Annotated in this window: 54 protein-coding genes (2 of these 54 only partly in view); 33 read left to right on the forward strand and 21 right to left on the reverse strand. The window is 49.8% G+C overall.

Annotated elements, in window-relative coordinates:
• Positions 1-2072: the 5' portion of a serine/threonine-protein kinase gene (locus VC28_RS16735; protein ID WP_049631651.1), read on the reverse strand. It extends 610 nt beyond the left edge of the window; 2072 of the gene's 2682 nt are visible here — the first part of the coding sequence; its start codon is at positions 2070-2072; the stop codon falls past the left edge of the window.
• Positions 2073-2079: 7 nt separating this feature from the next.
• Complete coding sequence (locus tag VC28_RS16740; protein ID WP_049631652.1) at positions 2080-3054, reverse strand: FHA domain-containing protein; 975 nt, start codon at positions 3052-3054, stop codon at positions 2080-2082.
• Between the two features lie 254 nt (positions 3055-3308).
• Between VC28_RS16740 and VC28_RS16745 the strand changes: the two genes are divergently transcribed.
• The 8 genes from VC28_RS16745 to VC28_RS16775 all read left to right on the forward strand — a co-directional run bounded on the left by VC28_RS16745 (position 3309) and on the right by VC28_RS16775 (position 9785).
• A complete protein-coding gene (locus VC28_RS16745; protein WP_049631653.1) occupies positions 3309-4520 on the forward strand; it encodes a sigma 54-interacting transcriptional regulator in 1212 nt (403 codons plus the stop codon).
• Positions 4521-4719: 199 nt separating this feature from the next.
• On the forward strand, positions 4720-4896 hold the full coding sequence (locus VC28_RS19620; RefSeq protein ID WP_197085555.1) for an LPS translocon maturation chaperone LptM: 177 nt from the start codon (positions 4720-4722) through the stop codon (positions 4894-4896).
• A 32-nt stretch (positions 4897-4928) separates the two neighbouring features.
• Positions 4929-6176 (forward strand): diaminopimelate decarboxylase, encoded by a 1248-nt coding sequence (lysA, locus tag VC28_RS16750; RefSeq protein WP_049631654.1) that lies wholly within the window; start codon positions 4929-4931, stop codon positions 6174-6176.
• A 71-nt stretch (positions 6177-6247) separates the two neighbouring features.
• Positions 6248-7078, forward strand: coding sequence for a diaminopimelate epimerase (gene dapF / locus VC28_RS16755; protein WP_049631655.1), 831 nt, complete (start codon positions 6248-6250; stop codon positions 7076-7078).
• A gap of 20 nt (positions 7079-7098) precedes the next feature.
• Entirely contained in the window at positions 7099-7791 is a 693-nt protein-coding gene (locus tag VC28_RS16760; protein ID WP_049631656.1) for a DUF484 family protein, read from the forward strand.
• A gap of 19 nt (positions 7792-7810) precedes the next feature.
• On the forward strand, positions 7811-8752 hold the full coding sequence (gene xerC / locus VC28_RS16765) for a tyrosine recombinase XerC (RefSeq protein WP_049631657.1): 942 nt from the start codon (positions 7811-7813) through the stop codon (positions 8750-8752).
• Positions 8753-9025: 273 nt separating this feature from the next.
• Entirely contained in the window at positions 9026-9403 is a 378-nt protein-coding gene (locus tag VC28_RS16770; protein WP_197085556.1) for a hypothetical protein, read from the forward strand.
• 1 nt (position 9404) lies between these two features.
• Positions 9405-9785 (forward strand): hypothetical protein, encoded by a 381-nt coding sequence (locus tag VC28_RS16775; RefSeq protein WP_049631658.1) that lies wholly within the window; start codon positions 9405-9407, stop codon positions 9783-9785.
• 94 nt (positions 9786-9879) lie between these two features.
• Here VC28_RS16775 and VC28_RS16780 read toward each other — a convergent pair whose 3' ends face one another.
• From VC28_RS16780 to VC28_RS16790, 3 genes are all read right to left on the reverse strand, one after another.
• Positions 9880-10404: a glycine zipper 2TM domain-containing protein gene (locus VC28_RS16780; protein WP_369799061.1), complete on the reverse strand. Its 525-nt coding sequence runs from the start codon at positions 10402-10404 to the stop codon at positions 9880-9882.
• 149 nt (positions 10405-10553) lie between these two features.
• Entirely contained in the window at positions 10554-11207 is a 654-nt protein-coding gene (locus tag VC28_RS16785; RefSeq protein ID WP_049631660.1) for a DsbA family oxidoreductase, read from the reverse strand.
• Complete coding sequence (locus tag VC28_RS16790) at positions 11194-12066, reverse strand: SDR family oxidoreductase (protein ID WP_049631661.1); 873 nt, start codon at positions 12064-12066, stop codon at positions 11194-11196. Before VC28_RS16790 ends, VC28_RS16785 begins: the two co-directional genes overlap by 14 nt.
• A gap of 122 nt (positions 12067-12188) precedes the next feature.
• Between VC28_RS16790 and VC28_RS16795 the strand changes: the two genes are divergently transcribed.
• From VC28_RS16795 to VC28_RS16835, 9 genes are all read left to right on the forward strand, one after another.
• Positions 12189-12671 carry a winged helix-turn-helix transcriptional regulator gene (locus tag VC28_RS16795; RefSeq protein WP_082191594.1) on the forward strand — a complete coding sequence of 161 codons (483 nt, stop codon included), beginning with the start codon at positions 12189-12191 and terminating at the stop codon, positions 12669-12671.
• A gap of 47 nt (positions 12672-12718) precedes the next feature.
• Positions 12719-15703: a bifunctional [glutamate--ammonia ligase]-adenylyl-L-tyrosine phosphorylase/[glutamate--ammonia-ligase] adenylyltransferase gene (glnE, locus tag VC28_RS16800; RefSeq protein ID WP_049631662.1), complete on the forward strand. Its 2985-nt coding sequence runs from the start codon at positions 12719-12721 to the stop codon at positions 15701-15703.
• Positions 15704-15739: 36 nt separating this feature from the next.
• Complete coding sequence (locus VC28_RS16805; RefSeq protein WP_049631663.1) at positions 15740-16669, forward strand: branched-chain amino acid transaminase; 930 nt, start codon at positions 15740-15742, stop codon at positions 16667-16669.
• Positions 16670-16736: 67 nt separating this feature from the next.
• A complete protein-coding gene (gene waaF / locus VC28_RS16810; RefSeq protein ID WP_049632484.1) occupies positions 16737-17828 on the forward strand; it encodes a lipopolysaccharide heptosyltransferase II in 1092 nt (363 codons plus the stop codon).
• Positions 17825-19798 (forward strand): lipopolysaccharide core heptose(I) kinase RfaP, encoded by a 1974-nt coding sequence (gene rfaP / locus VC28_RS16815; RefSeq protein WP_049631664.1) that lies wholly within the window; start codon positions 17825-17827, stop codon positions 19796-19798. Before waaF ends, rfaP begins: the two co-directional genes overlap by 4 nt.
• Before the next feature lies 1 nt (position 19799).
• Positions 19800-20984 (forward strand): O-antigen ligase family protein, encoded by a 1185-nt coding sequence (locus VC28_RS16820; RefSeq protein ID WP_049631665.1) that lies wholly within the window; start codon positions 19800-19802, stop codon positions 20982-20984.
• 18 nt (positions 20985-21002) lie between these two features.
• On the forward strand, positions 21003-22784 hold the full coding sequence (gene msbA, locus VC28_RS16825; RefSeq protein ID WP_049631666.1) for a lipid A export permease/ATP-binding protein MsbA: 1782 nt from the start codon (positions 21003-21005) through the stop codon (positions 22782-22784).
• Positions 22785-22861: 77 nt separating this feature from the next.
• Positions 22862-24286, forward strand: coding sequence for a bifunctional D-glycero-beta-D-manno-heptose-7-phosphate kinase/D-glycero-beta-D-manno-heptose 1-phosphate adenylyltransferase HldE (gene hldE / locus VC28_RS16830; RefSeq protein ID WP_049631667.1), 1425 nt, complete (start codon positions 22862-22864; stop codon positions 24284-24286).
• A 79-nt stretch (positions 24287-24365) separates the two neighbouring features.
• Entirely contained in the window at positions 24366-25898 is a 1533-nt protein-coding gene (locus VC28_RS16835) for a methyl-accepting chemotaxis protein (RefSeq protein WP_049631668.1), read from the forward strand.
• A gap of 73 nt (positions 25899-25971) precedes the next feature.
• Here the strand turns inward: VC28_RS16835 and VC28_RS16840 are convergent, their stop codons facing one another.
• The 6 genes from VC28_RS16840 to VC28_RS16865 form a co-directional block, all read right to left on the reverse strand.
• A complete protein-coding gene (locus tag VC28_RS16840) occupies positions 25972-27126 on the reverse strand; it encodes an iron-containing alcohol dehydrogenase (protein WP_049632485.1) in 1155 nt (384 codons plus the stop codon).
• A 94-nt stretch (positions 27127-27220) separates the two neighbouring features.
• Positions 27221-27559 carry a Rieske (2Fe-2S) protein gene (locus tag VC28_RS16845; RefSeq protein WP_049631669.1) on the reverse strand — a complete coding sequence of 113 codons (339 nt, stop codon included), beginning with the start codon at positions 27557-27559 and terminating at the stop codon, positions 27221-27223.
• Between the two features lie 23 nt (positions 27560-27582).
• On the reverse strand, positions 27583-28644 hold the full coding sequence (locus VC28_RS16850) for a S1C family serine protease (protein ID WP_049631670.1): 1062 nt from the start codon (positions 28642-28644) through the stop codon (positions 27583-27585).
• Positions 28645-28662: 18 nt separating this feature from the next.
• The gene (htpX, locus tag VC28_RS16855; protein WP_049631671.1) at positions 28663-29538 is read right to left on the reverse strand and encodes a protease HtpX; all 876 of its coding nucleotides are present in this window, start codon (positions 29536-29538) and stop codon (positions 28663-28665) included.
• Between the two features lie 380 nt (positions 29539-29918).
• On the reverse strand, positions 29919-30716 hold the full coding sequence (locus VC28_RS16860) for a Crp/Fnr family transcriptional regulator (RefSeq protein WP_049631672.1): 798 nt from the start codon (positions 30714-30716) through the stop codon (positions 29919-29921).
• Between the two features lie 112 nt (positions 30717-30828).
• A complete protein-coding gene (locus VC28_RS16865; RefSeq protein WP_049631673.1) occupies positions 30829-31122 on the reverse strand; it encodes a TfoX/Sxy family protein in 294 nt (97 codons plus the stop codon).
• 208 nt (positions 31123-31330) lie between these two features.
• Between VC28_RS16865 and VC28_RS16870 the strand changes: the two genes are divergently transcribed.
• Genes VC28_RS16870 through cysE form a run of 4 tightly spaced genes read left to right on the forward strand, consistent with a single transcriptional unit; the run spans position 31331 to position 34985 of the window.
• The gene (locus tag VC28_RS16870) at positions 31331-32008 is read left to right on the forward strand and encodes a M15 family metallopeptidase (RefSeq protein ID WP_049631674.1); all 678 of its coding nucleotides are present in this window, start codon (positions 31331-31333) and stop codon (positions 32006-32008) included.
• 21 nt (positions 32009-32029) lie between these two features.
• Positions 32030-33406 (forward strand): MFS transporter, encoded by a 1377-nt coding sequence (locus VC28_RS16875; RefSeq protein WP_049631675.1) that lies wholly within the window; start codon positions 32030-32032, stop codon positions 33404-33406.
• Between the two features lie 41 nt (positions 33407-33447).
• Positions 33448-34152, forward strand: coding sequence for an HAD family hydrolase (locus VC28_RS16880; RefSeq protein WP_049631676.1), 705 nt, complete (start codon positions 33448-33450; stop codon positions 34150-34152).
• 20 nt (positions 34153-34172) lie between these two features.
• On the forward strand, positions 34173-34985 hold the full coding sequence (gene cysE / locus VC28_RS16885) for a serine O-acetyltransferase (protein WP_049631677.1): 813 nt from the start codon (positions 34173-34175) through the stop codon (positions 34983-34985).
• 12 nt (positions 34986-34997) lie between these two features.
• Here cysE and VC28_RS16890 read toward each other — a convergent pair whose 3' ends face one another.
• Entirely contained in the window at positions 34998-35267 is a 270-nt protein-coding gene (locus VC28_RS16890) for a hypothetical protein (RefSeq protein WP_049631678.1), read from the reverse strand.
• 216 nt (positions 35268-35483) lie between these two features.
• On the opposite strand from VC28_RS16890, the gene VC28_RS16895 reads away from it, so the two are divergent.
• The 8 genes from VC28_RS16895 (at position 35484) to VC28_RS16930 (ending at position 45006) form a co-directional block, all read left to right on the forward strand.
• Positions 35484-36233 carry a hypothetical protein gene (locus VC28_RS16895; protein ID WP_049631679.1) on the forward strand — a complete coding sequence of 250 codons (750 nt, stop codon included), beginning with the start codon at positions 35484-35486 and terminating at the stop codon, positions 36231-36233.
• A gap of 177 nt (positions 36234-36410) precedes the next feature.
• Positions 36411-38573 carry an AsmA family protein gene (locus VC28_RS16900; RefSeq protein ID WP_049631680.1) on the forward strand — a complete coding sequence of 721 codons (2163 nt, stop codon included), beginning with the start codon at positions 36411-36413 and terminating at the stop codon, positions 38571-38573.
• A 45-nt stretch (positions 38574-38618) separates the two neighbouring features.
• Positions 38619-39743 (forward strand): A/G-specific adenine glycosylase, encoded by a 1125-nt coding sequence (gene mutY / locus VC28_RS16905; RefSeq protein ID WP_049631681.1) that lies wholly within the window; start codon positions 38619-38621, stop codon positions 39741-39743.
• A gap of 9 nt (positions 39744-39752) precedes the next feature.
• Positions 39753-40031: an oxidative damage protection protein gene (locus tag VC28_RS16910; protein ID WP_049631682.1), complete on the forward strand. Its 279-nt coding sequence runs from the start codon at positions 39753-39755 to the stop codon at positions 40029-40031.
• Positions 40032-40188: 157 nt separating this feature from the next.
• Positions 40189-41289: an extracellular catalytic domain type 1 short-chain-length polyhydroxyalkanoate depolymerase gene (locus VC28_RS16915; protein WP_231591817.1), complete on the forward strand. Its 1101-nt coding sequence runs from the start codon at positions 40189-40191 to the stop codon at positions 41287-41289.
• A 3-nt stretch (positions 41290-41292) separates the two neighbouring features.
• Complete coding sequence (gene guaD, locus VC28_RS16920) at positions 41293-42624, forward strand: guanine deaminase (RefSeq protein ID WP_197085557.1); 1332 nt, start codon at positions 41293-41295, stop codon at positions 42622-42624.
• Between the two features lie 70 nt (positions 42625-42694).
• Positions 42695-44155, forward strand: coding sequence for an alkaline phosphatase D family protein (locus tag VC28_RS16925; protein WP_049631683.1), 1461 nt, complete (start codon positions 42695-42697; stop codon positions 44153-44155).
• 71 nt (positions 44156-44226) lie between these two features.
• Positions 44227-45006, forward strand: coding sequence for a hypothetical protein (locus VC28_RS16930; RefSeq protein ID WP_049631684.1), 780 nt, complete (start codon positions 44227-44229; stop codon positions 45004-45006).
• Here VC28_RS16930 and VC28_RS16935 read toward each other — a convergent pair.
• From VC28_RS16935 to VC28_RS16945, 3 genes are all read right to left on the reverse strand, one after another.
• Entirely contained in the window at positions 45003-46505 is a 1503-nt protein-coding gene (locus tag VC28_RS16935; protein ID WP_049631685.1) for a response regulator, read from the reverse strand. The genes VC28_RS16930 and VC28_RS16935 overlap by 4 nt on opposite strands.
• A 162-nt stretch (positions 46506-46667) precedes the next feature.
• A complete protein-coding gene (locus VC28_RS16940) occupies positions 46668-48389 on the reverse strand; it encodes a bifunctional protein-serine/threonine kinase/phosphatase (RefSeq protein ID WP_049632488.1) in 1722 nt (573 codons plus the stop codon).
• Between the two features lie 99 nt (positions 48390-48488).
• Positions 48489-49967 (reverse strand): MFS transporter, encoded by a 1479-nt coding sequence (locus VC28_RS16945; RefSeq protein ID WP_049631686.1) that lies wholly within the window; start codon positions 49965-49967, stop codon positions 48489-48491.
• On the opposite strand from VC28_RS16945, the gene VC28_RS20045 reads away from it, so the two are divergent.
• Together VC28_RS20045 and VC28_RS16950 are read left to right on the forward strand one after the other, a co-directional pair.
• On the forward strand, positions 49956-50087 hold the full coding sequence (locus VC28_RS20045; RefSeq protein WP_255356034.1) for a hypothetical protein: 132 nt from the start codon (positions 49956-49958) through the stop codon (positions 50085-50087). The two genes, VC28_RS16945 and VC28_RS20045, sit on opposite strands and share 12 nt — an antisense overlap.
• Positions 50088-50489: 402 nt before the next feature.
• Complete coding sequence (locus tag VC28_RS16950; protein ID WP_049632489.1) at positions 50490-51389, forward strand: SMP-30/gluconolactonase/LRE family protein; 900 nt, start codon at positions 50490-50492, stop codon at positions 51387-51389.
• 101 nt (positions 51390-51490) lie between these two features.
• Here the strand turns inward: VC28_RS16950 and VC28_RS16955 are convergent, their stop codons facing one another.
• Both VC28_RS16955 and VC28_RS16960 read right to left on the reverse strand, forming a co-directional pair.
• Positions 51491-52210: an anti-sigma factor family protein gene (locus tag VC28_RS16955; RefSeq protein WP_049631687.1), complete on the reverse strand. Its 720-nt coding sequence runs from the start codon at positions 52208-52210 to the stop codon at positions 51491-51493.
• Positions 52211-52220: 10 nt separating this feature from the next.
• Positions 52221-52718, reverse strand: coding sequence for an RNA polymerase sigma factor (locus VC28_RS16960; protein WP_049631688.1), 498 nt, complete (start codon positions 52716-52718; stop codon positions 52221-52223).
• Between the two features lie 183 nt (positions 52719-52901).
• On the opposite strand from VC28_RS16960, the gene VC28_RS16965 reads away from it, so the two are divergent.
• Entirely contained in the window at positions 52902-54482 is a 1581-nt protein-coding gene (locus VC28_RS16965; protein WP_049631689.1) for a S8 family serine peptidase, read from the forward strand.
• A 24-nt stretch (positions 54483-54506) separates the two neighbouring features.
• On the opposite strand, the gene VC28_RS16970 is transcribed toward VC28_RS16965, so the two are convergent.
• Together VC28_RS16970 and VC28_RS16975 are read right to left on the reverse strand one after the other, a co-directional pair.
• Positions 54507-55430, reverse strand: coding sequence for a hypothetical protein (locus tag VC28_RS16970; RefSeq protein WP_049631690.1), 924 nt, complete (start codon positions 55428-55430; stop codon positions 54507-54509).
• Positions 55431-55489: 59 nt separating this feature from the next.
• Complete coding sequence (locus VC28_RS16975; RefSeq protein WP_049631691.1) at positions 55490-56080, reverse strand: hypothetical protein; 591 nt, start codon at positions 56078-56080, stop codon at positions 55490-55492.
• Between the two features lie 12 nt (positions 56081-56092).
• On the opposite strand from VC28_RS16975, the gene VC28_RS19790 reads away from it, so the two are divergent.
• Positions 56093-56233 (forward strand): hypothetical protein, encoded by a 141-nt coding sequence (locus tag VC28_RS19790; protein ID WP_156184351.1) that lies wholly within the window; start codon positions 56093-56095, stop codon positions 56231-56233.
• A 29-nt stretch (positions 56234-56262) separates the two neighbouring features.
• On the opposite strand, the gene VC28_RS16980 is transcribed toward VC28_RS19790, so the two are convergent.
• Both VC28_RS16980 and VC28_RS20015 read right to left on the reverse strand, forming a co-directional pair.
• The gene (locus VC28_RS16980) at positions 56263-56703 is read right to left on the reverse strand and encodes a PA2169 family four-helix-bundle protein (RefSeq protein ID WP_049631692.1); all 441 of its coding nucleotides are present in this window, start codon (positions 56701-56703) and stop codon (positions 56263-56265) included.
• 377 nt (positions 56704-57080) lie between these two features.
• On the reverse strand, positions 57081-57671 hold the end of the coding sequence (locus tag VC28_RS20015) for a glycoside hydrolase family 19 protein (RefSeq protein ID WP_231591820.1). It continues 858 nt past the right edge of the window; 591 of the gene's 1449 nt are visible here — the last part of the coding sequence; its start codon lies off the right edge, out of view — the gene reads right to left on this strand; its stop codon occupies positions 57081-57083.

The following is a 57671-nucleotide window of genomic DNA, read 5'->3' on the forward strand; positions in this document are numbered from 1 at the left end:
AGGCTATGAACTTTATAGTTCTTAGGCGCCATGAGCATTGCTTGTTTCAGAGTTTCTTTGGCGTTCAGCATGTTGCCAGCGTAACGATAGGAATTTGATAGTCCAATTAAATTCTTCACACTATTTTTTGAACTGACTGCTTTTTTGTAGAGTGTGATGGCGGCATCAAATTTATTTTGAGCATTCATTAGGTATGCTGTTAGTGCATTTATTGATGATTGATTGGCATCAATGGCTTTTATTTTTGAAATTGTTTCTTGTGCTTCCAGAAAGTTTCTTTGCGCAGTTTGCAAATAAAAGGTGTTGTATAAAAAAATTATGTGATCGTTTTTTGTGTTGCCTTTATCAAGTAGCAATTCAATTTTACTTAAAATGTCTGATGATTGCGTCTCATGGTACAAGTCAAGACCTATTTCGCTGAATAGGGACTGCGTTGTTGAAAGTTTTTGTGTGTTTTTGCTCAGCGTTTCGATGCTATTAAACAGGGCTTCGCTCGCACCTTTCTCATAGTATGAAACGTTAACCGATAGTAATTTCTCATACTCCCCTTGATTCAGTTGTTCAAAGGAACTTGAAAGACTGCTTTTATACATCCCGCCCACATTAGATTGTACTATCCCTGCTATTGATAAGTAGTTCTCGGTGAGGATGTCAATGGTCTTGGTGTCATGCGCCTTTAAGCGGCTATTAGGGATGCTATTTTCAGGTGTGAGCCGTGATAGCCTGATTGTACATGTCTCAATTTTACACTGAAGCTCAGTGGTAATTAATTCATCTGCTGCGGTTGCATTGCGAACCGTTTCATTATCCCCATTTACGTCCACCACTTCTTCTCTAGGGATTAAATAGTACCCGTCCAATTGAATAATGCTTTGTTGAATCGCATCATAAACAGCCTCTTTCACAAGCTCTTGCTGTGACTCCTGCATTCCCTCTGCAATCATCTTTGGTGGAATGACAGCTACATACTTTGGCGGCTTCGGTTGTAGTTGCCACGCCATCACACCCGCAACAATCAACATGCTGATAGCGGCTGAACTCACCGTAATAATATTGGCGGCGATGAATTGTTTAATTTTTTGCCATGCCGATACTTTCGGAATCGTCGGTGATGCAGCAAATCGCGTTTCAAATGTCGGGTGATCTTGTGTGTGCGATGAGCGGGTGTTTGCCGATGGCGCGATCAGCGCCTGGGTTTCATCGCCCAGCGCGGTTTCTTGCCAGCGCAAGGTTTTTAGTTTTTCAAATTGCGCGGCAACCCAATGGGTATTGTCCGGGCGCTTGTCCGGGTCTTTGCTGAGTAATTGGCCGAGCAACTCAATCAATTCTGCCGGTAAATCAGGGTTGTATTTATGTGGCGCGGTGGGCGGGTGGGAAATAATCCGCTGCATGGTTTGCAGTTTGTTGTTGGTATCGCCAAATGGATGCGCGCCGCACAATAATTGGTAGGCCAGAATACCCAGTGAAAATAAATCGCTCTTGAAGGTGATGGCTTCGCCCATCGCCTGCTCGGGCGACATAGAGCAATAACTGCCTGCAATGTGATCGGTCAGGGTGCCTTTAAAGTCTTGCGATTTTGCGATGCCAAGGTCAGTGATTTTTGCCTGGCCGCGTTTATTGATGAGGATGTTTTCGGTTTTTAAATCGCGGTGGATGATGCCGGTGTCGTGCGCCGCTGCGAGCCCTTCGGCAATTTGTGCTAGCCACTGCAAACGCTGTGCAATCGGCGCGATGTGCTCGCGCAAATAAGTTTGCAGGTTTTGCCCGTCCACCAATTCCATCACCAGCGCCAGTTGGTCGTGCGCTTCAATGTAATCGTAAATCTGCACGATGTTCGGGTGATTTAATTTGGCAAGCAGCAAGGCCTCGCGTTTGAATCGCTCAACGTAGTGCGCCTCAAATAATTCGGTGCGTAAACATTTCACCGCGACCTCGCGCTCCAGCTTGGTGTCGCGCGCGCGATACACCAAACCCATACCGCCGCGCCCAATGCAATTGCGCAGCTCATAGTGGCCGATGCGCAGTGGCTCGGTTGTGCTGGTGTGCGAGGGTGGCGGGTTAGAGCTATTCATTCAGCGATCAACAATGTTTATAGGGCGAGGCAAGCGTAAGCTGGTCGCCTTTATAGATTTTGAATTTTTCGCAGCCAAAGCGAATTTTGCCTCCGCGCCTTTCCAGCAAACATTGTTGCCCTGCGGTGTCGGGCAGGCTGTCGGCCAATTGTTTGCGTGCGCGGAAAATCTGAATATTCAGGTGCGTGCCATCAACTCCCAATTCGGCGGCGAGTTGGTCGGCATAGATCCAACCCTGGCTCTTGCTGTCCAGTCCGCGCTCGGCATCTTCGGCGCGGTGGCGGGCGAGCTGCAATAACAGGTAGTGATGGGTGCGCACTGCCAAATCCAATGTTTGTTGGTGATGCAATTCGAGCTGGGTAGTTTCTTCATCCATGCTCATATTAAAAATAAATTCGTAATCATTCAGATGGCGCGATGCTTTGGCTTCGGTTGGGCCGTAAATTTGCGCGCGCACAAATTGCCAGTGGCTGTGGCCGAATTGCACCAGATCGCCGTCGTTTAATTCTGGCTGCTCATGTTCATTTTGTTGGTGCAGGGCTTCGCAGTGCCATTGTTGGGTTTGCTCGTTGTAAAACACCGCGAGCTCCGGCTCGTTGGCATCGGGCAGCAAATGGTAGCGCGACAGGGTGATGGGGCGCAGTTGGTCTACCGGCTGGTCGAGTGGCCAGAGCATATCGGTCGGCGGGCTAAGGTCGGCGACGATAAACCCGGGGTCGGTCTGCTCGGCAAAATGGATTTCATCGTGGATGTTCAGATCGCGGCTGTCGCCCTGGCTGAGGCTGATCCCATTGATCCAGGTGCCATTAAGACCGAGGTTTTTAATCCGCCATTGGCGACCGTTCCACTCAATAGCGGCATGCAGCTTGGACACATAGGGTTTATCGATATGCGTCTCCACACTGTTGGCGAGTCTGCCAAAGGTGTGGTGGGGTGCGAGAGGAAAGTGCGTCTTCGCAGCTACATCCAGCAAATAAGCCATAGTTTTTCCGCGTAAAAAGTCTGCAGTTAAAGGTCGTGGGTGCCGGTTTCAGTCGCTCCTTTAAGTGATTTCACCCTGCGCCTGTAATGTCGTGTAATTGCCTGTAATTGGCAGATCCTTATTTGGGCTATAGATTGCCACAAGATGCCGGCATTTTCCCAATTTATTGTCCTATTTATTGTTTCGATTATTGTTCTGCTTATTGTTGCGATGAATTGATTGTAGACCGCACAGCTCTTGAGAGATAAAACGAGATGGCCGCTATATTTGCCTTATTTCAAGCTGCAATAAATTACAAGCCTGTCTCCCGGGCGATCCACAAGTTCAACCAATCGGCGACTGCCAAGTGGGTTCCGGTCAATAAAAGCTTCATCAGCCTGAATAAAATTATTCTGCGCGCGGCGGTAGAGCGCTTGGGGCTTGTTAATGTTGCGATCACCCTGCGCTGCGTTACTCATCAAGGGTATCGCCATTTATTATTAGTCAATGATGAGCGCGATTTACAAATTGCCGCTGCTGGCCGTGTTGAAGATTTTATTATTTCCACCCAGGAGGCGAATGCATCGCCATTTGAATATTTTGATGCTGAAAGTGCAATCAGTTTGCCGCTCAACTTCAAACAGCCCCAAGGGCAACCGCAGCGGTTGGGGTATCTGGTCGCGCAAATTGCATCCGATGCCCGCCTGAGTCGCGAGCAATTGGTGAAAGAATTGACGCTGGTTGCGGACGAAATTATCCGCACCATTGGTCGCTACCAAACCCGCTATCGCGCCATCCATATTTATGGTGACCAAAGTTATTGGGTGGGTAATAGCAAAGCATTGCGCCAGTTAGATCAACGGATCGATCAATTGGCCAAAGGGAGTCAACCGGTGCTGATCCGCGCTGACAAAGGCAGCGGTAAAGTGATTGCCGCGCGTTCGCTGCACTGTTTATCCCGTGCAGATACGGCTCCGTTTATCGAATCGGATTGCCGCGAATGGGAGCAGGGCGGTGCTGCAGGGATTTTGCAATCGCTGCATACCTACGCCAAAGGAGGCACCTTGTTCCTGCGCAATATCGATGTGTTGTCGCGCAGTGAATTCCAAGCGCTGTGTAATTTCTGGAAACACGCGGCAACCACCCGCTTTGATGATAGTTATAGCCTACGTTTGATTATGAGTCTGAGCCGCCAGAATGTTGTGCTTGAGTCGTTTCAGGTGCAGTGGCTTGCGCAGCATACGCAAGAGTTATTGCTGCCCACGTTGCTTGATCGGCGCGACGATGTGCGCGATCTGGCGCAGTTTTACATCCGCGAATTTGCGCTCTCGTCTGAATTTGATCTCACTGAAGATGCCTGGCAGTTGCTGGAGTCCCATCACGAGTTGATCAATGTCGAGCAATTAAAAGTGCTGATCCAGGCGTTGTCGCTGACAACAGATGGCAAGCTGGTTTCCGCTGATGAGTTGCGCGCGGCACTTGCCTGACCCTGCTGGTTTGTTCCCTGTTCTGCTACTTCCTTCAATCTGGTTTCTGCAGCCTGTTTTCTTGCTGCCTATTCGCCTGCAACCTGTTGCCTGATCGCCCTCCCGGTGTGTGGGGTGACGCTGGCTATTGCGCGAGGTTATACTGCCTCGTCTTTAATACTGCCCTGATGTAATGCGGGGTAATGCCGGATGCCTGGTTATGAAAATTACTGCTGCCTGTTTATTGTTCTGTATCGGCCTTGGTGGCTGTGGCCAAAAAGGGCCACTGTATTTGCCGCAGCCTGCAAAGCCGCAGCCAGAGGTATCCCAACCCGATACACCCGAACCAACCCAACCCCGGCAGGATGAGTCTTCCTCATCTGCTGATCCAGCCTGATTTCTTTTCTGGTTTTTTGATCGAGATTTTTTATGCAACATTTCACCGAACGCAATGGCGAACTCTACGTTGAAGATACTCCACTCGCTGCGGTTGCAGCGCGTTTTGGTACGCCCTGCTATGTGTACAGCCGCGCAGCATTTACGCAGCAATATTTATCTTACGCGCAAGCATTGGGTTCGCATCCCGGCATGATTTGCTATGCGATAAAAGCGAACTCCAATTTGGCGATCCTTAATATGCTCGCCAAACTAGGTGCAGGTTTCGATATCGTCTCTGGCGGTGAATTGGAGCGTGTATTGCTCGCCGGTGGCCAGCCCTCGCGCATTGTGTTTTCCGGTGTGGGAAAAAGCGCGGACGAAATGGCGCGCGCGCTCGATGTCGGTATTTTTTGTTTCAATGTTGAGTCGGAAGCAGAATTGGAATTACTGGCAGAAGTTGCTGCTCAAAAAGGCAAGGTTGCACATATTTCCTTGCGTGTGAATCCGGATGTGGATGCCAATACGCATCCGTACATTTCTACTGGCTTGAAAGAAAATAAATTCGGTATCGCGATTGAACGCGCACCAGCGGTTTATGCGCGCGCGGCGCAATTGCCCAGTCTTGCCATCAAAGGTCTGGATTGCCACATAGGTTCACAGCTAACCCAGCTCACGCCTTTTTTGGATGCGCTGGATCGCCTGTTATTGTTGGTCGATGAATTGGCGAGCAAGGGTATTGAAATTTCTCACTTGGATTTGGGTGGCGGATTGGGCGTGACCTATCGCAATGAAACACCGCCGCCCGTTGCCGATTACATGGCTGCTATTAAAGCCAAATTAGGTGATCGTAAATTAGCGTTAATGTTTGAGCCAGGCCGTTCGATTTCGGCAAACTCGGGTGTGCTGCTCACGCAAGTGATGTTCCTGAAGCCAACCGAGCATAAAAATTTTGCAGTGATCGATGCGGCGATGAACGACAACATTCGTCCATCGCTCTATCAAGCCTGGCAGGATATAAAAGCCGTGAAACCACGCGCGGGCGAGGTAAAAAAATGGGATCTTGTTGGTCCGATTTGCGAGACTGGCGATTTTCTCGGTAAAGACCGTGAACTCGCGATTGAACCGGGCGATTTGTTGGCGGTGATGTCCGCCGGTGCCTATGGTTTTAGCATGAGCTCCAACTACAACACCCGTGGCCGCGCCGCTGAAGTGGTGGTTGATGGCGATCAGATGCATCTGGCGCGCGCGCGCGAAACTTTTGAAGATATGATTCGCGGCGAAGCGCTTTTGCCGGAATAACTGTGAGATTCCCGTGTCCCGTTAATGTCATGCGGGCTGCGGGATAATCAATCACTCAAACGGAAAGAATCATGCGTTTACGTTTTAGCAAAATGCACGGCCTCGGCAACGACTTCGTAGTGATCGATGGCGTTAGCCAAAGTGTGCGTTTAACACCGGAAAAAATCCGCTACATTGCCGATCGCAATTTTGGTGTGGGTTGTGACCAAATTTTATTGGTTGAAACACCGGATACGCCCGATGTGGATTTTCGCTACCGCATTTTTAACTGCGATGGCAGCGAAGTTGAAAACTGTGGCAACGGCGCGCGCTGTTTTGCGGTGTTTGTGCGCGAGCGCAAACTCACCGGTAAAAATGTAATCAAGGTGCAAACCGCGGGTGGTTTGATCGAGCTGCGCGTGCAGCAGGATGAGCAGGTGAGTGTCGATATGGGCGCGCCGCGCTTGCAACCTGCGCAGGTTCCTTTTATCGCCGATGCCCAAGCAGTGACCTATCCGTTTGAAGTTGCAGGTAAAACCTACGATATTTCGGCGGTATCCATGGGCAACCCACACGGCGTATTGGTAGTCGATAATGTGAAGACTGCACCGGTTGCCGAGCTCGGGCCGCTGATCGAAAGCCACGCACGTTTTCCGGCGCGTGTGAACGCGGGCTTTATGCAGATTGTGTCGCGCAACGAAATTAATTTGCGCGTGTATGAGCGCGGTGTGGGCGAGACGCTCGCGTGCGGCACAGGTGCGTGCGGCGCGGTGGTGTCTGGCCGGTTGCGCGGCTTGCTGGATGAAAACGTCAAAGTGAATTTGCCCGGCGGCAGTTTGCAAATTTATTGGCCGGGCGAAGGGCAATCCGTCATCATGACGGGCCCAGCCGTTACCGTGTTTCATGGACAAATAAAAATCTAATTATTCTGAAAGCGACTTCTATGACCGAACATATCGCCACACTTGCTGATCCATTGGAGCCGGAACAAATCGAGGCTTATTTACGCGAGCATCCGGATTTTTTTGAGCAGCATGCAGATCTGTTGGCAGAATTGACTCTGCCCCATGAATCAGGCTCTGCAGTTTCATTGGTGGAAAGGCAAGTGGCGATACTACGCGAGCGCAATATCGATATGCGCAATCGCTTGAGCAAATTGCTGGATAACGCGCGTGACAACGATAAATTATTCGATAAAAGTAAGCGCTTGGTACTGAGCCTGCTCGAAGGCCAGGATATGGGCGATATTATCGATGCCTTGCTGTACAGCTTCGATAAAGATTTCAGTATTCATTTCACCAGTGTGATTTTGTTTGGTAATCCCGACAAAATCCCTGCAAGTGAGGCGCGTGTGGTGAATATTGCCGAAGCGCGGGAGTCTGTTGGTCCGTTGCTCAAAAATAGCCGCGCTATGTGTGGTACGCTGGGTTCCAAAGAAATGGAATTTATTTTTGGTGAGCATGCGCCAGAAATTGGCTCTATTGCCACGGTTCCGCTGGTGCATGGCAGTGTGTTTGGTTTGCTCACCATCGGTAACCGCGACCCGCAATACTATCGCTCCAGTATGGGAACGCTGTTTTTGAGTTATATTGCGGAAGTGCTCAATCGGTTATTACCAAAATATCTGCCACGCTAACATTGTTCACCGGAGATTTATGAACGACATTTCTCCACCCGCCATATCCTTACCCTTCACCGAACAGCTCGCTGCGTTTTATGCTTATATGCGCAGCGAGAAACAATTTTCCTCTCATACACAAAGTAATTACGCGCGCGATCTGGAAAAGTTCCAGCAATTTTGCATGCAAAAATCCCTCATAGCGCTGCCTGATTTGGGCGTGAATCATGTGCGTATGGCAGTGGCGCATTTACATCGCGAAGGCTTGGGCGGTAAAAGTTTGCAGCGCTGGTTGTCATCACTGCGCAGTTTTTTTCAGTTTTGCGTAAAACACGGGTGGATGAAAAATAATATTGCCGATGGCATAAGCGCACCCAAAGCGCCCAAGATGTTGCCCAAGACGCTGGACGCGGATCAAGCTGCGCAGTTTGTGCAAATCGAAGGTGATGAATTTATTAATAAGCGCGACCGCGCGTTGGTGGAATTAATTTATTCATCGGGTTTGCGTTTGGCAGAAGTGGTGAGTCTCAATCTGGTGGATATCGATTGGAGTGACTCAATGCTGACTGTCACCGGTAAAGGTAAAAAAACACGCATATTACCGATCGGTTCCTATGCGATAAGCGCACTCAAAGACTGGTTGGTCGAGCGCAAACAATATACGCAAGATAACGAGCAAGCATTATTTACCACCCAGCGCGGCGGGCGCATTAGCCATCGCGCAGTGCAAATGCGGATGCAGCAATTGAGCATCCAGCAAGGTATGGATAATCCCGTTCATCCACATATGTTACGCCACTCATTTGCAAGCCATATGCTGGAATCCAGCGGCGATTTACGTCTGGTGCAAGAGCTGCTCGGCCACTCCAATATTTCTACCACCCAAATTTATACCCACCTCGATTTTCAACACCTTGCCAGGGTTTATGACCAAGCCCATCCGCGCGCGACGAGAAAAACAAAAAACGAAGAAGAGTAAGCCGGGGCAGTTATGTTTTTCCTGATCTTCTCAGGAGGACGCTGTGATTTCTTGTTTTGCATAGATGTTATTCAATAGCGTGAAATAACTCTCAGAGTTTCACGTGAACAGTTATTTAATTGCGAAATTCAGAATTTTATAATGAGCTTCAGTTGGAAACTTCTAGGGACAATACTATGACGTCAAGAATGGATATTATTGATGGTGCTCAAGCTTCTGGTCGTAAATATGGATTAATCTATACTAAAAAGTGTGGGTGGATTGATTTGGGGCATGCTAATCCTGAGAGCGCTCTCTATTTTTATGGATGTTTCGCACTCATTTGAAACATTGCAGTCAGATTGGCCATTCAAAAAGTTAACTAACAGTGGATATAGTGCCGAAGATCTTGTCTCCAATTTAATTGGTTTTTATCGTGCTGTTGAGCCGAGCGGACAACACATCCAACTTTGTGAGCCAGTTAATAAGAGAATCGCATTGGAAATATGGGATAAATATGGTGCTGTTGGTGATATGAAAAATTACACAACAGTGCCTTATGTATATCCGATTTCTCCAGCTGTTGGCGGGCCAATGTCTGCTGAGTTACCTTATGCTTTGACAACGATAAAGCCTGCTAAAGAAGGTATTTATTACCGCGAGGCTAAGTAGAATGAAATTCAAATTCATGTTCTCTATGGTTATAGTGTTGTTAGTAGGGTTTGGGTATTTTGTGGTAGTTTCATTTTCAGAGCACAGGGAATATCAAAAATTCAGCGTTGATTATTGGATTTTAACGCCTAAAGAAATTGGCAGCCTCTCGGGGTTTTGCAGTGACACTCCTGGCTTTATTTATAGTGCGGCAGATGGCGCAAAGCCATTGATAGTTCAGTTGAAGTGCTTGGCGAAAAAAAGCGAAATTGTTGATTATCTAGAGCGCGACGGATTTTCCAAAATTAATGAAAAATCTTACCGAAAAGATAAGCAAGAAATTGAGCTTGTCTATGATGACGGTGAAAAAATGAATATGGCTACATTAATGATTTTTTTATAATGCAATACCTGTGTTCATATGTTGAATGATAAAAAATGGCGCATGTGCGCCATTTTTTATTCTCTGATTAATTCGGGAATTGTTTGGGTAATGTTTAATGTTGTGACTGGGTGGTAACCAATTTTCCGTTTTCCAATGGGATTTTATTGCCTGGGTCATAATCCATTTTGATTGACGATTCTTTGCCATCCAAACGATACACAACATCGTAACCGGTAATATCTTCGCGTGTTTCGTAAGTGGTTTTACAGCGTTGTTCTACCACTGTGTAAGTATCTCCCTCTTGCATATTTTTTTGTACTTTATCACCTGCATAACCACCGGCAACGGCACCTGCAACCGTGGCGACTTTTTTGCCGCTACCTCCGCCAACCTGATTTCCCAGTGCGCCACCAACCACTGCACCAATTACTTTTCCTGCGATACGGTTTTGGTCTTTCACCGGTTTTTGTTTAACCACGGTTTCGTCGTGGCATTCCTGATGCGGAATTTTAGTCTGCTTGATAATCGGTGTGCTGCTGATGACATCGGCGTGATCAGGGTCTTTCAATAATTGGTATCCGCCAATTGCACCACCCGCGGTGGCAATACCTGCACCCAACACTATGCCCATAAACATGGATTTGTTCATATTTTTCTCCTGCAGCTTGCGCTGTTTGCCATACACGATTTCATGTAAGCAAGAAGTTGATGAACAAAAACTTAATAGGTTTCTAATCTATTCCACGTTGAGACACAGGCAACGGCAAAGCTGTGACACAGTTTGGTTTATTGCGATGGATTTTGTTGTTGGGCAATATCGCGCAATGCCTGAGCGTAGACATCAGGCGATTGCGCGCCCTGCAATAAATGCTGGCGATTAATCACCAGGCTCGGGACTGCGCTGATACCTGCGTTGATCCATGTTTGTTGCAGGGTGCGTACCTCCTGAGTGAATTCGTTGCTCGCCAGAACGGTTTCTGCCCTGTGCTTATCCAGACCGGCTTGCCCAACGACATCTACCAGGATTTCTGTCTGGCTGATATTGCGCCCTTCACCTTGATAGGCTTGCATAAGCGCACGTTTTAATTGCACTTGTTTTTCGGCGGAATACTCTTGTTCTGCCCAATATAAAAGGCGATGACAATCAAAACTGTTCCATAAAAATTCACGCTCGGCAAAGGTGAATTGCAATTCGCTTCCGCGTGCGGCGATGGTGTCGTGGACGCTGCGGATTTGCGCATCGCCCATGCCATATTTCTGCTGCAAATAATCTTTCAGTTTTACCCCGCCTGCAGGGAGTTGCGGATTTAATTCAAACGGTTGGCAATGAATTTCCACAGGAGTTTCAGCGCCCAGTTGTTGAATGGCCGCGTCCAATGCGGCCAGCCCCAGTGCGCACCAGGGGCAGTTAATATCGGAAATAAAATCAATGCGCAGCATGAGCGGCTCCTGTGAGTGCGGCTTTAATGGATTCTGCCAGCGGTGTGGTGGCGCGGCCAATCAATTGGCTGAGCTGGTGTGAGTTATCAAACAATGTACCTTGCGCAGCGCTGGCATCGGAGGAGGCCAGTAATTCTGCAAGCCATTCGGGCAAGCCGGCATTTTGTAGGATTGTCCGGTATTCCGCTTCCGGTAAATTATTGTAGGGAATGTGCTTGCCTGTTTGCTGTGATAATTCCGCTGCGAATTCTGCCAGTGTATAAGCCTCATCACCGGCAAGTTCATACACTTTCCCGGCCTGGTTGTCGCGCACCAACACTTCTGCAGCTGCCGCAGCGTAATCGGCGCGTGCGGCGAGTGAAAGTTTTCCATCGCCTGCGCTGCCGAGCAGTAAATTAAATTGCAGTGCCGTGGGAATGCCCGCCGTGTAATTTTCGGTGTACCAACCATTGCGTAAGAACACAAAAGGAATGCCGGAGGCTTTGATCAACTGCTCGGTTTCTTTGTGTTCATGCGCGAGATCCATGATGGAATTTTCTGCATTGAGGATGCTGGTGTACGCGAGCAGTTTTACGCCGGCTTTTTTTGCAGCACTCACCACATTGCGATGTTGCTCCAGGCGTTTTCCCACTTCACTGCTGCTGATCAGCAAGAGCTTATCCACACCTTGCAGTGCAGTTTCCAGTGTGTCGGGTTGATCGTAGTCTGCGGTGCGTACCTGCAGCCCGCGCGCTTGCAGTTCACTCGCTTTGGCGGGGTTGCGCACCAGAGCAATAATCTGGTTGGCGGGGAGTTTCTGTAGCAATTGTTCTATAACTAACTGGCCAAGCTGGCCGGTGGCTCCGGTAATAGCAATCATAAAAACCTCGATATCTGGATGAGTCAGTGGCTATTGACACCTGAAAAGGTTGCCTGCGCGCAAGTTCAGGGGCAGAATAACAATCAAGCTAACTTTTAGTAAGTACGTACAAAAAGGTAAGTATGAAAAAAATTCAATCGACGACTGATGTAGATGTTATTGATTCGGGGGCAAGGGCAGGTGTAGAGGCAGGGGCAGGGTCTGCACCGAGGTATGCTTCCATCACCGAGGCGCTGGCGGCGGGCAATGTATTTGCCGACAAGTGCCCTTCGCGCCTGATCCTCAACCACATCACCAGCCGCTGGGGAGTATTGGTACTGGTCGCCTTGCTGGCGGGCACCCATCGCTTCAGCGAATTGCGCCGTAAGATCAATGGTGTCAGCGAACGGATGCTGGCGCAGACGCTGCAGGTGCTGGAGGGTGATGGTTTTGTCGATCGCCGTTCCTTGCCGGTGGTGCCGCCTCATGTGGAATACAGCCTCACGCCACTGGGAACAGAAGTGGCCGAACAAGTGCGCAGCCTGGTGGACTGGATTGAGCAAAATCTGGGGCGGATTAACCTGCCCGAGGATGAAACCCATGCTGCAAATGGCACCGAAGGTTAATCGGCTGCTAGTATTTCTTCACGAATAAAAACCACGACGAGTTATTTATGCTGAATTTCACCGGCGTACCCGCCGAGCTACAGCCTGCAGCCCAGCGTTTTTGGGAGCAATTTACCAGCGCGATCCAGAATCAGGATTTACCCCAGCCACAGACGCTCTTGCCGGAATCGGTGAGCGAAGGCGTATTTTTTGCGCAGCTAACCCGCGCTTTTGTGGCGAGTGAATTTATCGCCAAAACCGCCGCCCAAAAACCGGCCCTGTTACTGGATTTAATTGAGTCAGGTGCCTTGTTCCGCGCGCAGACCGATGCCGACCTTGAGCAGTTTGCATCGGTAATCAATGCCGGAATCAACGATGCGGATGTGGATGCCCGTCTGCGCCGCGAGCGCAATAAAGCGATGATCCGGGTGATCTGGCGCGACCTGAATCGCCTTGCGGGGATGAGTGAGGTGACGGCAGAGCTATCGCGCTTTGCGGATACATCCATCCAGTTGGCCGCTGAATATCACTACCGCGCGCTGGAAAAAATCTACGGCACACCGATCGGGCGCGAATCCGGTTTGGCGCAGCCGTTTATGGTGCTGGGGATGGGGAAATTGGGCGCGGGGGAATTGAATATTTCGTCCGATATCGACCTGATTTTTACTTTCCCTGAAGGTGGTGAAACCAACCATGCATCGCGTGCGGTGAGTAATCAGGAATTCTTCGTCAAACTCGGCCAGCGGCTGATCAAAAGTCTGGATGCGATCACTGCCGATGGCTTTGTATTCCGCACCGATATGCGTTTGCGCCCGCACGGCGAAAGCGGCTCACTCGCCATGAGTTTTGCGGGCATGGAAGATTATTACCAGACGCAAGGCCGCGAATGGGAGCGCTACGCGATGATCAAAGCGCGCACGGTGGCGATGGCCGGCGGCGAGAATCAAAAGGCTGCGCGCAAAACCTTGCGCGAGATGCTGCAGCCGTTCACCTATCGCCAGTACATCGATTTCAGTGCAATTGAATCCCTGCGCGAGATGAAAGGCCTGATCGCGCGGCAAGTACAGCGCAAGGGGATGAACCTGGATGTGAAACTGGGTGAGGGCGGCATCCGCGAGGTGGAATTTGTGGTGCAGGTCTTCCAGCTGATCCGCGGCGGGCGCGATGCCAACCTGCGCAAGCGCAAGGTGCCGGTGCTACTGCCGATTTTGGAGCAGGAAAACTACTTGCCGCCCGGAACCGGCGCAGCCTTGCTCGAAGCCTACATTTTTTTGCGAAATACCGAACACGCGATTCAGGGCTATCAGGACAAACAGACGCAAGCGCTGCCGGTTGATCCGCTCGGCCAACAGCGCTTGGCGTGGGTAATGGGGTTTGACAGTTGGGAGAATTTTTTCACTGTGCTGAGCGATTATCGCAAGCGAGTGAATGCCGAATTCAAAGCCGTGATTGCCGCGCCCGATGAAGAAGAGTCTATCGACCAGCAATCCCTGACCTTCTGCTTGAGTTTATGGGAAGGCAGTTTGCAGGGCGAGGATGCCATCCATGTGCTGGAGGCGCGCGATGTGGATACAGCGCCGGCGCTGGTAAAAAACCTGGCCGATCTACGCAACAGTCGCTCGGTGTTGTCGATGCAAGCCAGCGGCCGCACCCGGCTGGATGCGTTTGTGCCGCGTTTACTGCATATGTTATTTCAGGAGGCGGGTGCAGGTAAGTTACCACTAACTATCGCGGAAACCTTTGCCAGAATTGTACCTTTCATTGAGGCAGTCGCGCGCCGTACGGCTTATCTGGTGCTCTTGGTAGAGAACCCCACGGCGCTTCACCAGTTGGTTCGACTCTGTGCCGCCAGCCCGTTAATCGCCGACCAAATCACCCAATATCCAGCCTTGCTGGATGAGTTGCTGACACCGGAAAGCCTCTACACCCCACCGGACAAATCCCGTCTGCGCGACGAATTGCGCCGCGATGTGTTGCGCCTGACTTGGGATGACCTTGAGGGGCACATGGAGGCGCTGCGCTATTTCCGCTCTGCTCATGCCTTACGTGTCGCCGCCAGCGAAGTGACTGGTGCCCTGCCGCTGATGAAGGTGAGCGATTACCTGACCTATATCGCCGAAGTGGTGCTGGAGCATGTGCTGCAGCTCAGCTGGGAGCATTTGGTCGAGCGCCACGGTCGCCCGCGGCGCGCCGATGGTAGTGTTGATCTTGCGCCGGAATTTGTGATTGTCGGCTATGGAAAATTGGGCGGGATCGAGCTGGGGCATGGCTCGGATCTGGACTTGGTGTTTATCCACAATACCGATGCCAACCTCAGTACTGACGGCGAGCGCGCCATCGATAACCTGACGTTTTACACCCGTCTCGGGCAGCGGATTATCCACATCCTCAATACCTACACACCCTCGGGCAAATTGTACGAGGTGGACATGCGCTTGCGCCCCTCCGGTAACTCGGGTTTGTTGGTGTCGTCGCTGGTGGCATTTGAAAAGTATCAGGCCAACGAGGCCTGGACCTGGGAGCACCAGGCGCTGGTACGCGCACGGGTAGTGGCGGGTGATGAGCAGCTCGGCGAGCAGTTTGATCAGGTGCGCCAGCGCATATTGAGTCGCCCGCGGGATCTGGAAAAGCTGCGCACAGATGTGAGCGATATGCGGCGCAAAATGCGCGAGCAGTTGGGCAGTGAGTCCAAAGCCAAAAACCAGCCGCAAAATGCCGCCAAAACACCGGCTTTATTTAATTTGAAACAGGATGCCGGTGGTATCGTGGATATTGAATTTATGGTTCAATACGCGGCCTTGGCTTGGGCTGCACAAGCGCCCGAGGTCATCCGGTACACGGACAACATTCGCATACTCGGATCACTGGAAGAGGCAGGCTTACTCGATGCCGAATCCGTGGCCCACCTGATCGCGGCTTACAAAGCATACCGATCCACTGGCCATCGCCTCGCGCTACAGCGACAGGAGGCGGTGCTGGAAGGTGACAATCATTTCACTGAAGAGCGTGCACAGGTCACGGCGATTTGGGATCGCGTGATCGGTCACCCCTGATGACACAGACTTTTTGATAAAGAATTTGGAGTTGCTATGTCTTTTGCCGACCGCGACGGCGTTATTTGGCTTGATGGTGAACTCATTCCCTGGCGCGATGCCAAGGTTCACGTGTTGACTCACACACTGCACTACGGCATGGGCGTTTTTGAAGGCGTCCGCGCGTACAAAAGCGATAGTTTGGGTACCAGTATTTTCCGTCTGCAAGAACACACTGACCGCCTGTTCCGCTCTGCGCACATCATGCGCATGAAAATGCCTTACACCAAAGATGTTGTTAACGAAGCGCACAAAATGGTCGTGCGTGAAAATGGTTTGGCAGAAGCCTACTTGCGCCCGATGGCGTTTTACGGTTCCGAAGGCATGGGGCTGCGCGCTGACAATTTGAAAGTGCACATTATGGTTGCTGCGTGGCACTGGCCGTCATACATGTCGCCGGAAGCGCGCGATTTGGGTATCCGTATCCGCACCTCCAGCTATACTCGCCACCACGTGAATATTTCCATGTGCAAAGCGAAAGCGAATGGCCACTACATCAACTCATTGCTCGCGTTGCAAGAAGCGCTGGACAGTGGTTGTGAAGAGGCGTTGTTGCTGGATAACGAAGGTTATGTGGCAGAAGGCAGCGGCGAGAATTTCTTTTTGGTGCGCGATGGCATTATCTACACACCGGAATTGACCTCGTGCCTCGACGGCATCACCCGCAATACCATTTTCCATCTGGCGGCTGATTGCGGTTACACCATCAAAGAAAAACGCATCACCCGCGATGAAGTCTATGTGGCAGATGAGGCATTTTTCACCGGTACGGCGGCAGAAGTATTGCCGATCCGCGAATTGGACGGCCGCCAGATTGGCGAAGGCCGTCGCGGGCCAATTACCACTCGTTTGCAGGATTTGTATTTCAAATCCGTGCGCGGGGAGTTACCTGAGCACACCAACTGGTTGGCGCCAGTTGCAAAATAATCGCCACCTTAACGGAGCCGAATGGCTCCGTTATCATTTTTGCCCTCAGTAAATATTATTCGTGCCTATGATTGATATTGCATTCCCGACAGAGCTGAAAAAAATCCAAAACATTTTGGTGATTGGCCCTGCTTGGATTGGCGATATGATGATGGCGCACACGCTGATCCAATTATTAAAACAGCGAAATCCCTCGGCACAAATCGATGTGTTGGCATCCGGTTGGACGCGGCAATTATTAATCCGTATGCCGCAAGTAAATCATGTGATTGAGATGCCTATTGGTCACGGTAGTTTTGCATTCGCTGAGAGGCGTGCACTGGGCAAATCATTGATGTCGAACCAATACGACCAAGCGATTGTATTACCCAATTCGTTTAAGTCTGCTTTTATTCCTTTTTTTGCGGATATTCCTCTGCGCACAGGTTGGCGCGGTGAAATGCGTTATAGATTGCTAAACGATATTCGCGTGTTAGATAAAAAGCGCTATCCATTAATGGTACAGCGCTATGCTGCGTTGGCTTTTCCAAAAGAAAATGCACCACTCAATGAGTTCCCTTATCCGCGGTTAACGGTCGATCAATCCCAGCGCCCACAATTGTTAACAAAATTTGCATTGCAGCTGAATCGCCCGCTGTTAATAATTTGCCCCGGTGCTGAATACGGCCCGGCCAAGCGTTGGCCTGAACATTATTTTGCCGAAGTGGCCGATGAAAAAATCCGCGCAGGCTGGCAGGTGTGGTTAATGGGCTCAGCCAAAGACCGCGAAGTGACCGATGCTATTCGTCAATTGTTATTGGATGATGAGCGCGAGTATTGTTTTAATCTGGCGGGTAGCACTAATTTGGGTGAAGCGATTGATTTGATGGATTGCGCCGACGCAGTGCTCAGTAATGATTCCGGTTTAATGCATATCGCTGCTGCACTGCAAAAGCCCTTGGCCGTTATTTACGGTTCGACTTCACCGGAGCACACGCCGCCGCTTGCAGAGCGTGTCTCCATCATCAGTAACAAAATCGAATGCGCGCCCTGTTTTGAGCGTGAATGTCCCAAGGTTCATCACAAATGCTTGCGCGAATTAATGCCACAACAAGTGATTACTGCGTTGGATGAATTGACTGCACAAACCGCTGTGTTGCAAATGGATAGTAACGGATGAAATTAGCGATTGTTATTTTTCGCTATTTTCCGTTTGGCGGTTTGCAGCGCGATATGTTGGCTATTGCGCAGGCAGCACAGGTTCGTGGACATACGGTCACTGTTTTTTGTGGCGATTGGCAAGGCGAAAAAATTCCCGGTATTGATGTTGTGGTTATTAAGTCATCCGGTTTTTTTAATGTCGCTGGCGTAAAACATTTTGTAAATAGATTTTTGCAGCAGTTTCCACGCAATGAATTTGATCTGCTGCTCGGCTTTAACAAAATGCCGGGTTTGGATGTGTATTTTGCAGGTGATAGCTGTTTTGCGCACAAGGCTTATGCTGAGCGTGGCGTACTGTATCGGTTAACTCCGCGCTCGCGTTTGTATCTCGCGTATGAGCGAGCCGTATTTGCCGCAGAAAGTGGCGTGCATGTTTTGTCATTGGTCGCAAGTGAGCAAAAACAATTTGTGCGTTGTTACGGAACACCTGCGGAGCGTTTTCATTTTCTCCCTCCGGGAATTTCTGCGGCGCATATCGCCTGTGAAAACCCTAGCCATGCGCGCATGGCGCTGCTGCACGATTTAGGTCTCACACCCGATACTCGCATTATTTTATGTTTGGGCTCCGGTTTTAAAACCAAAGGTGTCGATATCAGTATTGCCGCATTTGCCGAGTTGCGCGCGTGCGCGTCCTATCCGGTGGCATTGGCAATTGTGGGTAGCGATGATCCTTATGATTATCGTAAACAGGCGCAGAGTCTGGGTGTCGCAGATCAGGTTTTTTTTCTCGGTGCGCGCAGTCCTGTAGGCGATTTATTACATGCCGCAGATGTGCTCTTGCATCCGGCGCGTAAAGAGCTTGCGGGTAATGTCATTCTGGAGGCGATGCTGTGCGGTTGCCCGATTGTGGCATCTGCGCATTGCGGTTATGCGCATTATGTCGCTCAGCAAGCCATGGGGGAGTTAATCCCGATGGGTGCCACGCCTGTTGCCATCGCAAATATGGTTGCTTCTGTTTTGACAGTTGATAGTGCTGTGTGGCGTGAGCGCAGCGAAGTTTTTGCAAAGACTTCGGATGTGTTTTCGCGCGTGGATGTTGCATTGCAAATTTTGGAGCGCATTGCAAATAACAATCTTATTGCCAACCGGCATCAGGTGTTATCGACAGCGAATCAACATGTGGTTTTGCTCGATGAGTTAGTCGATGCATGGCAAGATCAGGATGTGTTTTCAGTGATGGAGCATATGCGTGGCAAGGTCGCGCGGGAATTACCTGATCGCCAAACCATGCGCTTTGAAATAAATGGGCGAGGTTACTACCGCAAGTGGCATCGCGGTGTTGGCTGGAAAGAAATCATTAAAAATCTGCTGCAATTGCGCTGGCCAGTATTGGGTGCCACTAACGAATGGAATGCGCTCACTAAATTGCGTGCATTGAATATCCCGAGTTTAATTCCGCTCGCCTATGGCGTGCGTGGTAAAAACCCTGCGAGGCAGCAATCTTTCATTGTCACCCGCGAGTTAGCTGATGTTATTCAGCTAGATCATTTCTTTGAGCAACATAATGTCAGCTTCAAGGCAAAACGTTGCATTCTCGCGCAAGTGGCGTACATGGTGCGCGAGCTTCATGCGGCGGGAATAAATCATCGCGATTTATATCTCTGTCATTTTATGTTGAAGACAGATTTTCTGGTGAACCAGAATGCCGAGCCAGATATTTATTTGATTGATCTGCACCGCGCGCAGATGCGCATGCAAGTGCCGGAGCGCTGGCGGGTAAAAGATGTTGGCGGACTATTATTCTCAACGTTGAATTTGCAATTTACCCACCGCGATTATCTGTATTTTTTGCAAATCTATTTTGCACAGGATCTGCGCAGTTTGTTAAAGGAACAAAAGTCTATGTTGGAAAAAATCACAGCGCGTGCGATCAAGATGTATCGCCGCGATTTTGGTCGCGCCCCGCACTATTTCGGGGTTAAAAAATAATATGCCAATAGCACTCTTACAACGCGAATGGCGTGAAGCAAAAATAGCGGCTTGGTCATACGCCGGGTTATGGATATTTGTCAGTGCATTTTTATGGGCACCCTCGCGCGATGGATTGGAAGCGATATTCGCGCTCACATTGTTTATACCCATGTTGCTGATCTTGCCGTGGCGCAAACCGGAATTCCAGCAATATGGCGGCGCATTTACCAGTGTTGCACTTGCCTATGCAGGGTGGTGTTGCCTGACGAGTCTATGGGGCGATGACTCCGGCTTTTTTATCTTGCAATGGTGTGTGCTTGCATCATGGTTGGCGGGTTCAGCGTGGGTGTTGCAAAAAAAATCACTCGATTGGGATCAACTGTTGTATTGGTTTGTGTTGGTGGGGGCAGTCGCTGCGCTCATTAATATCGCCGTGTTTTATTGGAACCACCCACTTGCGGCGCGCATGGAAGGTATTACCGCTGCGCGTGCGCCCACTCTGGTGGGGCAGGTGTTCGGTGTGGTTATCCTGCTGGGGATTTTATTGTCCTGGCGAACTGCTAGCGGCAAACGCGCTCTGGGATTGTCGCTTGCCTGCATTCCTGCACTGGCTGCGCTAGGCTTATCGCAGAGCAGGGGGCCATTGTTATCTTTGGTTGTGGTGTTGGTGATAGGGCTATTTTGGTTGCGCCCCAAGCGGAAAATTTTGTTGGTACAGATAGCGGCTGCCCTGCTGGGAATAGTGGCGCTGTGTGTCATTTTTCCGGTAAACCAATTATTGCTGGAGCGTGGAGCATCTTTCCGCGATCAAATCTGGCTGGATGTCATCCGGCAAATGTGGGCCCAACCGGGTTTGTTTTTATCTGGAATTGGCATAAGCGAAGTGACTCAGATCCACACCAGCATCGGGGAATATCATCATGCCCATAATGCCTGGCTGGATATTTTATATCGCACCGGTGTGATTGGTCTGGGTTTGGCTCTGGTTCATCTGACATTGTTATTGTGGCAGGCTCGTCTTCATCCGTATTTGGCACCACTGACGCTGTGGCTTCTTTATGGTTGCGGTTGTTTGTTTGTGGATTCGCGTAGCCTGTTTTGGGAAATTGACGTGAAGTGGCTGCTGTACTGGGTTCCTGCTGCACTCTTGGCTGCAGGTTTGCAGCAGCTGAAAAATACGGATCGCCCAGAGGCGAAACAGTAAATTGGTTGTGGAAATATTATGAGTTCTGTAGCAAATCAAAATCCGGTCATCGGCGATGCATCTGCTTGGGCGGTTTACAAGCGCTTGCTCACTTACGTCAAACCCTATACCGGATTATTCGTATTGAGTTTCTTGGGTTATGTGTTGTACGCCTATGCCAATACGTTGTTTGTATCCATTCTTGAAAATTTGATCAATGTGATTGCGCAAGATGATCCGAGCAATCGCTACCTTGTTCCGCTGCAAGTATTGGGTGCGACTTTTTTGCGCAGCCTGGGATCTTTTATCGGCGTTTATTTGATGTCGCGTATCGCATTTAATGTCATACACAATTTGCGCGTGCAAACCTTCAACCATATGACGCGCCTGCCTAATTCTACTTACGACGAAAAAAATTCAGGCCATTTAATTTCGATTATTACCTACAACATTAACGGTGTGACGGCGGCTGCAACAGATGCAATCAAAATTTCATTGCGCGAAGGCCTCACCGTAATCGCCATGTTTGCGATGCTTGTGTATATGGACTGGCGGTTAACGATGACATTTATTGTGATCGCGCCAATCCTTGCGTTAATTATTGGAACCGTCGGTAAACGTCTGCGTCGCCTGAGCAATAAAGTGCAGACAACGGTGGGCGATCTCACGCAGGTCACGGGTGAAATGATTAATGGTTTTCATGTCATGCGCAGTTTTGGTGGAGAGGCGTATGAGAAGCAGCGCTTTGAAAAGGCGAGTAAAACCAACTTCCAACAAAATATGAAAATTGTCACCACCGCCGCAGCAAATACGCCGCTGATCACCTTGATTATTTCGTTGGCGATGGCGGCGTTGATTTTTATTGCGCTGACGTTTATGGAAATGAAAGATCCGGCAAAATTTGTTGCCTACATGACCGCTGTTGCGGCGATCTTGCCGTCCCTGCGTCGTTTGGGGGAAGTGGCTCCGACAATACTCAAAGGTGTCGCAGCAGCAGATAGTGTATTTACCTTGCTTGATTCAGCCGTTGAAGAAGATACAGGCACCCATAAAGCGACGCGCGTGAAGGGCGAGGTCTCCTTTAAAGATGTAACATTTTGTTATCCAAACCAACCCAGGCCGGCGCTTAATCATATTGATTTGCAAGTTGCTTCCGGTGAAATTATTGCGTTGGTTGGCCGCTCTGGCAGCGGCAAGTCCACGCTGGTCAGCCTTCTTAACCGGTTTCACGATCCGGATTCCGGAACCATCCTGATTGATGGTGTTCCTATCCGCGATTACGTCTTGCAAAATTTGCGTGAGCAAATCGCGTTGGTGAACCAGCAGGTCACCTTGTTTAACGATACTGTTGCGGGCAATATTGCTTACGGCAGTCTGCAATCGCGCGATATGGAGGCCATCCGCCGCGCGGCAGATGCAGCCTATGCGACCGAATTTATTGAGAATTTACCCGAGGGTTTCGATACCCTGATCGGTGAGTCGGGTGCGCGGTTATCGGGTGGGCAGCGCCAGCGTTTGGCAATCGCCCGCGCACTCTTGAAAGATGCACCTATTCTGATTTTGGACGAAGCGACATCGGCGCTTGATAATGAATCCGAACGCTATATTCAGGCGGCATTGGATACCGTTATGAAAGGGCGCACGACATTTGTGGTTGCGCATCGGTTATCGACAATTGAGAAAGCTGACCGGATCCTGGTGTTGGATCATGGTGAAATAGTGGAACAGGGTACCCATTCCCAGCTGCTTGCGCATCAGGGCCATTACGCCAAGCTTCATGCGAGGCAGTTTAGTGATGAGTCGCCTTTGGATAACCCGTGATCTAATGAAAACGGGCAGTGAACAGGAAATGGTTTTTAACGGAAGGCGTTAATGGACTTTATTATTTGGAGTGATCTATGCATTTGACAATGCCCTATTTCGAGCGTGCACACATAGTGGTTGTAGGCGACATTATGCTAGACCGCTATTGGCATGGCATGAGCTCGCGTATCTCTCCTGAAGCGCCTGTTCCGGTTGTAAAAGTTAACCAGACCGAGGATCGCCCCGGTGGTGCAGCGAACGTTGCCTTGAACATGGCCGCCTTGGGATGTGGTGTTTCGCTCATCGGTGTTGTTGGGGATGACGAAGCCGGTCAGATTCTCTACAACCGTCTGAGAGCCGCAAAAATCCATACCAATTTCCAGATATCCGCCACCAAACCCACAGTGACCAAACTGCGTGTGGTGAGCCGGCATCAACAGCTGTTGCGCATGGACTTTGAAGAAAAGTTTGATCTGGCTGACAGCTGTGAATTCGTCGATAAAGTGAAAGGCCTTATTAACCGCACCGATGCCCTGGTGCTGTCGGATTATGCCAAAGGCAGTCTGGTGGATTGCCAGTCCCTGATCCGCATGGCGCGCGATGCTGGTGTCCCTGTGTTGGTAGATCCTAAAGGCAGCGACTTTTCACGCTACCGTGGTGCCACTGTCTTAACGCCTAATTTTCTTGAGTTTGAATCGATTGTTGGCAAGTGTGCCAATGAGATGGAGTTAGTGAGCAAGGGGCAAGCGTTAATTCGCGACCTTGATCTTCAGGCGTTGTTGATCACGCGCGGGGAGCAAGGGTTGACCTTATTGCGCGACAACCAGACTGAGCTGCACTTGCCTGCGCGTGCGCGCGAAGTATTTGATGTGACGGGCGCTGGCGATACCGTGATTGCAACACTGGCGGCGGTGATCGCCGCGGGTCAAACCTTGCCGGAAGCGACGGCGCTGGCGAATTTAGCTGCGGGTATTGTCGTGGGCAAGATGGGTACTGCAACGGTCAGTGCGCCTGAGTTGCGCCGTGCTGTTATCGCTGAGCAGGGTGCTGAGCGCGGTGTGGTGACTGAGGAGCAATTGCTGTTGGCGTTGGAGGATGCGCGCGCCAGTGGTGAAAAAATAGTCTTCACCAACGGTTGCTTCGACATTATTCACGCAGGTCATGTTGGCTATTTGGAAGAAGCCCGCAAGCAAGGTGATCGCTTGGTATTGGCGGTTAACTCCGATGATTCGATCCGTCGCCTGAAAGGAGCGGGAAGGCCGATCAATCCACTGGATCGCCGCATGGCGGTGTTGGCCGGGTTGGAAGCAGTGGACTGGGTGGTCTCTTTTGATGAAGACACTCCCGAGCGCCTGTTGCGCAGGGTAAAGCCGGATGTACTGGTCAAGGGTGGCGATTACCGTGAAGATCAGGTCGTTGGTGGCCAGATCGTCAAAGCCTATAACGGCTCGGTCAAGGTGCTCAGTTTTTACGATAACTGCTCAACCACATCGATTGTGAATAAGATTTTGCGGCAATAAATCAATCAGCGCGGTGCACTCGCACCAATTCATCCAATCTTGGCTAGACTTCGTATAAACCTCAACAAGAGGAAGTCTAATGTCTGGTTTGCCGTCCCCCCAAGTTGCCAATCGTGGCAACTTGATCGATTTTGTAACCAACTATCACGTCTACATTGACCGCATCATGCTCTGGGTGACGTTTGCCGCTTGGGCGATGTCATTTCTCTACGCAGGGGTAAACAATACCTGGTTTCTGGCGTTGTTTATCGGTGGCCTCTTTACGGCAATCAATTGGTTTGCCATCCGGGTGGTGAAGCATACTCACATTACGCCCTGTGTTATCGCAGTGGTTTACATGTTGTTTGTCAGCCTGCATGTCCATCAGCTGAAAGGCATGATTGAAGCTCACTTCGGCTACTTTGTTTTTCTGGCTGCTCTATTTACCTATCTCAACTGGCGTCCGTTGGTGTGGGCTGCAGGTGCAGCGGCGGTACTGCATGTCGTACTTCATATGATGCAAAACGCCGGAATAGAAATTTACCTGTTCCCCGACCATATGCATTCATGGACGATTGTGGCTATGCATGCGTTTTATGTGGTGATTGAAACGGCAGTATTGATTGTATTGGTCAGACTGGCGAGCCGATTATTAGTGGTTGCCCGCGAGCTGGTTGGTGTGACCGAGGCAATGATAGTCAGTGAACAGCGAATTGATTTGAGTGTGCGCGCCAAGGTGCGCAACAACGCGATTCTCGATCATTTGAATTGGTTGTTAGATGGCATTAGCGGTGCGATTCGCTCTGCGCTGGGCGCTCAGGAGCAAGCCGACCAAAATCTTGGCGCGCTGACAGACAATACACAGCAGCTCGTCAAAATGGCCAGCCAGTCCAGCTCGGCGGCTGATGTTATTCAAATTGCTGTAGACAATATGCATCAATCTTTTGTGAGTGTGGCAGCGCAAGTTCAGCGAGCGGCGGTGCTGGTTGAAGACACGGTTGCTGCGCAAAGAGAGGGGAAGGCGGCGGTCAAAATATCGCGCGAGGGGATTATTGATTTATCCAGCGTATTGAGTGATACCGCGCAAGCAATCGATAGCCTGTCGGCCGACTGTGGTGCCATTACCAGCGCTGTATCGGAAATCCAGGGGATTGCCGAACAGACGAACCTGTTGGCACTCAACGCAGCGATCGAAGCGGCGCGTGCAGGTGAGCAGGGGCGCGGTTTTGCTGTAGTCGCTGACGAGGTGAGGGCACTCGCCCAGCGCACCCAGGTCTCCACCAAGAACATCAAAACGATAGTGGATCGTTTGGTGTCCGGTTCGGCCAGTTCCGTTCAGGCCATGGGGCAGAGCCGTGCAAGGGTATTGGAGAATGTCTCCCACTCGGAAGCGGTAGAGCAGATGTTTGAGCGTATCGCCAGTGCGATTGGCGAGCTTAATCGCATCAGCCAGCAAATCGCCGCAGCCACTGAGGAGCAGACCCAAACATCCGAATCGATTGCGCAGCAAACGTCGCAATTGTCCATTTTAAGCAGCGATACCACCCACATCGTCAACCAAAACCGGCAAATGATCGACAAGCTGCAGTTGGCATTCAGCGATTTGCAGTTGGCATTGACCAAGTTTCACTAACTGCGGTGAAACTAAAAAAAATCCCCGCCAGCAGCGCTGACGGGGATTTTTAATAACAGAGTGCCGGTATGTATCAGGCAGCCAGTTCCAATATTTCACGCGAAGCGTCCGGTGTGATTGCTCCATGCTCACCCAATGCCAGCAACTCGTGTTTGACCAGCATATCCACAAGTTTAGGGATAGATTCGCGACCCACGCCATAACCACTCAGGGTAGTCGGGGTGCCCATTTGTTCAAAGAATTGGCGGGTAGCCGCAATCGCCGCATCAATCAACTCATCCTCATTGGTCTGTGTAAGCCCCCACACGCGGCGGCCGTATTGCACGAGTTTGGCGTGCTTTTTGGCGCGCTGATGTTGCATCACGGCAGGTAATACCACTGCGAGTGTCTGGGCGTGATCCAGTCCGTGCATCGCAGTCAGTTCGTGACCGATCATATGGGTTGCCCAATCTTGCGGTACGCCTACGCCGATCAAACCATTCAGCGCCATAGTCGCCGCCCACATAATATTGGCGCGCAAGGCGTAGTTGGTGGGGTCTTTTAATGCGCGCGGTCCCTCTTCGATCAATGTCATCAACAAACCTTCTGCAAAGCGATCCTGCACCTTGGCATCAACAGGGTACGTCAGGTATTGCTCCATGATATGTACAAACGCATCGACTACGCCGTTAGCGATCTGGCGTGGCGGCAGGCTATAGGTAGTGGTTGGATCGAGAATCGCAAATTGCGGATAAACCAGCGGGCTGCCAAAAGACAGCTTTTCCTGGGTGGCCGCTTTGGTAATAACCGAGTTGCCGTTGCTCTCGGTACCCGTAGCAGGCAGGGTCAACACGCAGCCAATGGGCAGGGCGCTAAAGAACGGCTGGTGTTTTGCCATGATGTCCCAAGGTTCGCCGTCAAAATTCACCGCTGCCGCAATCAATTTAGTGCCATCAATCACACTGCCGCCACCCACCGGCAGAAGGAAATCGATCTTCTCTTTTTTAACCAGCTCAACGGCTTTCATCAGGGTTTCATAGTGCGGATTGGGCTCAATACCGCCAAACTCAAACCAGACTTTACCCTCCAGTGCCTTGGTCACTTGCTCGTAAACACCGTTCTGTTTAATGGAGCCGCCGCCATAAGTGACTAGGATACGAGCGTTGGCCGGAACGAGTTCAGCGAGCGTTTTGATCTGGCCTTCGCCAAAGACGATTTTTGTGGGGTTGGAAAATGTGAAATTTTGCATGAGCTTCTCCGCGAACAGGGTTAATAGCGATGAGATTGCATAAGGTTGGTCACTAAAATCATCTGTGGCCGATAAAATCAGATCAGGTAAAAAATCAGGTTTGGTCGATAAAAATACTGCCTTCAAGCAGGTTGTAAGCCACCGGGATAAGCGCCTGCCCACTGCAAGGGCCGGCAACACATTTACCTGTCTGGATCACAAACAGTGCGCCGTGATTGGCGCACATGATCATGCTTTTGCTGCTATCCAGAAACTCGTCATCCTGCCATTCAAGCGGGATGCCCAAATGAGGGCAGCGGTTTTGATAGAGGTAAATCTTGCCCCGCTGGTTGATGGCAAATAATCTGCGGTCAGCCAGCGTAAACCCTTTACTGGTGCCCTCAGGAATATCCTCAAGGGCACAGAGACGGAGCTGTCCAGCTGAATTAGGCATTACGTTTTAATGGTTACTTTAGATTATCGGGGGGCGGCAAGCGCAACGCTGCGCGTTAGCAATTTGCCGTTGCGCACCACGCTAACTTTGACTTTGTCGCCGGGCTTGTAATGTTCCAGCGCGCTAAGCAATTGATCGTCGTTGGCGACGGGGTAATCATCAATTGCCACAATCACATCACCCAGGGTGATTTGCCCCCAGTTGTTGCGCTTGGCACCTTCAAAGCCTGCCTGTGCCGCAGGTGAGTTGGGTTCAACTCGCAGAATCGGTACACCTTCCACCCCAATTTGCTGTGCCCATTGATCAGGTGCGACAGCAATACCCAATATCGGGCGCACGAGTCGGCCATGGGTAATCAGCTCGGGCACTACTTCTTTGACGGTGTTTACCGGAATCGCAAAACCGATACCGGCGCTGGCTCCGCTTGGGCTGTAAATCATGGTGTTGACACCAATCAACTTGCCTTCAGAGTTGAGCAAAGGCCCGCCCGAGTTGCCGGGGTTGATGGCGGCATCGGTCTGGATCACATTGGTGATCTTGCGCTGATTAGGGGAAATGATCTCGCGCCCGAGAGCACTGACCACGCCTGTCGTCAGGGTTGCATCCAAACCGAACGGATTGCCAATCGCCAATACCTTGCGGCCGACACGTAAATCACTCGAATCACCTAATGGCAGGGCATTCAGTTTGGCTTTTTTGCCATCGATTTTGAGTACCGCGAGATCGCGCTCCGGTGCCAGCCCGACTACTTCAGCTGGCCAGTTGGATTGGTCTTGCAGGGTAATAGTGATTTGCCGGGCACCTTCTACCACGTGATAGTTGGTGACGATGTAGCCTTTTTCATCCCATACAAATCCGGTGCCTGAGCCGCGCGGCACAGTCACCAGATCAAATGAGTAAGGGTCGCGGGCGAGTTGTTGGTTGGTGACAAACACAACACTCGGGCGTGCCGCATCAAACACTTCGACACTGTTGCGCTCATCGTCAGTGGAAAAGGCTTGGGCGGTTGTGCTGATCGCACTCGCGCCCGTGAAAAACGTGATGCCTGCTAAAAACGTCGTAATCGTCCAGCGCCAGAGTTTCATGCCCGTTCTCCGCTCAGGTTAGGCGTTATCGCGCAGAGCCTGAATACGGGCTTCCAGCGGTGGGTGGCTGGCAAACAGGTTGCGCACACCGCCGCTGATACCAAACGCGCGCATACTGCTCGGCAGCGGGCTTTCCACTCCGGCATTGGTTTCAGCTTGCAGGCGTTGCAAGGCGCGGATCATGGCGCCGCGGTCAGCGAGCGTTGCACCGGCATGGTCGGCACGGAATTCGCGATAGCGTGAGAAAGCGGCGACGATCATTGAGGCGAGGAAGCCCAGCACAATTTCAGCCACCATGGTCGCGATCATAAAACCAAAACCGCGGCCACTTTCATTCTTGAGCAATACACGGTCTACGAAGTCGCCGATGATACGTGCGAAGAACATCACGAAGGTGTTTACCACGCCTTGAATCAGACTCAGGGTAATCATATCGCCATTGGCAACGTGGCCGATTTCGTGTGCCAGTACGGCTTCCACTTCATCGCGTTCAAAGCGTTGCAGCAGGCCAAGGCTCACCGCAACCAGCGCATCGTTACGATTCCAACCGGTCGCAAATGCGTTGGATTCCTGCGCGGCAAACACACCGATCTCAGGTGTCTTGATACCGGCTTTTTGGGATAACTTGGTCACTGTATCAACCAGCCATTGTTCATCCGCATTGCGTGGTTGCTCGATGAGCTGGACACCCATGGTGCGTTTTGCCATCCATTTGGACAAAAACAGCGAAATAAAGGAGCCGACAAAACCGAACACGGCGCAAAACACCAGCATGCTTGATAAATCCAGCCCGCCTGCTGTGCGATAGTTACCCACACCCAGCAAGCTCAACACTATACCTGCCACAACCATGACAGCGATGTTGGTTAATAAAAACAAGCCAATGCGTAACACGATAGTCTCTCCCATAGAGTTATTGGTTAACCGCAGTAAGCGCGGTCTCGGGCGATATATGCGTGCATGCGGACAAAATTTCAATTGCCGGTGCGTTAAGAATTGCTATGCACCAAGAGGCGTAATTGCGCGAGTGAGTGAAGCGGGGAAAGGGCAAGAAAAATGGCCGCCACAAGGGCGGCCCAAGCAACCGTGTTAGCCGAGAGACCTTCGGAGAGGAAAGCCCCAAGGGGGTGAGTAGAGCCATTAACCGACTTGCAGGGCGATTAAAGATTCCGCTCAACTGCTGTGCGGAAGATACTGTGCAGCAGTGAGTTAACAATAATCGTTCTCATTAGCAAGGTCAAGCTTTTTTGAGAAATATTCTCATTTGAGGTGGTCTAGTTTGTAAATTGTCCTTTTGACTGCAGCAGCTGATTGTTCAGTTGATTAATTTTGGCGGCCATTTCTTCAATCAGTCCAAGGCAGATTTGTGGTTGGTGATCAATCAGTTCAATGAATTCCTCTTTGCGCACTGCAAGTACTGTGCACTCATTCGTGGCCACAACCGAGGCCATACGCGGCTGGCGGGTAAAAACGGCAAGTGCACCGAATATTTCGTTGGCGTGGATCTCGCCCACTTTGATGCCGTCGCAAACAGCATCGGCTGAGCCTTCAAGCAGTGTATAAACCCTGTCAGCGGTATCGCCCTGCTGGATAATCGTTTCCCCTTTACTGAAATGCAAAAAACCGGCAGAGGGTTGGAACGCCGTGCGTAATTCCTGGGTTAATGCTTGCTCCTGATAGCTGATCATGCACAGCAGCATGTAAGCCCAGTTGCGTTGTGATTTGAGGTCACTATTGGCTTGGGCGACCAGAGTATCGCGCTCATAGGCCACGAGTTTGATCGGGCTTGTGCAACTGAATTGGCCACAGGGTAGGTTGAGAGAGCGCGGCAGGCCAATCAGGTCTCCCGCCTCGTAATGCATGACCAACTTGTTTTGCAGGTAGTAATCCACCTGACCCTCGGTAATCAAAAATACGCGGGTCAGTGGTGCATCGGCAAAAATGTCGCTGTTGGCATTCACCTCAAAGGGTTCATCTGCGGGTGAGGTTTGGGAGCACAAAAGTTCGGTCAGACCACGCAACTTGGTGGCCAGATCCGACATAAGGTCAGACTGTTTGGTTGGAAGATACATAGACCCCTCGGTTACAAAAAAGCACGGCTAAAGCGCTTTTAGTGTAGCCTGTGTCGCGGAAAATTCTGCGCAACCAGCCTCAGTCTGACGATGCAATGTGTTCTTTTGCGCCTTAAGCCGTTACTTTATTCAGATCATTCTGATCCGGCATTTCGGCCTCGCTGACCAATCGGGCTTTCAGGTCGGGGGGGATATCGTTCCAGTGCACGTTCATCAATGCACCCTGCAAGGCGTAAAGCATGACTTTGGATACGTTGATATCGCGAGCGCGGATGCGGCGATAAGCCTCAACGGCTCCGGTACGTTTGAGGTCGGCGTGGGTGTTGATCCCTACAGCGCGCAGGATGTTTACCGATGCCATTCCAAGGTTCTTTAATTGCAATAATTCACTATGACTCGCAGTCATACAGTGCAATCTCCATTTATTATTATCGGGTGTTGTGATTTAAATTTCCGTTTACAGCGCAGGCTTATCTTACATACTTGGATGCCTTGTGCAATTGTTTTCTCTTCAATGTATCGGAAATAGGAATGAGCGGTTCGTTGCAATGAACCCGATGAAGGTAATTGCGTGAATTTTTTATCAATTATTTTGCCCTGGCGGGATTTTTATAATGCGCACGCTCGATAATCTGTTGCTCGGTTTGGATGAAACTCATCTGGTGGATATGCCGGAGTTGAACGCACGCGTGCATCACGCGCTCGTCGCTCCATTAATGTCCCTGCGCGCGCGCGCGGCCGATGCGGGATTTGAATTGAAAGTGGCCAGCAGTTATCGCAGTTTTGAGCGGCAATTATTCATCTGGAATAACAAAGCGCGCGGTTTGCGCCCGGTGCTGAATGATGCGGGCAAACCAATGGATATGGGGCAGCTTTCTGCGCGCGATAAAGTCATGGCCATTTTGCGTTGGTCGGCATTACCCGGTGCGTCGCGGCATCATTGGGGGACAGATATTGATGTCTACGGTGCTGCAAATCTTGACCCTGCCTATTCATTGCAGCTCACGGTAGAGGAAACGCAGGGCTCGGGCCCTTTTGCTGAGTTCCATCGTTGGCTCGATGATGAGCTGGCGCACAGTGATGGCCATTTTTATCGCCCTTATGCACAAGATCGTGGGGGCATTGCACCCGAGCCCTGGCATTTGAGTTATGCCCCATTGGCAACGGATTTTATGCAAGCACTAACAGTTGATGTATTGCGCGCGCAGCTTGAGCAAACGGACTTGGAGCTCAAACAAACGGTGCTGGATAACCTTGATGAAATTTACCAGCGGTTTATCCGCGTCGATTGATTTTTTATAAGGAATAACTGCGTGAGCCAAATTGATTTTTCTCCTGCGCCTAAAAAAGCCATTCGCGCCTGGATGCTGTTTGATTGGGCGGCGCAGCCTTTTTTTACGGTTGTCATCACGTTTATTTTTGGCCCTTATTTTGTATCGCGCTTGGCGACTGATCCGGTTGAAGGGCAAGCTGCGTGGGGTTACACCATTACCATAGCGGGTGTGTTAATCGCAGTGCTTGCGCCTGTGCTCGGTGCGCTTGCCGATGCAACAGGTCCGCGCAAACCCTGGATAGCTTTTTTTGCAGGCATCAAAATTATTGCGCTCGCCTTACTGTGGTTTGCGGCACCTGGCTCGGCACTCTGGCTGCCGATGCTTTGCATTATTGGTGCGATGGTCGCCGCTGAATTTTCGATTGTATTTAATGACTCGATGATGCCGCGTTTAATTCGTCAGGAAGATATTGGCCGTGTTTCCAATCTGGCGTGGGGGTTGGGTTATGCCGGTGGCTTGGTTGTTCTGTTTAGCGTGTTGTTGTTACTGGCTGGCAATCCTGCGACAGGAAAAACATTAATTGGCATTGCGCCACTGTTTGGTTTGGATGCAGCGCAAGGGGAAGATGCCCGCATCACCGGCCCTTACGCAGCACTCTGGTATTTGCTCTTTATTTTGCCGATGTTTTTATTAACGCCCGATTCAAAAAAAGCAGCGCCGCTTGCGGCAGCGGTCAAACGCAGCATGAGTGAATTAAAAAATACGCTGCGAGAATTAATGCAGCGCCCCGGGCTATTTCGTTTTTTAATTGCGCGCATGACTTATCAAGATGGTGTGAATGGCTTGCTCGCATTAGGTGGCACTTTTGCTGCAGGGATGTTTGGTTGGCAAACCATTGAGATGGGGATTTACGGCATTTTATTGTTGGTTGTTGCCATAGCGGGGTGCGCTATCGCGGGCAAAATGGATATGCAGTTGGGTTCAAAAAAGGTTGTCGTGATTGGTTTGTGTTGTTTGGTTATTGCAACGCTTGGCATTATTTCTACCGGCCCCGGTTACACCTTGTTTGGCTTGATGCAATTATCACAGCAGGATAGTGGCGGTTTGTTTGCAACTGCAGCTGAAAAAGCCTACATCGTGTTTGGGTTATTAATTGGTCTTGCATTCGGCCCGGTGCAGGCATCATCGCGTTCATTTATGGCGCGCAGCGTTTCTGCCGATGAAGCGGGTCGCTATTTTGGTGTTTATGCGTTGTCGGGGCGCGCTACCGCATTCCTTGCACCTATGGCAGTCGCAAGTCTCACGCTCTATGCCGATTCTGCGCGTATCGGTATGGCGGCGTTGGTTGTATTTTTAATTGTCGGTTTGATTATTTTGTTGAATTCGCCTTATCCGGCGCGATCGTCTACTGTGTAATTTTTTAGTCGTGTTATAGCTGTTAAAAGCAGAGGTAAACAATGTTGGTGATTTTTGATTGTGATGGTGTGTTGGTTGATAGCGAAATTATCTCTGCGCAAGTATCGAGTGATTGTTTAAAAGAAATTGGTGTTGAGTTGTCTGCACACTACATACTGGAAACCTATCGCGGTAAATCGGTCGCGGATTGTATTCGCATGATTACCGAAGAATTATCCCAATTGGATTCCTGGAAAAATTTAAGTGCAGAGGAGCAAGCGGAGCGCGGCGCACAGTTTTGGCGTCACGTACAATTAGAGACATTGGTTGCCTGTGAAAAATCATTGGAACCTGTGGCAGGCATCATGGATGTATTGGATAGTTTGCAAGAAAAACACATTGCATTTTGCGTGGCATCCAATGGCAAGCACGAAAAAATGCGCATGACCTTGGCCAAGACCGGGATCATGCCCTATGTGCAAGGCCGTGTATTCAGTTTTGAAGATGTGACACGCGGCAAGCCTGCGCCGGATTTATTTTTACATGCCGCGAAAACGCTGGGCGTAGAGCCAGGCAATGCGATTGTGGTGGAAGATTCTCTCACTGGGATACAAGCTGCCGTTGCTGCCGGTATGCGCCCTTTGGGATATTGCCCACCTAATGCTGACGGCAGCGATAATTGTTTGCTTGCTGATATGCGCGCGCTGGGCGCAGAAATATTTTTTGCGATGGATGAATTAATGCCGTTGATTTTGAAATCGCACTAAACGAGACGTTAAGAAAACCTATGCAAACACCCCTACATAATTTTGCGCATGTAGATGTATGGCAAGAAATTCGCGCCGAAGCGCAACACGCGAGTGCTGCGGAGCCGGTGCTTGCCAGTTTCTATCACGCTGCGATTTTGAATCATCCCACCTTTGCGGCGGCGATCAGTTTTCATCTTGCGAATAAATTGGATAGTCAGGCTTTGCCTGCAATGATGTTGCGCGAAGTATTTGAAGATGCAATGGCTGATGATCCTGGCATTGAACAGGCGATGCGCGCCGATATACGCGCGCACCGCGAGCGCGATCCCGCGTGCAATAAATTTTCCATGCCGTTTTTATTTTTTAAAGGCTACCACGCGCTGCAATCCTGGCGGATTGCGCATTGGTTGTGGCTGCAAAAACGCAATGCATTGGCACTCTATTTCCAGAACCAGATTTCACAAGCGTTTGGTGTTGATATCCATCCAGGCGCGCGTATTGGCAGCGGCATTATGATTGATCACGCAACCGGTGTTGTCATCGGTGAAACCACCGTGATTGAGGATGATGTCTCTATGCTGCACAGCGTAACTCTGGGCGGCAGCGGCTGCATGAAAACCGACCGTCACCCGAAAATCCGTCGCGGGGTATTAATCGGTGTAGGCGCAAAAATTCTGGGCAATATTGAAGTGGGTGAGGGCGCTAAAATTGGTGCGGGCAGTGTGGTGTTGGATGCTGTTGCGCCGCACACAACGGTTGCCGGTGTGCCGGCTAAACCCATCGGCAGGCCGAAGGGGCAATCGCCGGCATTGGATATGGATCATCACTTGAGTGACGATGCGGATGTGTGATGCGAGCGTCGGTCAGGCGCTGTGTCTGTCGCTGATGTAACTGGTCTCGTCGTCGCAGCCATCCAGCAGCCACTTCAGTACAGATTCGCGGCTCTTGAGCATGGATTGGTAATGCTCAATCAGCATGGTGTTGGGGCGAGGGTGCGCTTTCATGGCGGCAATCCTGTCGTTCAGGAACGCAATATCCTGCTCCACTTTGATACGGGCGTTCCCGTGTGGGCTCAGCTCTCCATCTATTAATAAACGGTTGTCCTGCATTTTCTTCTGAATAAAAGGCAACATAGTTCGACACCTCCCTCGCGGTCTGAGTAATAAGTATGGTTGGCGTTTACAGCGGCCGCCAGCCACAGTTAAGACCGATTGGTTACATTCTGTGTATTACTTATCGCTCTTGGTCTTCCATGCCGGGTCTTTACCGCGCGGCCTGCGGCTGGGTGCTATTATCTTGCTGACGCGGGTTCCTTCTGATCACCCCACAGCCTTAATGAGTCACGCCCCATGAGTCAGTTCGATATTATTTTTCGCGGCGATATTGTGTTTGGCCATCAGCTTGCCGATGTGAAATTGCGCCTTCAGCAGTTGTTTAAATCCGACGCAGCCAAGATAGATTCCCTGTTCACCGGCCGTCCGGTTCCGCTCAAGCGCAATTTGGATGAAGCCACCGCCAACAAATACCGCGATGCACTGTTAAAAGCCGGTGCGATGGTAGAGGTGTGCCCAAGCGATAAAAGCACTGCCAATGCGCCCGCCAAACCAACACCGGCGGCTGCGCGTGCAGAGCAGGCCCCTGTTGTGCAGGCTCGAAAACCGGAGTGGACACTCGCCCCGGTGGGGGCTGATCTCTTGCCAGAGCGCGAGCGCCCGCCCCAGCCTGCGCCCGTCGTGGTTGATGTCTCCGGCCTCAGTCTGCGCCCGGCAGACGGCAATTTGGTGGATGCCGTGGAAGTCCAGCATGAACTTACTGCGACTGTGGTTGCACCTGACCTGGGGCTGGCTGCCATCGGTGAAGACCTGATTAGTGCCGATGAAAAACTGGCCTTGCCACTGGTAGAAATCGAGTTGGAAGATTGGGAGATCGCGGAGGCGGGCAGTGATTTACTGACGGAAGATGAACGCCCGCTGGTAGTGCCCGCCGTAGTGGATGTGGGCGATTTTGGCTTGGCACCGGTAGGCAGTGATTTGGGGCAATTAAAACCCGATGTCAAACCTGTAACGCCGGACATCAGCCAAATACGTTTGGCTGACTAGCGCGTTATTGACGGGCTTTTGTGTGAATCCCGTCCGGTTTTGGCTGGCCGATGGGCACTTTAGCGTCAGGTTCCGCTCTAACACGGGAATGCGCAAAGGACGCAAATAACAACGGCAAATAACAGCGCCAAATAACAATGCCAAATAACAACGGAAGTGGCTAGCGGAGGAATGGTGATGAAAGTACTGCTAAAAAGTGTCGCGGCACTGCTGCTTATCGTGTTGTTGGCGATGGTTGCCTTCGTTCTGTTGGTAGATGCCAACCGCTTTAAACCCCACATTGAGGCGATTGCCAAAGAGCAGGGGATTGCCCTGCACATCAACGGCGATCTGGGTTGGGATCTATGGCCGCGCCTCGGGGTGGCGGTAAACGATGTCAGCGTGGCCGCGCTGGAATCCCCCGATGAGCCCGTCGCCCGATTACAACAAGCCAGTTTGATGCTGGCATTAATGCCGCTGTTGTCTGGCGATTTTCAGGTTGATCATGTCGCGGTGGAAGGTGCTGCTATCACATTGAAGGTTGATGCAGCGGGCAAGAACAATTGGGATGCACTTTCGCAATCAGATTCACCCGCAAACGCCGCTCATGCTACGTCGGCATCCACGCCAACGCCTGCTGCTTCCGCAGAATCCGGCCTGAAACTGGATATTGAGCGTCTCAGTTTTAGCAATTCAAGCGTGCGTTATGAGGATGCGCAAACCGCACAAACCATCAACCTGCGCGATATTAATTTGACAATGAGCGATGTGAATACACAAGCGCGTCCATTTGCAATGGAGTTGTCGCTGGTAATGGAGCTGGCTCGCTCAGGTGCCGATGCTGTATTGGTTGACGCGGTGCTAAAAAATTCACTCAGTATTGATTCCACTATCAGCGCTATCAAATTGGATGAAGGCAATTTACGCATGCAATTAAAAGCAGCAGACAGTGCATCGCTGGATGTGGATTACACCCTGATGCTGACGGACGTGCAAAAAAATCTCGCCTATCAAGGGCAAATAAAATTGAGCAACACCAATGCGCGTAAATTGCTCGCGGCATTAGGCGCGCCACTGGAAACTGCCAACAGCAGTGCGCTCAGTAAGCTGGCGTTTTCATCTGCTATTGTGGGTGACAGCAATAAAGTCCAGTTTGATAACTTGCAGTTAATCGTGGACGACACTGTGTTTAGTGGCAATCTTGCCGTTACCGATTTTTCCACCAGTGCAATAAAAGCCATTCTGGAAGCGGATCAATTCAATCTGGATGATTATTTGCCGCCACCGGCAGAGCCGCAGTCCGAGCAGGCAACTGCTGCATCAGCAGAAGATACAATGTTGCCACTGGAGAGCTTGCGCGAGCTGAATATCAACGCAAAACTCGCATTTAAAAAAATCATCGTGCACCAGATTGCGCTGGAAAATGCTGTGATCAAAGTCGTTGCCAAAAACGGCATGATTGAGCCCAGCCTGAAAGCCAACGCCTACTCGGGCACCATTGCAACCAAAGGACAATTGGATGTGCGCGGCCAACAAGCGCAATTACAATTTGATGCAGATATTGCCGGGCTTGAATTGGCTCCATTGCTAAGCGATATGAAAATGGACTCCTCCTTCGGTTTGCAAGGCGCAGTACAGGCGCGCGCGTTGGGCACAGGCAAGGGTAATTCAGTTAACCAGTTGTTGAAGTCGCTCAACAGTAACGCAACATTCTCCGGTGCCCAGGTAAGGGTGTCACCGATTAATCTTGAGCAGCAATTTTGTAAATTAGTGAATTTGGTTAATAAAGCGGAAGATCCCGCTCAAGACTGGGAAGAATACACCGAATTAGAGGAGTTATCGGGCAGCATTAAATTGCACGATGAAATTGTCACCATCGACACCTTCAAGGCAGGTATTGAAAAACTGCAAGTGGGATCGCGTGGAAAAATAAATCTTGCCGCTGATACCTACGATATTTTTCTGCCCTTCAAACTCATTAAAAACAGTAGCGACACGGTGACAACTGAGCAAGTCGCAGTCACCACCAGTGCTAATGGTTGCAGCGTGGGCAGCGCATATTGGTTGGAGCGAGGATTGGAATTGTTGCGCTGTAAGGGTTCATTTGCGGATATCAATCCATTGTCCGATTGCCGCCCTGACAAAGACCTGTTGTTGGAACTCACCAAGGATTACGCCGCCTATAAAATTAAGGAAAAACACGGCGCAAAAATTGAAGAGAAAAAAGAAGAGCTCAAGCAAAAAGTGGAAGATGAAAAGCAGCGGCTTCTGGATAAACTTCAGCAGCGCTTGAATAAAGGCAAATCCTCTGCTGCTGCAACGAGTGCTGCGGCAGAACCAGATGGGCAGGCGGCGCAATAATCGTTAGAATTCGTGTTTTGGTGATGGCCGCTAACGCGAGTTTCTATGTCCACTTTTCTTTCGTCCGCTTCTTTTTCATCGTCCGTGCTTAAGTGGTTTGACAAGCACGGGCGCAAACATCTTCCCTGGCAGCAAAACATTAGCGCTTACCGTGTGTGGCTGTCAGAAATTATGTTGCAGCAAACACAGGTCACTACGGTCATCCCTTATTTTGAGCGATTTACTGCACGCTTTCCGGATGTGAAATCCCTTGCGGCTGCACCCATTGATGAAGTGCTGCATTTATGGACAGGTTTGGGCTATTACGCCCGTGCGCGCAATCTGCACAAATGTGCGCAGACTGTTGTAGCTGAATACGATGGCGAGTTTCCATCCACGGTAGACGCACTTGCAGATCTTCCCGGTATCGGGCGATCAACCGCAGGTGCAATTGTCAGCATCGCCTTCCAAAAACGTGCTGCGATTCTGGATGGAAATGTCAAACGCGTGCTTGCACGTTATCACGCGGTAGAAGGTTGGCCTGGGCAATTGGATGTGGCCAACCAATTGTGGGAAATTGCCGAAACCTACACACCAAAAACGCGCGCAAACCACTACACGCAGGCGATGATGGATATGGGTGCAACCCTGTGCACGCGAAGTAAACCGCGTTGTACGGAATGTCCGCTGCAAGGTGGTTGTGTTGCCTTCGCAACGGGCAAGCAGAGCCAATATCCCGGTAAAAAGCCCAAAAAAATATTGCCGGAAAAAGCGGTGCATCTGCTTATGCTGCGCAATCCTGCCGGTGATTTATTATTGCAGCAGCGCGCCGCGCAGGGCATTTGGGGCGGCTTGTGGAGTTTCCCTGAAGTGGCTATCGATACGGATGTGCACGGTTATGTGGAAGATCATTTTGGTAAAGTGAGTGCGCTGGAAGAATGGAGTAGTTATCGCCACACCTTCAGTCATTATCATTTGGATATTACCCCAGTGTTAGTGCAACTCGCCAAAACCCCAAACGCAATAGGTGAGGCGGCAGTGCACTGGTTTAATCCCCATCAACCCAGTGAGTTAGGGCTTGCTGCACCGGTCAAAAAATTGCTGGAAAAAATTGCACAGCTTGATCCACGTGCCAGCGCAACAAAAATGGCAACATCAGTCACAAAATCTGAACGTAAAAAACGTAAGTGAGAAATGGTTATGACACGCATGGTATTTTGTCGCAAATATAAAACTGAACTGGAAGGCCTTGATCTGCCGCCTTACCCCGGTGCAAAAGGTCAGGACTTGTTTAATAACGTTTCGAAAAAAGCCTGGCAAGAATGGATGGCGCACCAGACGATGCTCATCAACGAGAAGCGTTTAAATGTGATGGATATGGGCACCAAAGTCTATTTGACCGAGCAGCTGGAAAAATTTTTGTCCGGTGAAAAAGTAGATGATGCCGAAGGATATGTCCCGCCTGCCAAAACGGAGTAAGTTGGGTTTTGTCTGCATAGTTTTGTGATATCGATTGATAACGTGCATTGATAACGATAAGTCGTGCACGTTTTATTTTTACCGGCTTAATCTGCTCAGTTTCCGTTAATGTTGAGCTGGTAAAAATCTGCTATCCCTCTTCATAAAGGATCGCATCATGAAAAACTATTGTTCATCTGGTTTTTCGTTTTCTGTATTGCCTCCCATTAAATACGGTTTTGCAATGAGCGCGATGCTGCTCTGCTTGGCGTGGTGTTTATTGTCGGCCTCTGTTTTGGCTGATGATGGTCGCGCTGATGGTAATTTGCGTGAGCGCATCAAACAGCGTATCGCAGAGCGACAGGAAAGTCGGCAGGGCGATGACAATCATTCTGCGCGCTCACAGGCAATAACGGTACCCGGGGATTATGTTCGCTCGTTGAAACACGATGGCATTACACGTTCTTACCGTATTCATGTGCCGCCTCAATATTCAGCAGCAACACCGGCAGCACTGCTGTTGGCATTTCATGGTGGTGGCGGCGATATGGATTACATGGCCAAGAATGAATTTTATGGCCTGATTTCAAAAGCCGATGCTGAAGGGTTTATTGTGATCTTTCCAAATGGTTACAGTAAATTTCGCTCCGGAAAATTTGCAACCTGGAATGCGGGTGCTTGTTGTGCCGATGCGCGTGATAACAATATTGATGACGTTGGCTTTGTCAGAAAAATACTTAGACAAGTTTCCAGTGAGTTAGTGATCGATAAACGCCGCGTATTTGCAACGGGTATGTCGAATGGCGGCATGATGTCTTATCGCCTCGCTTGTGAAATGCCAAGCACATTCAGTGCAATAGCCGCCGTGGCTGGAACGGACAACACATTGACTTGTACACCCGCTTTGCCTGTATCTATTTTGCATATACACGCTAAAAATGATGACCGTGTGTTATTTAACGGTGGCGCTGGCGATAAATTCAGGGATGAATCCAAAGTGACTGATTTCACATCTGTCCCTGCGACTATTGCGAAATGGATTGATCTCAATAAATGTAGCGGCAATTCACATCCAGTACTCAAAAAACCCGGTGCATATTGCGAGCAGTATTCGCAATGCAAAGGTGGCACTGCAGTTCAACTATGCGTCACTGAAACCGGTGGGCATTCCTGGCCCGGCGGCAGTAAGCCGCGCGCGGATGAACCACCCTCACAAGCTCTCTCGGCAAATGATGTGATGTGGGATTTTTTTAAATCAATAAACTCCAAGGCACGGTAACTGATGGGCTCATCTGATTTGCAAGCATTTCGCGCGCGCATTTTGCATTTTACTTCCGCACCGGATATTCACACCGGTGCGGGTGTTGAATATTTTGATGATGGTGTGTTGTTGGTTGAGCGCGGTTGTGTAAAAGCACTTGGTCGCGCAGAGGATCTTGCGCGGCAAGGGTTGGATTTACAATCCTGCCGGCACTACCCCGATTATGTGTTGATGCCGGGGTTTATTGATACGCATGTTCACTATCCGCAAACGCGGGTTATTGCCTCCTATGGCGAGCAATTGCTGGATTGGCTGAATGATTACACCTTTCCTGCTGAACTGCAGTTTTCTGATCCCGATGTTGCAACGCAAGCCGCGCAAGAATTTTTGCAATTATTGCTGCAAAACGGCACTACAACCGCAATGGTTTACACCAGCGTCTTTGCGCAATCGACCCATGCCTTTTTTTCTGCTGCCGAAAAAATGAATTTGCGTATGATTGCGGGCAAGGTAATGATGGATCGCAACGCGCCGGCAGGGCTTCTTGATACGCCCTCAAGCAGCGAAGCGGAATGCCGCGAATTAATTGAAGCCTGGCACCATCACAAGCGTTTGCATTACGCGATTACACCGCGCTTTGCTCCTACCAGCTCCCCGCAGCAACTGGCAATTGCAGGTCAATTGTTGCGTGCGTACCCCAATCTGTATTTGCAATCCCATCTTGCGGAAAATACCCACGAAGTTGCGTGGATAAAAAATCTGTTTCCGCAGGCGCGTGATTACGTGGATGTCTACGATCACTATGGATTATTGGGTGAGCGCAGTGTGTTTGGCCATGGCATACATTTAAGCGATGCTGAAATAGCGCGCCTTGCACAAACGCAAACAGGCATTGCATTTTGCCCGACGTCCAATTTATTTTTGGGCAGTGGTTTGTTAGATGTAGCGCGGCTGGAACAGGCAGGTGTTCCACTGAGTATTGCGACCGATGTTGGCGGCGGCACCAGTTTTTCACAATTGCGTACACTCTCGGAGGCGTACAAAATTTTGCAGTTACAAGGGCAGCGTTTGCATCCCTTAAAAGGTCTTTATATGGCGACGCTTGGCAACGCCAAAGCATTGAAACTGGATCACTTGATTGGCAATTTTGAAAAAGGCAAAGAAGCGGATTTTATTTTGCTGAATATGAATGCAACACCATTGCAGGCAATGCGCCAGAAAACGGCAACACAATTGATCGAACAATTATTCGCATTGATGATGTTGGGCGATGAGCACAGTATTGCGCGCACCTACATCATGGGCAAATTGGCTTTTCGTCGCGCCGAAGGCGATGTTTTGTGGGTAGAGTAATTCTCTGTATCGCGCTTGGGATGGCATCGGTATATAGTGTGCGCTTGCCACTATTCAGGGGAGAAAGTCGGTGCAACTGTTTGCTTACAACCCAATCGGGCGGTCAGATGAATTGCTGGTGTGGGTGGGCGTGTTGGATATTGCCACACCACCACCGGTCACATTTACTATCGGCACTGAAACAATAAAACCATTGCCAGGGGGCACAGCATTTGAACCCTTGGGCGATAACGTGTGCGATAAGCTGGGGCGCGCGTTAAATCATCGCGCGATTTTCCGATTGCCCTGGCCCGCGACGGATACGCGTTTTACACTTTATGTATCTGCAGGCAACCAAACGGTGAGCCTGAGCAGTAGGCGTATTCCTGCACAATTGCCATCAAAAGGGCGCGACAGTTTTAATCTGTTATTGTCATCTTGCTATTACCAACCGAACGACAAATCCTTACCGCTTTCGCGATTGATAGACAATATAAAACCATCACCTGATTTCACGTTATTGGCGGGCGATCAGGTTTATCTGGATTTGCCTTCATCACAAAACCTGCCGCAAAAAAAACATGAACTGGCGCGCGTGTTGGGCAAGAAATACCAAACCAATTGGTTTTCTGCGCATCTACAGCAGCCAGGGCTTGCGGATGTGTTGCGGCATGGCCCGGTGTTATGTGTGCCGGATGATCATGAATATTGGAATAATTTTCCGCTGTCCCAGGTTCAGTTGAATAACACCCATTGGGAAAAGGATCGCAACAACTGGCGCGATCTGGCCAAGCAATTGTATGAGCGCTATCAAATGTCGCCTGCACAGTGCGATGGTTATTTCCGTCAGGACATTGCGCCGTTAAGCATGTTGTTTCTTGATGGACGCACCTGGCGAGATGAAACAGGTGTGCAAATGTTTAACGATGCCACCCACATTGCGATAGACCAATGGGCACAGGATTTAATTGCGCGCAAAAAAAATAATTTACCGGCAGTGGGGTTGTTGAGTTCAGGACAAGCGCTGCTGATTGAAAAGCCTGGGCGCTGGTCGCGCAAATTGGCCGACATGGAAATGCCCAATTACAACGACTTTGCCGTGCTGACCAGCGCCTTGGCCAGATTATTTGCGTTGGATATTCCCGTGCTTTATGTCACCGGCGATGTACATTGGGGGCGTATTGTGGAAGGTAAAAATCCGCGCGGCAAAACAATTTTTTATGAAGTGATTGCATCGCCATCGCGCTTGATTGATACGGTCATCACCGACCAAATTAATTGGGCCAAAGAAATGTGGCGCGATGCAAGAGGTCAAGGCAAAGATTTTCCGTTGCATCCGGAAGCACCACCTCATCTGTCCGACATCAAACTCGCTAATCTTGCTTTATCCAGTGTGCATCGGCAGCAGGGCGATCATGTTGCCTTGCTGCGGTTTCATGCAATACCGGGTGGGTTGGAATTCAGTGTGGATTATATCTGTACCGATGCAGACGAAAAAAAGCGCCGGGAACATTCATCCACACAGGGGCCATTTAAATTGTTAAGCCTGTAAATTCACTGTATGGAATCTGTAAACACACATAAGCCTGTCAATTCGGCATTCATAATATCGAGGAAAGGATAATGATCAAGCAAACACTCTCTGTTCAGTCGTTCACCCAGTCGTTTTCCCAAAGTGATGTGCAAAAATTGGATCGTGTTAATCGCGAACCGAATCTGGAATGGTTGAAACGCGCCTATCATAGCTTTGCGTTAGAAAATGTAGCGGATTGGAGTTTTATTGTATTGGCGGGCGGGAAAGATGTTGCGTCCTTCCGCATTCGCGTTGCGCAATCCCATTTGCGTGGCGATATGCTGCCATCGTTTTGGTCTGAGTGCGCATTTTTCAAAATCGAACAAGGCGATTTTTCTACGGCGAGCTTTTTTAATTTGCCGTTATTCCAACCGGCAACAGCAAGTTATGCTCCTACTCGTAATGGGTTGATTGAGTTGCCCTTTAAACAATTGCCCACGCAAAAAGATTATCCCAATCTCGCCTTGCTTGCGATTCCCGTCGCGCAAGCAAAAATTGTGGCTTCATTGGATGAATACCGTAAGTCGCGCGTGAGTTACGATGCAGTAGAAAACATCCTGCCGTGGCTCGCTTTTGTGTGGGGTGCGGGTAATGCTGTTAATCCATTGATGCAGCACAAGGGTTTTCCTTCGGCGATGATGCTCAACCAAATTTATGCCGCCAATGGTTTTGATTTGGCACCTGGCGTGAATGCCAATTTATCTGCGCCGGAAACATTTTGGAGTGGGGTAAAACATTGGCAGGATTATTACAGCAAAACCCAGGAGAATGGTTTGCTGCCCAAAGCGCGCTATGTGCTTGGGCACATGTATGACATTGATGAAAACTAATAAGGTTCATCCTGCGCCGTTAATTGCAACTCAAGCCGGTTGTTCATTTGCGCCAACCGGTTCCATTCACCGGCATTCACACTGGGAATGCGTTCGGGGTATGGTTCAGCTCCCGGTGCAGCAGTGATGGCAATCTGCACATTGGAATTCACATTGCGTGTCAGGTTGCCCAGCATCATAGTGGCTTCGCGCGCGTAATCATCCATTAACCGCGCAAGCGTATAAATTTCACTGGAAAGCATGCAGTCGCCAAGGGTTTTATTGGCGGCTGCCAATTGCGCCAGTCCCATGTTATCTACCGCAACACAAAAATCCCCCACGTAAATATTCACTGTCGCCGTTCCTTTGAAACCTTTGCTCGCCAGACGATGCAACAGCTCATGCAAACGCAATAATGGTTGCGGGTCGATAGTATTTTGATGAAATTGCAAGGCTGCGTTTTGATTAAACGTCCACGCCAGTTCATCAATTAATTCGCGCTGGTTGATGAGTGATGATGAGCCTGTGGATGCTGGTGTCACTGTTGCTGCAATATCGGTTGCTGCGATAGTTGCTGAGGTGGGATTTGTCGATGCAACGTCTGTTGCGATGCTTGCTGTATTACTTTCCGGTGCTATGTTGCGCTGATTATTCAGATGCAGCAGTTGTTGGCTAATCTGTTGTTGCTGCTGTTGGGTGTGATTGAGCTGGGTAGTGATGTGCACTAACAGATAAACCATTGCCACTAACGCCGCCAGCACAAACACAATTCCTATAAAAGACAGGCCGGATGTTTGCGGAGATTTTTGTTGAGTAGCTGCTTGCGGTTGTTCGGTGAGTGCCGCGTTCGAAGTTGCCGCCGCCGGTTGCTGTTGCAACATAGTGCTGAATTCCTGCCGCAAGCTTTGGCGCAGCCCCTGAAGCTCGCGCACCACCCGTGAAGTAATAAAGCGGCGATTATCTTCAAGGCTGTGCTCCATATGGCTCAAACGCAATTCCAGATTGCGGGCTTGCTCAACCGATGCCACGCGTCGCTCGGGTTGTGCCGCAGGCTTATCGGCCAGCGCCCCGGCAATTGCCGAGACCTGATTTGCTGCGGCAATTAATTCCGGGCTTTCTACCGGATTATTGGTTGCTGGTTGCGATGGATAAATATGAATGGTTTCCATCACTTTGGATAAATCAGTCGCATTGATCCGCTCTTTGTTGACCACATCCAATGCGCCCAGTGCGCGCGCTTGCCCGGTGTATACATCGCCACTTTTGGAGGTATACATAATGACTGGAATCATGGCGGTTTCAGGGTTGGATTTAATAATTTGCAGCGCGCGGAAACCGTCAATGCCGGGCATCAGGTGATCCATAAAAATAACCGCGGGCGCATGGCGGGAGAGGTAGCGCAGCGCGGCTTCTCCTGAATCGACAATGTCGATATCCAGCGGATAGCGGCGCAACATTTTTTTCAATCGATATTGAGCCGTGGTGGAGTCATCCACAATGAGTGCGCGTTTGATGGTCATGGCAGCAAATCCCCGGCGATAAAGCATGGGTGGTGATGAATCGATGGTGTTATCGATGGTTATTATCTGCGCAAGACTAACAGAAAATCGGGACAGGAATGGCTATTCAAATCACAAGATGCGGAAGGGTTGTTGGCAGGCAAATGTCTCTGCCGCCATAAACTACTTGTAACTCATAAAGAAGAGTATGGCCGCCACAATCCAGCCGCTTACAGCCAGTATTTTCCAGAGGGTATCAGGGTGGGTTTCGATTAACGGTTGTGCGCGTTGGCTGAGCCAGTTGGGATTGGGGCGTTTTAAATCTTGCAGCCATTCACTGAGTGCTTCGTAGCGGTGGGCGGGATTAATGTTTAGTGCTTTTTCCAGTGCCTTATCCAACCAGTAAGGCACCAGCGGATTGTGTTTCATCGCCGAAATATATTTCAATTTATGAAAACTTTTGGCATCCATTGCTTTGCTGTAGGCGCTGCCATAGGGCAATTTTCCGGTGAGCATTTCATAGAGCAAAACCGCTAGCGAAAATTGGTCAGACGCTGCGCTGGCGCTTTCACCATAGCGATATTCCGGTGCGGAGTAATCCAATGTGCCGAGAATATTATCGCGCGTAAACGGTGTCCCGGCTTCCTGTACGCCCGCTACCCAGCAGGAGCCAAAATCGACAATCATCGGGCCTTTACTGCTGATCACAATATTGTCCGGTTTTATATCCTGATGCAGTGTTTCTTTGCGATGAAATGCGCGTATGCCGCGAATCAAACCTTCAGTTAGTTCCACGGCATCCAGAATCGATAAAACGCCGCGCTCCTTGAGTAATTGGGTGAGTGTCGGGCCGGGAATATATTCGGTGAGGTAGTACAAACACGAGCGCGATTCCGCAGCGGGGATCACGCGCACAACGGCGGGGCTATGAATGCGTGCGCCTATCCAGGCTTCCATGACAAAGCGTTCAATATAGGCTCTGTCATCCTGATACAGTTCAGATGGCGTTTTCATCACCAATAGATGATTATTTTCATCTTCAACAAGGTAAATCTGGCTGCGCGTTGATTCGTGCAAGATTTTTTTGATGCGCAAACCATCGATGCTTTGGCCGGGGGATAACACCGGCGGAAAAGGCAAACGCGACAACACTTGCACTGCATCGTCTTGCGCTGCAGTGCCCAGATTTTCTATGCGCAGTGCCTGGATACTTAAATTGTCATCGCTGTTGTGTTGCAGCGCGAGTGGCAATGCCTGATTCACCAGTTCATCCAAATTATCGCGATGGTTCAGGATCAGCGTTTTAAATTCCGCCGTGGGTATTGCCTCGTGTATTCCGTCGCTGGTCAAAATAAAAATATCACCGCGCTGCAATTCCAGGCTGTGCATATCCACTTCCAGATAAGGGTCTGCGCCCATGGCGCGGCTTAAATGAGTAGTGTGTTTATCGATGCGCTGGGTGTGGTCGCGGGTAAGCAATTCGAGTGTGTTATCACGCAGGCGATACACGCGGGTGTCGCCCACATGAAAAATAAATCCGCTATCGCCTTTTAAAATGAGCGATGAAAAGGTGGTGAGATAACCTTCACCGTAAATAGAATTTTGGCTGCGCCCCCACAGGCTGGCATTCAAACTTTGGATAACACGCATCGCCGATTGTTGCGTGCGCCAGGTATCGGGTGTTGCGTAATAATCACTCAGGAAACCGGCAATTGCAGTTTGGCTTGCCTCGCGCGCTGCTTTACTGCTGCTCACGCCATCGGCAATCGCAATAGCGATGCCTTTGGTAGTGAGCAAATTACCCTCGGGGATACGCGCGCCGACCGTATCCTGATTTTCCGGTTTACGGCCAGCTTCACTTTTTTGCGCAAAACGGATGTGCAGTGTTGATTGCAGGTGATCCATATAATTTTCTATTTTAGAAAAAGAAATTGCCGACAGCATAGCGGTCAGCAATTTATTTGTCGTCATGCCCGAGTGCGGGAATGACGACTCCAGCAATAATTAACTCACTTCAATTTTATGCAGCGAGCCGTCTTCATTGACTTCAACCACATGGCCTTTCGGTTCTTTCAGGAATTGTACAAATACCAAACCAATGGCCGCTGTGCCCGCGAGCATAAAGAAAAATGTTTGGATATCGATAAACGTATTCATGGTTAAAAAGAACAGTGCACCCACATTACCATAAGCACCGGCAAGGCCAGCGATTTGGCCAGTCATGCGGCGTTTAATGAGTGGCACAACCGCGAACACTGCACCGCAGCCCGCTTGCACAAACAGCGAACAAATAAATACGGCAGCGAACGCAAGGTATAAGGGCCAGCTGGCGTTGATTTGTGCGAGCAGCAAATAACCGGCGGTAACACCGGCCAGAATAATACTCATGCTGAAGCGACGGCCAAATTTATCGCTCACCCAGCCGCCGCCGGGGCGCGCCACCAAATTCATAAATGCGAAAGAACCGCCCAGCATGGCCGCTTGGGTTACGCTTAATCCGGCGAAGGTTGTCATAAAAAATGCGGGCAATACAGAGACAACAGCAATTTCAGAACCGAAGGTAGCGAGATAAGCCCAGCTCAAAATAGCCACTTGCTTGAATTCATATTTGTCGTGCTCAGCCACGCTGCCTTTTTGCAGCATCTCTTTGTTAACGCGATAAATTTGTGAAAACTGGAATACAAACAGCGCGAATAAAATAACGTAGAGCGCATAGGTGGTGCCGTAGCCGAGCAAGCCCAAATTGGTCGGTGACATTTTCCATGCGAGCACCGCGAGGATTAAATACATGGGCACGTTCATCATCACGTAGAAAATAAAATCTTTTCTGTTGCTGACTTCCAATCCGCCGGATTTTTTCGGTTTGAAATACGTAGAACCTTTGGGTGTGTTACGCACAGTGATATAAAACGCCACACCGTAAATCATTGCGATAATTGCCGCGGTGCCCATCGCGTAACGCCAGCCATCATCGCCGCCGAATACATGGATCGCTAAAAAGGGCAGGGTGAAACCGGCGGCCGCTGCACCAAAATTACCCCAACCACCGTAAATCCCTTCCGCCAAACCGACCTGGCGCGCTGGGAACCATTCGCTTACCAAGCGAATACCGATAACAAACCCGGCACCGACAAAGCCGAGCAAAAAGCGAAAGAGAGCAAGTTGCTCGTAGGTTTGCGAACTGGCAAAGGCAATCAGGATCGCGCCGGAAAAAATCAGCAGTGCAGAGTAAATCGCGCGCGGGCCAAATTTATCCACCAAACTGCCCACCACAATACGCGCAGGAATGGTCAGCGCCACGTTGAGTGTCAGGAGCGCGGCCCATTGTTGCGGTGTCATCACAATAGAAGCCGTAATCAGCGGTTTAAGCGAAGGCAAACTAAACCACATCACAAAGGTAAGAAAAAACGCGAACCAGGTGAAGTGCAAGGTCGCAACAGATTTATTGGAAAAATCCAACAGGTTTAAACGATGAGTGCTCATGGAAAATCGTCCAGCCAGTTAACAACAGAGTGGTGTATGCGCGGCGATTCCTGTTTTGGTGCAGGGTATTTGGTCGCTGCGTATTACTGGCTCTTCTGCAACGCGTATGCCAAGGCGTAAATAGTGCGTGTTAGGCTGGGTTTGCGTTGGTTTTGTGCAATTATGGTGCTTTAAAAGTGTATTTCCATGTTCCAAATAAATGCTTTGTGCTGGTGTTTTGTTAGATGTTGGTGCGTTTTGTTTTGCCAAATGGAATCCCGATTGCGCAAAGTTATGCAAATCCGTTCTATTGGCCTTTTAAAAATCGTCTTCTTGAACGCCCGGGGGATGCGGTTGGTATATGATGAGACCGAACAAACAAGGCAACATTGCACAGGGAAAGAGAAGAGAGGGTTAAGCCCCAGCTGCCGGATGTTGATGCAGATGGCCGTGTCGGCTAATGCGTTTATTGATCACTATACTAATACAAGACTACTGCTGCCCATTGAGTTGTTATTCCACAATAATGATTACGAGGTCGTAATGAAAAAATTGAACATGGGTGCCCTCACCGGCGCATTGTTTGTGGCGGTTGCCACTGCCCCTTTGGCTAGCGCCCAAACAACCGATTATGTTGCAGACAATGTATTCACCCAGGGCATTGAAGGGCCAGCAGTGGATGCACAGGGAAATTTGTACGCGGTGAGTTTTGGTAAAGACGGTACCATTGGCATTGTCGATAAGAAAGATAACGCGCAATTGTTTGTGACCTTGCCGGAAGGCAGCATCGGCAACGGTATTCGTTTTGATCGCGACGGATTTATGTATGTGGCGGATTACACTGGCCACAATGTGTTGAAAATCGACCCTAAGACCAAAGCGGTTTCCGTGCACGCACACAGCGATAAAATGAATCAGCCCAACGATATTGCCATCGCAAAATCCGGTGTGATTTACGCGAGTGATCCAAAGTGGGCAGACGGCACCGGCAATTTATGGAAAGTCGCCACCGATGGCACAGTCACCTTGCTGGAAGCGAATATGGGCACCACCAACGGCGTGGAAGTCAGCACCGATGAAAAACACTTGTACGTCAACGAAAGCGTGCAGCGCAATGTGTGGAAATACGATATCGATAAAAAAACTGGCGATGTCAAAAATAAACGCTTGTTAATTCAATTCCCCGACCACGGTTTGGATGGCATGCGTTGCGATGAAGATGGCAACTTGTATATCGCGCGCTATGCCGCGGGTGAAGTCACGGTGGTATCGCCACATGGCACAGTGATCGAACGCATTAAATTAAAAGGCCAAAAGCCAACCAATGTTGCCTTTGGTGGGGCTGATGGCAAAACCGTTTATGTGACTTTGCAAGAGCGCGGCGCGATTGAAACCTTCCGCACTGAACGCGCCGGACGTGAGTGGTTACTGTTGCAAAAATAAGTGGTAATAAAATGTAGCAATTACGTGTTGTCAGAAAGCCCGCATGTTCTGCGGGCTTTTTATTTTTCAGGCGAAATGTAATTGCAATTACTCGCGTGAACTTACTGCCATTGATTTTTAATGGCACTGCTTTCGGCTTCCCCATCCAACGCGTCGCCTTGCATCATTTCGTCCAATGCTGCATCCAACACCGAGACACCACTCGCGGTTTGGTAGTCTCCCTCCTGCATGACTCCTTGCGAATAAACGGTCATGGTCAATTGCCATTCATTATTGATATGACAGGCGATACTATCGGCACTGCGATGATGTTCAATGATCTGGAATTGACGACAGAAGTTTCCGTCTTGGTTGGTAAAGCTCAAGCGCGGCTTTATCCGGCTGCCATCGCCAAGGGTTTGTTCGGCACCACTGCGTGTGGTGTCTAACACTTGTGCGATGGTATTCCAGTTATTTGCACTGTTATTGCCTGGTAATACTTGTGCTGCGCCGAAGCCAATTACTAGAGCAACCGAGGCTGCCATGGCTGCATGTTGCTGCAGTGTGCGGTGTATGCGTTTCCAGCCTGGAAAGCTGATGATGCTCGCGGTCGTGCCTGATCCGGATTGCTCGTTGCTAAGCAGATGCCTGATGGCTGCCGGCATGGGTTGTTCATTGATTCGCGCATAATGGTTTGCCACCTGCTCATCGATCATTGCTAACTCTGCCAATCGATTGGCGAGATTTTCGTCCTCACACAATTGTTGGCGGATCAGCTCCATTTCATCAGCAGATAATTCTGCATCCAGAAAGGCGGACAATTGTTCATCTGAAATAATCATCTCTTGCTCCTTATGCGCCCTTGTGTTCAGGCGTGGCATTGCCCTGTAGAAAATGGGCGAGGGCAATGCGCGCTCGCGCCAAGCGGCTCATGACGGTTCCGGCAGGAATACCCAATGTCTGCGCGACCTCCTTGTATGACATTCCCTGCACAGCGACCAGTGCCATAATTGAACGCTGCTCATCGGGCAATTGATTCATAGCAGCATCTACCTGCGCGAGTGTGATCTGGTTATGTATAGCTTGCTCACCATCCATCGCTGGCTCGTCGGTATCTTCCAGTGAATACACATTTTTTTGCCGCACTTTGCGCGCGCGATATTCATCGATCCACAGGTTTCGGCACACCCGGAATGCCCATTTGGTCAGATCAATATCATCGGGTACACCGCGGCTTAGCAGTCGTTCGAGTGTGTTTTGCAGCAAGTCATCTGCGTCAGCTGTAGAGCCTGTCAGCGAGTAAGCAAAGCGGCGCAGCATGGGGGCCAGCCGGATTAATTCCTGTTTCATAGATAGATTGGGTATTCCGATAAGGGTTGCATCATTGGGTTCTTATTCTGTTAACGGACGAGTCCGGATTTTATTCCCTCCAGAGTAAAATTTTTTCGGGGAATTTTTCACGCAGCCAAACGTTTTCTATGAATAGTGCGGCGTTTTTGTGTTTAATCTCTGTATGTTCATGGTGGGTGATTTATGAAATCTATTTACCTTAGTGTTTTTTTATTGCTCTGTCTGTGTCCGGTTGCCAATGGGCAGTTACCGGATCAATTGCCATTGGATCAGCAAGCGGACAGCATCACCCAAGAACTGGACGATGTTATCGAGGAGGTGCAGGAGAGTGTGACACAAGAGGTAGATGCGGTTGTAGATCAGCTCGATAGCGTAACCCAGGAGGTAGATAGCCTTGCCGATAGTTTGGGCGGACTTGAAAGCGGCCTGGATGACGTTATGGGCAATTCTCTGGAGGGCATAGAAGATATTGTCGGTGGCGGTGCAGAGGGGATTGTAGATGAGCTGGGGGAAATTGATGACCGCGTGGAAGAACAGTTGCGCAATCAGGATTTATTGCCGGGCACCAAAGTGGATGAAGTGCTGACCAAGCCCGTCGCCGATACTCTGGCGCTGTTGCCGGACTCACTGGACGATGTGGTGCCGATTGTGGATCGCGAAGGCAAAACTGTTTTTGTCGAAGTCAAAGTCGAGCAGGATTGGTATGCGGTAGAACGCGAATGGCTATTGGTAATCGACAATAAAAGTCGGGTCGATTTAACGGTATTGAATGCCAGGATTATTGAACGGCGCAAATTTTCTGATTTGGGAATGCGCCTGATTCGTTTTCGTGTGCCCGCTGAATTGGATTCGTTGGATACGCTGAAAAAGCGTTTGCCCGCATACTTGCATGATCAATTGGATCGCAACCATATTTATATTCCCCAACTAAAAAAACCGGTGCAAACCAGTGCGCCGCCGCTGACAACAAGCGCCTGTGATGCAAAGGTGAAAGTCGGCATGATTGATACTGCAATTAATACCGAGCACCCTGCCTTTGCAAAAAGTCGCATCACCACCAAAGATTTCGTTGGGAAAAATTTTAATGCGCCGCGTGCCCACGGCACGGCGGTCGCCGGTTTATTGGTTGGGCGCGGTGAACAATTAAAGCCGCTATTGCCTGAGGCAACATTATATTCAGCATCGGTATTCCATCCTCGCAGTGAAAATGCACAGGGTGCATCTATGATGAATTTGGTTCGCGCGCTTAACTGGTTGGCGGCTAAAAATGTGCGGGTAATTAATATGAGCCTTGCTGGGCCAGATAATAAAATTCTGGCGGCAGTAATTAATAACTTGATTAATTCAGGTATAACAATTGTTGCTGCTGCGGGTAATGAAGGTCCTGCTGCGCCGCCTGTATACCCTGCTGCGTATAAGAGTGTGATTGCGGTGACAGCGGTGGATAATCAACAGCGCAGTTATCGCTGGGCGAATCGTGGCAATTACGTTGACTTTGCGGCCGCAGGTGTTGATGTTCTGACGGCGCGAGTCAGTGGTGGCTTTGGAAGTGAAAGCGGTACATCGATGTCCGCTCCGGTTGTGTCTGCCTTGTTTGCATGTGAGGTCGCACGACAAACAAAATCGTCTCGCCAATTAACGCTGGAACAATTGGCGCTCAATAAATTGGCTTTTAATCAATTAATTGGCCGCGCAATCGATTTGGGAGCTAAAGGCCGTGATCCGGTATTTGGTTACGGGCTGTTGCGCATACAATCAAACTAAAAACAGTTCACCGAATGCCCGCGATTAAAAACGGGCTTTCAGTGTGATGGATGCGAGTGTTTCTGAGTAGTCAGCAATCTCAAGGTTGGATTGATAATCTCCTCGCTCCAGTTTAGTTGCCAGCGTTAGCCATTCTGTTGTTTCAATCTGCCATTCAATGTTGGCAATTTTGCGCGTGTCAGTGCGCACAGCATCCAATTCTGGATTCACAGCCGCGTAATCGCGATCTTCATAGCGGGCACCCAGCTGAATTTTGTTTTCTTTATCCCAGAGTGAAAAACGGTGATTGATGCTGGTTTTTAGTGTAGTACCATTGTAGCCAAAATGATCGGCGATAGCCTCTTCGTCATCGCGGTTGATGCCAAGTGCAACAAAGGTTTTTGCGTTATTAAAAAAGATAAACATGTCGCCGCCCAAGGCAAGGTTATGCGCATTGCGCTCCGCAAAAGCGGGGAAGTCTTTTTCCTGATAATTCACTGCGCCGCGCAGGTATACGCGTTTATTGAATAAGCGTGATACATACACACTACTTTGTTGCAATGTTAAAAAATCAGTTCCATCCAGTTTCGCATTGGCGTGGTGGTAGCTTGCTCCCAGTGTTGCCCATGAAAAATCGTAATTGCCATCGATAAAAAATTGCGGGATGGCAAGGTCATAGCTGCTCAAGTCTTGCCATGTTTTACTGTTGTAGCTGACACCACCTTTAAGGCTGGCTTTGGTGGTTGGTTTCCATTGGCCATGAATTCTGGCATTGGCGACGATTGCCCAGTCGCTTGCAGCTGAGTATTGGTCAAGCTCCACCACGGCGAGGTTGGAATCATATTCTGTGCCCGTTTCCAGCTCGAATTTCACGTTGCGCTCGGCGGCGTGTGCGCAGAAGGTCTGGCTGATAAGTGCTGCCAGTAATAAACCGGGGAACACTAATTTAGTTGTGTTGGTGTTACGCATAATTATTCTCCACAATTTCGCACCTACAAAACAAAAAACGGCGCCGAAGCGCCGGATTTTTACAGGCCGAGATCCAGGCTTTCATTCAGTGCAGATGTGACGTTGCTATCCACAGTCGATTCAATAGTGCTTGCAATATTATTCGCAATACTGGTTTGTACGCTATTGTTAATTGCACTATCTACAGCATTGTCAACAGCACCTGTGACAGTGTTGTTGATGGTTGAATCAAGAGTGCTGGCGACCGATTGCTGTACTGAACCTTGCACATTGCTTTCAGTAACCAAAGCCAATGTGGAATTTAGTTGCTGGTCAACTGCCGCCGATACTGCTCCATTGGTATCTTCAAGAGATTGTTGAAAGTTACCACTGACATTGGTAACTACATTGGCGGTTGCTGCTACTGCGGAAGACAGAGTGGCGTTTGCATTAGCTTCGCTATTCACAGATGCGTTGCCACTCTCTGTCGTTTCGTCGGCTTCCATTCCATCGCCCGTTGAATTGCCGGCAGAGTTAGTGGTAGAGATAGAAACCTGGGAATTTACACCTGCATTAGCAGCAATGCTGAGTTCATCGGCCCATGTGATGTTGGATAACAAGGCACCTGACATCAAAGAAGCGATTGCGAGTAAGAGAGTTGTTTTTTTCATGGTGAGATCCTCATGATTCAAGTTGTCTATTTAAGCTGCAAAGGTATTTCTGCTGCTGTCAACTTGTTAACGCATAAGGCATCAGGTTTATTCCCCATCACTGAAAATATTTTTTATATAAAGAAAAACCGCCCGGAGCGGGCGGTTCTTTAAAGGCTGTAGCTTATTAAGCCATACTGCATTTATGCCACATTGCGTTTCAATGCACGCATGCGGTTATGGCATTCCTGCATGGATACGAGGATGTAGTTCAGTGCGATATTGAAATCGATAGAAACGACTTCCTGTTGTGCTTTTTTGATGGTTTCCAGTGTGCGGTCTTCCAGTTCTTCCAGTTGCACAATATAAGTTTTGGATTTGCTGGATTTAATTTTGGCAAGCAGGTCAGCGTAGGTTTTACGCAGTGAGCCTTCGATGGTGTTGCCTTCTTCTACATCACCTTCGCGTGCGTAGAGCAGCGGTTGCAAACGTACAAGCGCATTTTGGCGCACATCAATCATTTCTTGAAAAACAGATTCATAACCAGAACCCTTGAGTTCAATTTTGGCGTCCGTATAAAAATTAACGCCATCGTTCAACACTTTGATCAGGTCGCGAATTGCAGTAATTTCATTGTTAGCCATGATGGTTCTCCATTATCAATACGATGGTTAATGGATTATGTTTGGATAAACATAACGTCATGATGGTAATTGCAGAATATATGCCATGCGTTTTAAGTGATTGAAAAACGGAGACTTGCATTGTTTTAAGCAGTAGATATTTTGTAATTCTTGCAAAAAATAAAAATAACGGAATTTTTGAAAAATTATTTTTATATCAATCGTTTTTTTGAATTAACTTTTATGCAGATAGTTTTGTGCGTGGAATGATTCAGGTGTGTAACTGGCTGGGTTATGAAGCTGGCTGTTCCAGAAAACTGACTGCTCCAGAAAACTGACTGCTCCAGAAAACTGCCGCCGCTTGATCCTTGCGGCGGTGTGTTTATCGATGTTTTTGGTTAACAGCCAAGGCTGCCTGGCCCTGCTGTTGTTCCTAAAATATTGAGGAAACGATTGAAGTCATTAATGCGGCTTTGCACCTGTGCGGGGTTGCCACCGTTGCATTCCAGTGCGCCATTAATGGTGCGGATGGTTTCACCAAAACCATTGCCATTGACGATGGAATCATGCGCAGGGCGGAAACCGGCACCGGATTGTGTCATCCAGAACCAAAGCGCGGTTTGCCATGCAACCGTTGCGTTTTGCTGTACCAGATCCGGGTTGGCGCGCAGGTCAAGCCCGAGTGCAGCGCCTGCGGCACAATAGTTACCATTCCAACTCAACTGGATGGGGCCGCGGCCGTAATATTTTTTGCCGGGTGCACATGGGCAGGTCGCGGGGTTGCCATCCCAATCGCCACAGTAATCGCCTTGTGCAATTTCCGTTACATGCACCAAGCCGCCGGTCTCATGGGAGAAGTTGGCCAGCGCCGCTGCCGCTTCGCGTTTTTTCATCGCCAGATCACCGGTGCCTGCAAAGGCGGGATAGCTCGCTGTGGCTGCCACTAGCCCTGCATAGGTGTAGAAGGGGTTGCGGTTGGGGAACATCTG

Origin of the sequence: Cellvibrio sp. pealriver (assembly GCF_001183545.1) — a bacterium.
Classification (GTDB): Bacteria; Pseudomonadota; Gammaproteobacteria; order Pseudomonadales; family Cellvibrionaceae; genus Cellvibrio.

Excerpts from the sequence above, each read along its gene's own strand:
- VC28_RS16740 (WP_049631652.1), bottom strand. The coding sequence starts at position 3,054 with ATGGCTTATTTGCTGGATGTAGCTGCGAAGACGCACTTTCCTCTCGCA.
- VC28_RS16745 (WP_049631653.1), top strand. The coding sequence starts at position 3,309 with ATGGCCGCTATATTTGCCTTATTTCAAGCTGCAATAAATTACAAGCCT.
- VC28_RS19620 (WP_197085555.1), top strand. The coding sequence starts at position 4,720 with ATGAAAATTACTGCTGCCTGTTTATTGTTCTGTATCGGCCTTGGTGGC.
- lysA (WP_049631654.1), top strand. The coding sequence starts at position 4,929 with ATGCAACATTTCACCGAACGCAATGGCGAACTCTACGTTGAAGATACT.
- dapF (WP_049631655.1), top strand. The coding sequence starts at position 6,248 with ATGCGTTTACGTTTTAGCAAAATGCACGGCCTCGGCAACGACTTCGTA.
- VC28_RS16760 (WP_049631656.1), top strand. The coding sequence starts at position 7,099 with ATGACCGAACATATCGCCACACTTGCTGATCCATTGGAGCCGGAACAA.
- xerC (WP_049631657.1), top strand. The coding sequence starts at position 7,811 with ATGAACGACATTTCTCCACCCGCCATATCCTTACCCTTCACCGAACAG.
- VC28_RS16770 (WP_197085556.1), top strand. The coding sequence starts at position 9,026 with ATGCTAATCCTGAGAGCGCTCTCTATTTTTATGGATGTTTCGCACTCA.
- VC28_RS16775 (WP_049631658.1), top strand. The coding sequence starts at position 9,405 with ATGAAATTCAAATTCATGTTCTCTATGGTTATAGTGTTGTTAGTAGGG.
- VC28_RS16780 (WP_369799061.1), bottom strand. The coding sequence starts at position 10,404 with ATGTTTATGGGCATAGTGTTGGGTGCAGGTATTGCCACCGCGGGTGGT.
- VC28_RS16785 (WP_049631660.1), bottom strand. The coding sequence starts at position 11,207 with ATGCTGCGCATTGATTTTATTTCCGATATTAACTGCCCCTGGTGCGCA.
- VC28_RS16790 (WP_049631661.1), bottom strand. The coding sequence starts at position 12,066 with ATGATTGCTATTACCGGAGCCACCGGCCAGCTTGGCCAGTTAGTTATA.
- VC28_RS16795 (WP_082191594.1), top strand. The coding sequence starts at position 12,189 with ATGAAAAAAATTCAATCGACGACTGATGTAGATGTTATTGATTCGGGG.
- glnE (WP_049631662.1), top strand. The coding sequence starts at position 12,719 with ATGCTGAATTTCACCGGCGTACCCGCCGAGCTACAGCCTGCAGCCCAG.
- VC28_RS16805 (WP_049631663.1), top strand. The coding sequence starts at position 15,740 with ATGTCTTTTGCCGACCGCGACGGCGTTATTTGGCTTGATGGTGAACTC.
- waaF (WP_049632484.1), top strand. The coding sequence starts at position 16,737 with ATGATTGATATTGCATTCCCGACAGAGCTGAAAAAAATCCAAAACATT.
- rfaP (WP_049631664.1), top strand. The coding sequence starts at position 17,825 with ATGAAATTAGCGATTGTTATTTTTCGCTATTTTCCGTTTGGCGGTTTG.
- VC28_RS16820 (WP_049631665.1), top strand. The coding sequence starts at position 19,800 with ATGCCAATAGCACTCTTACAACGCGAATGGCGTGAAGCAAAAATAGCG.
- msbA (WP_049631666.1), top strand. The coding sequence starts at position 21,003 with ATGAGTTCTGTAGCAAATCAAAATCCGGTCATCGGCGATGCATCTGCT.
- hldE (WP_049631667.1), top strand. The coding sequence starts at position 22,862 with ATGCATTTGACAATGCCCTATTTCGAGCGTGCACACATAGTGGTTGTA.
- VC28_RS16835 (WP_049631668.1), top strand. The coding sequence starts at position 24,366 with ATGTCTGGTTTGCCGTCCCCCCAAGTTGCCAATCGTGGCAACTTGATC.
- VC28_RS16840 (WP_049632485.1), bottom strand. The coding sequence starts at position 27,126 with ATGCAAAATTTCACATTTTCCAACCCCACAAAAATCGTCTTTGGCGAA.
- VC28_RS16845 (WP_049631669.1), bottom strand. The coding sequence starts at position 27,559 with ATGCCTAATTCAGCTGGACAGCTCCGTCTCTGTGCCCTTGAGGATATT.
- VC28_RS16850 (WP_049631670.1), bottom strand. The coding sequence starts at position 28,644 with ATGAAACTCTGGCGCTGGACGATTACGACGTTTTTAGCAGGCATCACG.
- VC28_RS16860 (WP_049631672.1), bottom strand. The coding sequence starts at position 30,716 with ATGTATCTTCCAACCAAACAGTCTGACCTTATGTCGGATCTGGCCACC.
- VC28_RS16865 (WP_049631673.1), bottom strand. The coding sequence starts at position 31,122 with ATGACTGCGAGTCATAGTGAATTATTGCAATTAAAGAACCTTGGAATG.
- VC28_RS16870 (WP_049631674.1), top strand. The coding sequence starts at position 31,331 with ATGCGCACGCTCGATAATCTGTTGCTCGGTTTGGATGAAACTCATCTG.
- VC28_RS16880 (WP_049631676.1), top strand. The coding sequence starts at position 33,448 with ATGTTGGTGATTTTTGATTGTGATGGTGTGTTGGTTGATAGCGAAATT.
- cysE (WP_049631677.1), top strand. The coding sequence starts at position 34,173 with ATGCAAACACCCCTACATAATTTTGCGCATGTAGATGTATGGCAAGAA.
- VC28_RS16890 (WP_049631678.1), bottom strand. The coding sequence starts at position 35,267 with ATGTTGCCTTTTATTCAGAAGAAAATGCAGGACAACCGTTTATTAATA.
- VC28_RS16895 (WP_049631679.1), top strand. The coding sequence starts at position 35,484 with ATGAGTCAGTTCGATATTATTTTTCGCGGCGATATTGTGTTTGGCCAT.
- VC28_RS16900 (WP_049631680.1), top strand. The coding sequence starts at position 36,411 with ATGAAAGTACTGCTAAAAAGTGTCGCGGCACTGCTGCTTATCGTGTTG.
- mutY (WP_049631681.1), top strand. The coding sequence starts at position 38,619 with ATGTCCACTTTTCTTTCGTCCGCTTCTTTTTCATCGTCCGTGCTTAAG.
- VC28_RS16910 (WP_049631682.1), top strand. The coding sequence starts at position 39,753 with ATGACACGCATGGTATTTTGTCGCAAATATAAAACTGAACTGGAAGGC.
- VC28_RS16915 (WP_231591817.1), top strand. The coding sequence starts at position 40,189 with ATGAAAAACTATTGTTCATCTGGTTTTTCGTTTTCTGTATTGCCTCCC.
- guaD (WP_197085557.1), top strand. The coding sequence starts at position 41,293 with ATGGGCTCATCTGATTTGCAAGCATTTCGCGCGCGCATTTTGCATTTT.
- VC28_RS16930 (WP_049631684.1), top strand. The coding sequence starts at position 44,227 with ATGATCAAGCAAACACTCTCTGTTCAGTCGTTCACCCAGTCGTTTTCC.
- VC28_RS16935 (WP_049631685.1), bottom strand. The coding sequence starts at position 46,505 with ATGACCATCAAACGCGCACTCATTGTGGATGACTCCACCACGGCTCAA.
- VC28_RS16940 (WP_049632488.1), bottom strand. The coding sequence starts at position 48,389 with ATGGATCACCTGCAATCAACACTGCACATCCGTTTTGCGCAAAAAAGT.
- VC28_RS20045 (WP_255356034.1), top strand. The coding sequence starts at position 49,956 with ATGAGTGCTCATGGAAAATCGTCCAGCCAGTTAACAACAGAGTGGTGT.
- VC28_RS16945 (WP_049631686.1), bottom strand. The coding sequence starts at position 49,967 with ATGAGCACTCATCGTTTAAACCTGTTGGATTTTTCCAATAAATCTGTT.
- VC28_RS16950 (WP_049632489.1), top strand. The coding sequence starts at position 50,490 with ATGAAAAAATTGAACATGGGTGCCCTCACCGGCGCATTGTTTGTGGCG.
- VC28_RS16955 (WP_049631687.1), bottom strand. The coding sequence starts at position 52,210 with ATGATTATTTCAGATGAACAATTGTCCGCCTTTCTGGATGCAGAATTA.
- VC28_RS16960 (WP_049631688.1), bottom strand. The coding sequence starts at position 52,718 with ATGAAACAGGAATTAATCCGGCTGGCCCCCATGCTGCGCCGCTTTGCT.
- VC28_RS16965 (WP_049631689.1), top strand. The coding sequence starts at position 52,902 with ATGAAATCTATTTACCTTAGTGTTTTTTTATTGCTCTGTCTGTGTCCG.
- VC28_RS16970 (WP_049631690.1), bottom strand. The coding sequence starts at position 55,430 with ATGCGTAACACCAACACAACTAAATTAGTGTTCCCCGGTTTATTACTG.
- VC28_RS16975 (WP_049631691.1), bottom strand. The coding sequence starts at position 56,080 with ATGAAAAAAACAACTCTCTTACTCGCAATCGCTTCTTTGATGTCAGGT.
- VC28_RS19790 (WP_156184351.1), top strand. The coding sequence starts at position 56,093 with ATGATTCAAGTTGTCTATTTAAGCTGCAAAGGTATTTCTGCTGCTGTC.
- VC28_RS16980 (WP_049631692.1), bottom strand. The coding sequence starts at position 56,703 with ATGGCTAACAATGAAATTACTGCAATTCGCGACCTGATCAAAGTGTTG.